Annotated in this window: 57 protein-coding genes, 1 rRNA gene and 1 pseudogene (1 of these 59 running past the window's edge); 29 read left to right on the forward strand and 30 right to left on the reverse strand. The window is 71.3% G+C overall.

The annotated features are described in order from the left end of the window. Positions 1 to 83: ribosomal RNA gene (rrf, locus tag ACFYZ3_RS33705) — 5S ribosomal RNA — on the forward strand; the annotation flags it as partial. Positions 84 to 164: 81 nt separating this feature from the next. On the opposite strand, the gene ACFYZ3_RS33710 is transcribed toward rrf, so the two are convergent. Both ACFYZ3_RS33710 and ACFYZ3_RS33715 read right to left on the reverse strand, forming a co-directional pair. Further along, positions 165 to 833, reverse strand: coding sequence for a response regulator (locus ACFYZ3_RS33710; RefSeq protein ID WP_388525876.1), 669 nt, complete (start codon positions 831 to 833; stop codon positions 165 to 167). Then, positions 830 to 2,104 (reverse strand): sensor histidine kinase, encoded by a 1,275-nt coding sequence (locus ACFYZ3_RS33715; protein WP_388525879.1) that lies wholly within the window; start codon positions 2,102 to 2,104, stop codon positions 830 to 832. Before ACFYZ3_RS33715 ends, ACFYZ3_RS33710 begins: the two co-directional genes overlap by 4 nt. A gap of 94 nt (positions 2,105 to 2,198) precedes the next feature. Here ACFYZ3_RS33715 and ACFYZ3_RS33720 point away from each other — a divergent pair, with 94 nt between their 5' ends. Then, on the forward strand, positions 2,199 to 2,759 hold the full coding sequence (locus ACFYZ3_RS33720; RefSeq protein ID WP_388525882.1) for a GNAT family N-acetyltransferase: 561 nt from the start codon (positions 2,199 to 2,201) through the stop codon (positions 2,757 to 2,759). Positions 2,760 to 2,784: 25 nt separating this feature from the next. On the opposite strand, the gene ACFYZ3_RS33725 is transcribed toward ACFYZ3_RS33720, so the two are convergent. From ACFYZ3_RS33725 to ACFYZ3_RS33750, 6 genes are all read right to left on the reverse strand, one after another. Next, positions 2,785 to 4,278 carry a type IV secretory system conjugative DNA transfer family protein gene (locus ACFYZ3_RS33725; RefSeq protein WP_388525885.1) on the reverse strand — a complete coding sequence of 498 codons (1,494 nt, stop codon included), beginning with the start codon at positions 4,276 to 4,278 and terminating at the stop codon, positions 2,785 to 2,787. A gap of 47 nt (positions 4,279 to 4,325) precedes the next feature. Further along, positions 4,326 to 5,741: an ATP-binding protein gene (locus tag ACFYZ3_RS33730; protein WP_271416727.1), complete on the reverse strand. Its 1,416-nt coding sequence runs from the start codon at positions 5,739 to 5,741 to the stop codon at positions 4,326 to 4,328. 12 nt (positions 5,742 to 5,753) lie between these two features. Then, entirely contained in the window at positions 5,754 to 7,313 is a 1,560-nt protein-coding gene (locus tag ACFYZ3_RS33735; protein ID WP_388525888.1) for an SCO6880 family protein, read from the reverse strand. After that, complete coding sequence (locus tag ACFYZ3_RS33740; protein ID WP_388525891.1) at positions 7,310 to 8,641, reverse strand: hypothetical protein; 1,332 nt, start codon at positions 8,639 to 8,641, stop codon at positions 7,310 to 7,312. The genes ACFYZ3_RS33735 and ACFYZ3_RS33740 overlap by 4 nt, the downstream gene beginning before the upstream one ends. Next, positions 8,631 to 9,434, reverse strand: a complete 804-nt coding sequence (locus ACFYZ3_RS33745; RefSeq protein WP_388525894.1) for a hypothetical protein — start codon at positions 9,432 to 9,434, stop codon at positions 8,631 to 8,633. Before ACFYZ3_RS33745 ends, ACFYZ3_RS33740 begins: the two co-directional genes overlap by 11 nt. Positions 9,435 to 9,601: 167 nt before the next feature. Further along, positions 9,602 to 9,910: a membrane protein gene (locus tag ACFYZ3_RS33750; RefSeq protein WP_003974839.1), complete on the reverse strand. Its 309-nt coding sequence runs from the start codon at positions 9,908 to 9,910 to the stop codon at positions 9,602 to 9,604. Between the two features lie 386 nt (positions 9,911 to 10,296). Between ACFYZ3_RS33750 and ACFYZ3_RS33755 the strand changes: the two genes are divergently transcribed. Continuing rightward, positions 10,297 to 10,527: a DUF397 domain-containing protein gene (locus tag ACFYZ3_RS33755; RefSeq protein ID WP_388525897.1), complete on the forward strand. Its 231-nt coding sequence runs from the start codon at positions 10,297 to 10,299 to the stop codon at positions 10,525 to 10,527. 194 nt (positions 10,528 to 10,721) lie between these two features. Here ACFYZ3_RS33755 and ACFYZ3_RS33760 read toward each other — a convergent pair whose 3' ends face one another. The 3 genes and pseudogenes from ACFYZ3_RS33760 to ACFYZ3_RS33770 form a co-directional block, all read right to left on the reverse strand. After that, positions 10,722 to 11,042 (reverse strand): hypothetical protein, encoded by a 321-nt coding sequence (locus ACFYZ3_RS33760; RefSeq protein ID WP_361863051.1) that lies wholly within the window; start codon positions 11,040 to 11,042, stop codon positions 10,722 to 10,724. A gap of 109 nt (positions 11,043 to 11,151) precedes the next feature. Then, positions 11,152 to 12,009 carry a helix-turn-helix domain-containing protein gene (locus tag ACFYZ3_RS33765; RefSeq protein WP_388525900.1) on the reverse strand — a complete coding sequence of 286 codons (858 nt, stop codon included), beginning with the start codon at positions 12,007 to 12,009 and terminating at the stop codon, positions 11,152 to 11,154. A gap of 464 nt (positions 12,010 to 12,473) precedes the next feature. Continuing rightward, positions 12,474 to 12,790, reverse strand: a pseudogene (locus ACFYZ3_RS33770) (Scr1 family TA system antitoxin-like transcriptional regulator). Between the two features lie 219 nt (positions 12,791 to 13,009). Between ACFYZ3_RS33770 and ACFYZ3_RS33775 the strand changes: the two are divergent. The 3 genes from ACFYZ3_RS33775 (at position 13,010) to ACFYZ3_RS33785 (ending at position 16,706) form a co-directional block, all read left to right on the forward strand. Continuing rightward, entirely contained in the window at positions 13,010 to 14,725 is a 1,716-nt protein-coding gene (locus ACFYZ3_RS33775; RefSeq protein WP_388525903.1) for a serine/threonine-protein kinase, read from the forward strand. A 56-nt stretch (positions 14,726 to 14,781) separates the two neighbouring features. Continuing rightward, positions 14,782 to 15,783 carry an NlpC/P60 family protein gene (locus ACFYZ3_RS33780; protein ID WP_388525906.1) on the forward strand — a complete coding sequence of 334 codons (1,002 nt, stop codon included), beginning with the start codon at positions 14,782 to 14,784 and terminating at the stop codon, positions 15,781 to 15,783. A 206-nt stretch (positions 15,784 to 15,989) separates the two neighbouring features. Further along, positions 15,990 to 16,706 (forward strand): phosphatase PAP2 family protein, encoded by a 717-nt coding sequence (locus ACFYZ3_RS33785; RefSeq protein ID WP_361012443.1) that lies wholly within the window; start codon positions 15,990 to 15,992, stop codon positions 16,704 to 16,706. Between the two features lie 3 nt (positions 16,707 to 16,709). Here the strand turns inward: ACFYZ3_RS33785 and ACFYZ3_RS33790 are convergent, their stop codons facing one another. Further along, complete coding sequence (locus ACFYZ3_RS33790; protein WP_388525910.1) at positions 16,710 to 18,284, reverse strand: FAD-binding oxidoreductase; 1,575 nt, start codon at positions 18,282 to 18,284, stop codon at positions 16,710 to 16,712. Between the two features lie 549 nt (positions 18,285 to 18,833). Here ACFYZ3_RS33790 and ACFYZ3_RS33795 point away from each other — a divergent pair. Further along, positions 18,834 to 19,739: a hypothetical protein gene (locus tag ACFYZ3_RS33795; protein ID WP_388526147.1), complete on the forward strand. Its 906-nt coding sequence runs from the start codon at positions 18,834 to 18,836 to the stop codon at positions 19,737 to 19,739. A 77-nt stretch (positions 19,740 to 19,816) separates the two neighbouring features. Further along, positions 19,817 to 19,981, forward strand: coding sequence for a hypothetical protein (locus ACFYZ3_RS33800; RefSeq protein WP_007451049.1), 165 nt, complete (start codon positions 19,817 to 19,819; stop codon positions 19,979 to 19,981). Here ACFYZ3_RS33800 and ACFYZ3_RS33805 read toward each other — a convergent pair. Continuing rightward, positions 19,967 to 20,368 carry a metal-sensitive transcriptional regulator gene (locus ACFYZ3_RS33805; protein ID WP_388525913.1) on the reverse strand — a complete coding sequence of 134 codons (402 nt, stop codon included), beginning with the start codon at positions 20,366 to 20,368 and terminating at the stop codon, positions 19,967 to 19,969. The genes ACFYZ3_RS33800 and ACFYZ3_RS33805 overlap by 15 nt on opposite strands. A gap of 206 nt (positions 20,369 to 20,574) precedes the next feature. On the opposite strand from ACFYZ3_RS33805, the gene ACFYZ3_RS33810 reads away from it, so the two are divergent. After that, positions 20,575 to 21,195 carry a DUF47 domain-containing protein gene (locus tag ACFYZ3_RS33810; RefSeq protein WP_003974832.1) on the forward strand — a complete coding sequence of 207 codons (621 nt, stop codon included), beginning with the start codon at positions 20,575 to 20,577 and terminating at the stop codon, positions 21,193 to 21,195. 7 nt (positions 21,196 to 21,202) lie between these two features. Further along, a complete protein-coding gene (gene pitH / locus ACFYZ3_RS33815; RefSeq protein WP_356722067.1) occupies positions 21,203 to 22,201 on the forward strand; it encodes a low-affinity phosphate transporter PitH in 999 nt (332 codons plus the stop codon). A 127-nt stretch (positions 22,202 to 22,328) separates the two neighbouring features. On the opposite strand, the gene pstB is transcribed toward pitH, so the two are convergent. The 7 genes from pstB to ACFYZ3_RS33850 form a co-directional block, all read right to left on the reverse strand. Continuing rightward, complete coding sequence (gene pstB, locus ACFYZ3_RS33820; RefSeq protein WP_003974830.1) at positions 22,329 to 23,105, reverse strand: phosphate ABC transporter ATP-binding protein PstB; 777 nt, start codon at positions 23,103 to 23,105, stop codon at positions 22,329 to 22,331. Between the two features lie 53 nt (positions 23,106 to 23,158). Beyond that, positions 23,159 to 24,223: a phosphate ABC transporter permease PstA gene (pstA, locus tag ACFYZ3_RS33825; RefSeq protein ID WP_361012449.1), complete on the reverse strand. Its 1,065-nt coding sequence runs from the start codon at positions 24,221 to 24,223 to the stop codon at positions 23,159 to 23,161. Then, positions 24,220 to 25,230 carry a phosphate ABC transporter permease subunit PstC gene (pstC, locus tag ACFYZ3_RS33830; protein ID WP_388525918.1) on the reverse strand — a complete coding sequence of 337 codons (1,011 nt, stop codon included), beginning with the start codon at positions 25,228 to 25,230 and terminating at the stop codon, positions 24,220 to 24,222. The genes pstA and pstC overlap by 4 nt, the downstream gene beginning before the upstream one ends. A gap of 171 nt (positions 25,231 to 25,401) precedes the next feature. Further along, positions 25,402 to 26,532: a phosphate ABC transporter substrate-binding protein PstS gene (gene pstS, locus ACFYZ3_RS33835; protein WP_388525921.1), complete on the reverse strand. Its 1,131-nt coding sequence runs from the start codon at positions 26,530 to 26,532 to the stop codon at positions 25,402 to 25,404. A 212-nt stretch (positions 26,533 to 26,744) separates the two neighbouring features. Continuing rightward, positions 26,745 to 27,185 carry an NUDIX hydrolase gene (locus ACFYZ3_RS33840; RefSeq protein ID WP_388525923.1) on the reverse strand — a complete coding sequence of 147 codons (441 nt, stop codon included), beginning with the start codon at positions 27,183 to 27,185 and terminating at the stop codon, positions 26,745 to 26,747. A 34-nt stretch (positions 27,186 to 27,219) separates the two neighbouring features. Next, positions 27,220 to 28,533 (reverse strand): CHAD domain-containing protein, encoded by a 1,314-nt coding sequence (locus tag ACFYZ3_RS33845; RefSeq protein ID WP_388525925.1) that lies wholly within the window; start codon positions 28,531 to 28,533, stop codon positions 27,220 to 27,222. Continuing rightward, positions 28,514 to 30,754: an RNA degradosome polyphosphate kinase gene (locus ACFYZ3_RS33850; RefSeq protein WP_388525928.1), complete on the reverse strand. Its 2,241-nt coding sequence runs from the start codon at positions 30,752 to 30,754 to the stop codon at positions 28,514 to 28,516. The genes ACFYZ3_RS33845 and ACFYZ3_RS33850 overlap by 20 nt, the downstream gene beginning before the upstream one ends. 223 nt (positions 30,755 to 30,977) lie before the next feature. Here ACFYZ3_RS33850 and ACFYZ3_RS33855 point away from each other — a divergent pair, with 223 nt between their 5' ends. Genes ACFYZ3_RS33855 through ACFYZ3_RS33875 form a run of 5 tightly spaced genes read left to right on the forward strand, consistent with a single transcriptional unit; the run spans position 30,978 to position 35,472 of the window. Beyond that, on the forward strand, positions 30,978 to 31,520 hold the full coding sequence (locus tag ACFYZ3_RS33855) for an RNA polymerase sigma factor (RefSeq protein ID WP_127895416.1): 543 nt from the start codon (positions 30,978 to 30,980) through the stop codon (positions 31,518 to 31,520). Next, positions 31,517 to 32,380 carry a zf-HC2 domain-containing protein gene (locus ACFYZ3_RS33860; protein ID WP_388525931.1) on the forward strand — a complete coding sequence of 288 codons (864 nt, stop codon included), beginning with the start codon at positions 31,517 to 31,519 and terminating at the stop codon, positions 32,378 to 32,380. Before ACFYZ3_RS33855 ends, ACFYZ3_RS33860 begins: the two co-directional genes overlap by 4 nt. Before the next feature lie 43 nt (positions 32,381 to 32,423). Then, on the forward strand, positions 32,424 to 33,284 hold the full coding sequence (locus ACFYZ3_RS33865) for an ABC transporter ATP-binding protein (RefSeq protein ID WP_388525934.1): 861 nt from the start codon (positions 32,424 to 32,426) through the stop codon (positions 33,282 to 33,284). Further along, positions 33,281 to 34,798 carry an ABC transporter permease gene (locus tag ACFYZ3_RS33870; RefSeq protein WP_388525937.1) on the forward strand — a complete coding sequence of 506 codons (1,518 nt, stop codon included), beginning with the start codon at positions 33,281 to 33,283 and terminating at the stop codon, positions 34,796 to 34,798. The genes ACFYZ3_RS33865 and ACFYZ3_RS33870 overlap by 4 nt, the downstream gene beginning before the upstream one ends. Then, positions 34,789 to 35,472 carry an ABC transporter gene (locus tag ACFYZ3_RS33875; RefSeq protein ID WP_388525938.1) on the forward strand — a complete coding sequence of 228 codons (684 nt, stop codon included), beginning with the start codon at positions 34,789 to 34,791 and terminating at the stop codon, positions 35,470 to 35,472. Before ACFYZ3_RS33870 ends, ACFYZ3_RS33875 begins: the two co-directional genes overlap by 10 nt. Here ACFYZ3_RS33875 and mshD read toward each other — a convergent pair. Further along, on the reverse strand, positions 35,432 to 36,361 hold the full coding sequence (gene mshD, locus ACFYZ3_RS33880; RefSeq protein ID WP_388525941.1) for a mycothiol synthase: 930 nt from the start codon (positions 36,359 to 36,361) through the stop codon (positions 35,432 to 35,434). The two genes, ACFYZ3_RS33875 and mshD, sit on opposite strands and share 41 nt — an antisense overlap. Positions 36,362 to 36,557: 196 nt before the next feature. On the opposite strand from mshD, the gene ACFYZ3_RS33885 reads away from it, so the two are divergent. The 3 genes from ACFYZ3_RS33885 (at position 36,558) to ACFYZ3_RS33895 (ending at position 39,274) form a co-directional block, all read left to right on the forward strand. Further along, complete coding sequence (locus ACFYZ3_RS33885; RefSeq protein ID WP_388525944.1) at positions 36,558 to 38,405, forward strand: bifunctional metallophosphatase/5'-nucleotidase; 1,848 nt, start codon at positions 36,558 to 36,560, stop codon at positions 38,403 to 38,405. A gap of 186 nt (positions 38,406 to 38,591) precedes the next feature. Continuing rightward, positions 38,592 to 38,879 carry a hypothetical protein gene (locus ACFYZ3_RS33890; protein WP_189750244.1) on the forward strand — a complete coding sequence of 96 codons (288 nt, stop codon included), beginning with the start codon at positions 38,592 to 38,594 and terminating at the stop codon, positions 38,877 to 38,879. After that, positions 38,876 to 39,274, forward strand: a complete 399-nt coding sequence (locus tag ACFYZ3_RS33895; RefSeq protein ID WP_362101057.1) for a hypothetical protein — start codon at positions 38,876 to 38,878, stop codon at positions 39,272 to 39,274. The genes ACFYZ3_RS33890 and ACFYZ3_RS33895 overlap by 4 nt, the downstream gene beginning before the upstream one ends. Before the next feature lie 6 nt (positions 39,275 to 39,280). Here ACFYZ3_RS33895 and ACFYZ3_RS33900 read toward each other — a convergent pair whose 3' ends face one another. Further along, positions 39,281 to 39,664 (reverse strand): winged helix-turn-helix transcriptional regulator, encoded by a 384-nt coding sequence (locus tag ACFYZ3_RS33900; RefSeq protein ID WP_381770302.1) that lies wholly within the window; start codon positions 39,662 to 39,664, stop codon positions 39,281 to 39,283. A 101-nt stretch (positions 39,665 to 39,765) separates the two neighbouring features. Between ACFYZ3_RS33900 and ACFYZ3_RS33905 the strand changes: the two genes are divergently transcribed. Further along, positions 39,766 to 40,167: a RidA family protein gene (locus ACFYZ3_RS33905; RefSeq protein ID WP_388525948.1), complete on the forward strand. Its 402-nt coding sequence runs from the start codon at positions 39,766 to 39,768 to the stop codon at positions 40,165 to 40,167. Here the strand turns inward: ACFYZ3_RS33905 and ACFYZ3_RS33910 are convergent. The 5 genes from ACFYZ3_RS33910 to glnR form a co-directional block, all read right to left on the reverse strand. Then, positions 40,142 to 41,587 carry a sensor histidine kinase gene (locus tag ACFYZ3_RS33910; RefSeq protein ID WP_388525951.1) on the reverse strand — a complete coding sequence of 482 codons (1,446 nt, stop codon included), beginning with the start codon at positions 41,585 to 41,587 and terminating at the stop codon, positions 40,142 to 40,144. The two genes, ACFYZ3_RS33905 and ACFYZ3_RS33910, sit on opposite strands and share 26 nt — an antisense overlap. Continuing rightward, positions 41,584 to 42,324: a response regulator transcription factor gene (locus tag ACFYZ3_RS33915; RefSeq protein ID WP_388525954.1), complete on the reverse strand. Its 741-nt coding sequence runs from the start codon at positions 42,322 to 42,324 to the stop codon at positions 41,584 to 41,586. Before ACFYZ3_RS33915 ends, ACFYZ3_RS33910 begins: the two co-directional genes overlap by 4 nt. A gap of 94 nt (positions 42,325 to 42,418) precedes the next feature. Next, positions 42,419 to 43,456 (reverse strand): S1C family serine protease, encoded by a 1,038-nt coding sequence (locus ACFYZ3_RS33920; RefSeq protein WP_388525957.1) that lies wholly within the window; start codon positions 43,454 to 43,456, stop codon positions 42,419 to 42,421. A 138-nt stretch (positions 43,457 to 43,594) separates the two neighbouring features. Continuing rightward, positions 43,595 to 44,617 carry a LacI family DNA-binding transcriptional regulator gene (locus tag ACFYZ3_RS33925; protein WP_388525960.1) on the reverse strand — a complete coding sequence of 341 codons (1,023 nt, stop codon included), beginning with the start codon at positions 44,615 to 44,617 and terminating at the stop codon, positions 43,595 to 43,597. A 42-nt stretch (positions 44,618 to 44,659) separates the two neighbouring features. Then, positions 44,660 to 45,454: a two-component system response regulator GlnR gene (gene glnR, locus ACFYZ3_RS33930; protein ID WP_388525963.1), complete on the reverse strand. Its 795-nt coding sequence runs from the start codon at positions 45,452 to 45,454 to the stop codon at positions 44,660 to 44,662. 221 nt (positions 45,455 to 45,675) lie between these two features. Between glnR and ACFYZ3_RS33935 the strand changes: the two genes are divergently transcribed. From ACFYZ3_RS33935 to ACFYZ3_RS33970, 8 genes are all read left to right on the forward strand, one after another. Beyond that, positions 45,676 to 46,536, forward strand: a complete 861-nt coding sequence (locus ACFYZ3_RS33935) for an alpha/beta hydrolase (RefSeq protein WP_388525966.1) — start codon at positions 45,676 to 45,678, stop codon at positions 46,534 to 46,536. Between the two features lie 36 nt (positions 46,537 to 46,572). Next, positions 46,573 to 46,827 carry a MoaD/ThiS family protein gene (locus ACFYZ3_RS33940; protein ID WP_003974810.1) on the forward strand — a complete coding sequence of 85 codons (255 nt, stop codon included), beginning with the start codon at positions 46,573 to 46,575 and terminating at the stop codon, positions 46,825 to 46,827. A 3-nt stretch (positions 46,828 to 46,830) separates the two neighbouring features. After that, positions 46,831 to 48,027 (forward strand): hypothetical protein, encoded by a 1,197-nt coding sequence (locus ACFYZ3_RS33945; RefSeq protein WP_388525969.1) that lies wholly within the window; start codon positions 46,831 to 46,833, stop codon positions 48,025 to 48,027. A 156-nt stretch (positions 48,028 to 48,183) separates the two neighbouring features. Further along, positions 48,184 to 48,921 carry a DUF2993 domain-containing protein gene (locus tag ACFYZ3_RS33950; RefSeq protein WP_388525971.1) on the forward strand — a complete coding sequence of 246 codons (738 nt, stop codon included), beginning with the start codon at positions 48,184 to 48,186 and terminating at the stop codon, positions 48,919 to 48,921. Between the two features lie 433 nt (positions 48,922 to 49,354). Then, a complete protein-coding gene (locus ACFYZ3_RS33955) occupies positions 49,355 to 50,200 on the forward strand; it encodes a sulfurtransferase (protein ID WP_087808581.1) in 846 nt (281 codons plus the stop codon). Positions 50,201 to 50,233: 33 nt separating this feature from the next. Then, positions 50,234 to 50,521, forward strand: coding sequence for a DUF1416 domain-containing protein (locus ACFYZ3_RS33960; RefSeq protein WP_388525974.1), 288 nt, complete (start codon positions 50,234 to 50,236; stop codon positions 50,519 to 50,521). 121 nt (positions 50,522 to 50,642) lie between these two features. Beyond that, entirely contained in the window at positions 50,643 to 50,903 is a 261-nt protein-coding gene (locus ACFYZ3_RS33965) for a DUF3099 domain-containing protein (protein ID WP_388525977.1), read from the forward strand. Between the two features lie 48 nt (positions 50,904 to 50,951). Then, on the forward strand, positions 50,952 to 51,356 hold the full coding sequence (locus ACFYZ3_RS33970; RefSeq protein ID WP_388525980.1) for a VOC family protein: 405 nt from the start codon (positions 50,952 to 50,954) through the stop codon (positions 51,354 to 51,356). Here the strand turns inward: ACFYZ3_RS33970 and ACFYZ3_RS33975 are convergent. Genes ACFYZ3_RS33975 through ACFYZ3_RS33985 form a run of 3 tightly spaced genes read right to left on the reverse strand, consistent with a single transcriptional unit; the run spans position 51,350 to position 52,381 of the window. Beyond that, complete coding sequence (locus ACFYZ3_RS33975) at positions 51,350 to 51,712, reverse strand: DsrE family protein (protein ID WP_003974797.1); 363 nt, start codon at positions 51,710 to 51,712, stop codon at positions 51,350 to 51,352. The two genes, ACFYZ3_RS33970 and ACFYZ3_RS33975, sit on opposite strands and share 7 nt — an antisense overlap. A gap of 28 nt (positions 51,713 to 51,740) precedes the next feature. Continuing rightward, a complete protein-coding gene (locus tag ACFYZ3_RS33980) occupies positions 51,741 to 51,992 on the reverse strand; it encodes a hypothetical protein (protein ID WP_356864743.1) in 252 nt (83 codons plus the stop codon). Continuing rightward, positions 51,989 to 52,381: a hypothetical protein gene (locus ACFYZ3_RS33985; RefSeq protein WP_388525984.1), complete on the reverse strand. Its 393-nt coding sequence runs from the start codon at positions 52,379 to 52,381 to the stop codon at positions 51,989 to 51,991. Before ACFYZ3_RS33985 ends, ACFYZ3_RS33980 begins: the two co-directional genes overlap by 4 nt. Before the next feature lie 171 nt (positions 52,382 to 52,552). On the opposite strand from ACFYZ3_RS33985, the gene ACFYZ3_RS33990 reads away from it, so the two are divergent. Together ACFYZ3_RS33990 and ACFYZ3_RS33995 are read left to right on the forward strand one after the other, a co-directional pair. Next, positions 52,553 to 53,392, forward strand: coding sequence for a helix-turn-helix domain-containing protein (locus tag ACFYZ3_RS33990; RefSeq protein WP_388525987.1), 840 nt, complete (start codon positions 52,553 to 52,555; stop codon positions 53,390 to 53,392). Further along, on the forward strand, positions 53,374 to 53,489 hold the start of the coding sequence (locus tag ACFYZ3_RS33995; protein ID WP_388525990.1) for a DUF397 domain-containing protein. The gene runs 178 nt beyond the window's last position; the window shows 116 of its 294 coding nt (coding positions 1-116); it begins with the start codon at positions 53,374 to 53,376; the stop codon falls past the right edge of the window. Before ACFYZ3_RS33990 ends, ACFYZ3_RS33995 begins: the two co-directional genes overlap by 19 nt.

The raw sequence follows: 53,489 nt of genomic DNA on the forward strand, positions 1-53,489 counted from the left end.
ACATTTCGAACCCGGAAGCTAAGCCTTACAGCGCCGATGGTACTGCAGGGGGGACCCTGTGGGAGAGTAGGACGCCGCCGAACAATCATTGCGAGAAAACCCCGCACCGGGAACGGTGCGGGGTTTTCTGCGTTCAGGGGTCTCCGTTTTTTGCCCCCGCCTTCTCAGCCCACCAGCTTTGTTTCATAGGCCAGGATGACCGCCTGGACGCGGTCCCGCGAGCCCGTCTTGGCCAGGATGCGGCCCACGTGTGTTTTGACCGTGGACTCGGCGAGGTGGAGCCGCTCGGCTATCTCCGTGTTGGTCCAGCCCTGGCCCATGACCCGCAGGATTTCGGTTTCGCGTTCGGTGAGTGGGGCCAGGCGCGGATCGGGGGATCCGGGTGCGTGGTCCGGGGCGCTGGTGGCCGGCAGGTGGTGGACGTAGGCGTCGAGCAGGCGGCGGGTGAGGCTCGGGGCGACCACGGCGTCGCCCGTGGCCACGGCGCGGATGCCGGAAAGGAGTTCCTCCGGCTGGGCGTCCTTGACGAGGAAGCCGGAGGCGCCGGCGCGCAGGCCTGAGTAGGCGTACTCGTCCAGGTCGAAGGTGGTGAGGATGAGGACGCGGCTGCGGCCGCCGCCCGCGACGATGCGGCGGGTCGCCTCGATGCCGTCCAGGCCGGGCATGCGGACGTCCATGAGGACGACGTCGGGGTGGAGTTCGGCCGTCATCCGGGTCGCTTCGGCGCCGTTGGCGGCCTCGCCCACGACCGTCATGTCGTCCTGGCTCTCCAGGAGCATGCGGAAGCCGAAGCGCTGGAGGGGCTGGTCGTCGGCTATGAGGACTGTGGTCACTGCGGGGATTCCTCCGGTAGGTGCAGATGGACGCGCCAGCCCTGCTCCGGGGCCGGGCGCGGGCCGGCCTCAAGTGTGCCCCCGTACAGGGAAGTCCGTTCACGCATCCCGGGCAGGCCGCGGCCGCCGGACGGGGTGCGGACGGGGAGCGGGGCCGTCCGGCCGGTGTCGGTGACGGTGAGGGTGGCGGCGCCGCCCGCCCCGTAGGACAGCTCGATGTGGGCGGTGGCTTCGGGGCCGGCGTGCTTGAGGGTGTTGGTGAGGGCTTCCTGGATGACGCGGTAGAGCGTGAGCTGGCGGCCCTCGGGGAGGTCGGGCTCCCCCTTGACGGTCGTGCGGACGGGGAGGCCGGCCCGGCGTACGCCGTCGAGGAGGCGGTCCAGGTCCGTGAGGGCGGGCTGCGGGGCCAGTTCGGGCTCCGGGCCGGTGCCGTCCCGGTCGTCGTCGCGCAGGACGTCCAGGAGGCGGCGGAGTTCGCCGAGCGCCTGGCGGCTGGTGGTGCCGATGGCGTCGAGGGCCTGGGCGGCGCGGTCGGGGGACTTGGCGGCGGCGTAGCGGCCGCCGTCGGCCAGGCCGGTGATGACGGAGAGGTTGTGGCCGATGATGTCGTGCATCTCCCTGGCTATGCGGGCGCGCTCGGCGGCGGCGGCGAGCCGGACCTGCTGGTCGCGTTCGGTCTCCAGGCGGCGGGCGCGGTCCTCCAGGGCTTCGGTGTAGCCGCGCCGGGTGCGCACGGTGATGCCGATGAGGGCGGCCACGCCGATGGCGACGAGCTGGGAGCCGAGCTGCTGGTTCCAGGAGCCCGCGCTGTCCCCGTAGCGGGCGACCGAGACACAGGTCGGCGCGGTCACCACGGCCACCGCCCACCACAGGTTGCGCAGCGGCAGGCGCAGGGCGATGTGGTGGACGAGGAGGAGTTGGAGCAGGGCTGCCTGGAGGGCGGCGCCCGACCACGCGCTCACCAGCGCCGCGGGCAGTGTGAGGAGGAGGGCGCCCCGGGGGTTGCTGCGGCGCCAGACGACGGGGACGGAGAGGGCGAGGCTGAGCACGACGACGAGGCCGACGGGGACGTCGGGGTCGTGGGCGACGCTGCGCCAGCCGTCGCCGGTGCCGTCGATCAGGGCGGCCAGGACCCAGAAGCCGGTGAGGTGGAGGTCCCACAGGAGCGGATGGCGGTGGTCGAAGGCGCGGATCCGCCGGTTGACGCGCTGGACGTACTCGGTGAGGGGTTCGGCGGCTCGGTCTTCCGGCACCGGCTTCACGGGCTCCATCCGACCATGGTCGGGGGTCCGGGCGCGACGGGCGTCCGTCCGGGGGCCGTATATGGGATGAGGGGCGTAGTACCCGGGTATTACGGTGGCCGGCATGAGTGCCTCGGTCCCCGGTGACTACGTGATCCGTTCCATACGCGCCGACGAGTGGCCCGCGGTGAAGGAGCTGCGGCTGCGTGCGCTGCTGGACCCGGTCGCGGATCTCGCGTACCTGGAGACGTACGAGGATGCCGCCGCGCGGCCGGACTCCTTCTGGCAGGAGCGGGCGGCCTCAGGCGCCGAGGGGGCCTGCGGGGCGCAGCAGTTCGTTGCCGTGGGTCCCGGCGGGCGGTGGCTCGGCACGCTGACCGTGCTGGTGGAGGAGGCCGGGACGACGGACTGGGCCGGGTTCCCGGTGGAGCGGCGGCAGGGGCATGTCGTCGGGGTGTTCGTACGGCCCGAGTGGCGGGGGAGCGGGCTGACCAAGGCGCTGTTCGACGCCGGTCTCGAGTGGGCGTGGGCGAACGGCGTCGAGCGGATGCGGCTCATCGTGCATCCCGACAACGGGCGGGCACAGGGGGCCTACCGGAAGGCCGGGTTCGCGCCGAGCGGGCGGACGGTGCCGCTGGAGGGCGGGCCCGGGGACCACGAGCTGGAGTACGTGCTCGAGCGCTGACCCGCCCGGCCCCGCCGACCCTCCGTCAGACGGGCAGCTCGTCGTGGGGCCAGCGGGCGCGGCCCTGTTCGCGGGAGCGGAGCAGGGCCAGGGTCGGCATGCCCACGTCCGTGCCGTCGGCGAGCAGTTCCGGGAGCTGGGGCAGCGGGGCCACGGCCGCGACGTCGTCCAGGACGAGCGTCATTGGTGGGTCGAGGCGACCGGAGGATGACCGTTCGGCCATGCGCCGGCCGCGCTCGACCACGCTGGAGACGAGCGCCGTCAGCAGCGGCATCGCGCCCGGGCTCGTGCGGGGATCCTCGATGGATTCACCCACCACGTAAAGGGTTCCCTGTTCGTGGACGAAGGAATCCAAGGCGAGGGCATCAGTTCGGTTGGGAGTGCACGCCTCGCGGATATTGACCGTGGAGAGCGCGGCGAGCGCCCGGGCGGTCAGCTGCTGGGCCATGTCCCGGCGCTCGGGGTGGGCGGTGAGGGATCCTTCGAGTTCGCCCGCGGAGCCGGGGGCTGCCTTGGGGTGGGTGCGCAGGATGCGGACGGCGTCCTGGACCTGGAGGCCCTGGGACCAGCGGTGGACGTGGCGGATGGTGCGGCCGTCGATGGCGGCGGCGTGGAGGTAGCTGCGCAGCAGCAGTTCGGCGGTGTCGCCGATCGCCTGGTCGAGGCGGGCGGTGGGGCGGACGGGGGTGAGCAGGGCGGCGGCTCTGGCGGTGGCCGTCTGTCTGTCCTCGCAGCCCGCGGTGGGGGACCAGTGGACGCGGGCGGGGGTGTCGCAGAGGTGGTTGGGGTCGTAGAGGTGGGTGGGGCCGAGTTTGGCGCGGGCGTCCTTGGTCTCCGACCAGAGGGCGGGGTTGGAGGTGATGACGAGGGCGGCGCCTTCTGCGTCCCGCAGGGTTTGGACGGCCGTTGAGTGGCGGCTCTCTCTGGGGCCGTAGTGCACCGTGCCTTCGGCGCGGTTTGTTTCCCACCCACCCACCGGTTTGCCGTTGGCCGCAGAGGCTGGGGGCTCGGTTTCCAGGGCGGGGTCCTGTTGCGGCGCCCTGGGGGTGGGCACCTCGTGCCGCGGGGGCTCCTGGAGCGGCGTCTCCTGCGCCACCGGTGCTGCCAGTGGTGCCGGTGTCGGTGCCGGTACTGGTGTGGGCTCCTCGCGTCGTCGCTGTCGTACCGCGCGCCACCGCGCCACCGTGCCCATCACGAACACCGTCAGTACCACCAGCACCATCAGCTGGCCGATGAACAGCCCCCAGAACAGCCCGTACCCGGACAGCGCCCCCTCCGGGGCGTCCGGCCAGGCGCCGGGGAGGTCGTGGGGCTCGGCGATCAGGTGGCGCATGGCTGGCGGGGTGCCGGTGAAGCTGACGCCGGCGGGCCAGGAGCCGTGGGCGAACAGGGCGGACAGGCCGGTCGCCGTCCACACCAGCAGGGTCATGCCGAGGATGAAGGCCAGTATGCCGATCAGCAGGCCGTCGGGGATGCCGCCCTGGGCCGGCCGCTGATCGCGGCGGTCGTCCGGTCTCATGCGTCCGGTGCCTCTCCTCGTCCTGCTGTCCTACTGCTCTACTGCTCCTACGCCACCGTCGATTCCGAGGAGTCGCCGATGTGCTGCTCCATGAACGCCGCCGCCCGCTCCTCCGCCTCCAACTCCGCGGCGCGCAGGGCGTCGTCGGTCAGGTGGTCGGCGGAGGACTCGGTCATCGCGCGGTCGGTGAAGACCAGGGGGCGTTCGGTCTCGGTGATCAGGTGTTTGACCACCTGGACGTTGCCGTTGACGTCCCAGACCGCGATGCCGGGGGTGAGGGAGGGGATGATCTCCACGGCCCAGCGGGGCAGACCGAGGACGCGCCCGGTGGCCCGTGCCTCGTCGGCCTTCTGGGCGTAGATGGTGCGGGTGGAGGCCATCTTGAGGATGGCCGCGGCCTCCCTGGCCGCCGCCCCGTCCACGACGTCGGACAGGTGGTGGACCACCGCCACGAAGGACAGGCCGAGCCGGCGCCCGAACTTCAGCAGCCGCTGGAACAGCTGTGCCACGAACGGGCTGTTGATGATGTGCCAGGCCTCCTCGACCAGAAAGATGCGCTTCTTCCGGTCGGGGCGGATCCAGGTGTGCTCCAGCCAGACACCCACGATGGCCATGAGGATCGGCATCGCGATGGAGTTGCGGTCGATGTGGGAGAGGTCGAAGACGATGAGCGGGGCGTCGAGGTCGATGCCGACGGTCGTCGGACCGTCGAACATGCCGCGCAGGTCGCCGTCGACGAGCCGGTCGAGGACCAGCGCCACGTCCAGGCCCCAGGCCCGCACGTCGTCTATGGCGACGTTCATCGCCTCGGCGGACTCCGGCTCGGGGTGGCGGAGCCGCTCGACGATGTCGGTGAGGACCGGCTGGCGTTCGACGATGGTCTCGTTGACGTAGGCGTGCGCGACCTTGAGGGCGAAGCCGGAGCGCTCGTCCAGGCCGTGGCCCATGGCGACCTCGATGATCGTCCGGAGCAGCGCCAGCTGGCCCGTCGTCGTGATCGCCGGGTCGAGGGGGTTGAGGCGGATGCCGTGGTCCAGGGCGGCCATCGGGTCGAGGCGGATGGGGGTTATGCCCAGCTCCTCGGCGATGAGGTTCCACTCGCCGACGCCGTCCTCGCCCTGGGCGTCCAGGACGACGACCTGGCGGTCGCGAAAGCGCAGCTGGCGCAGGACGTACGTCTTCTCCAGGGCCGACTTGCCGTTGCCGGACTCGCCGAGGACCAGCCAGTGCGGGGCGGGGAGTTGCTGGCCGTAGAGCTGGAAGGGGTCGTAGATGTAGCCCTTGCCGGAGTAGACCTCGCGGCCGATGATCACGCCGGAGTCGCCGAGGCCGGGGGCGGCCGTCGGCAGGTAGACGGCCTGGGCCTGGCCGGTGGACGTGCGGACGGGGAGGCGGGTCGTCTCCACCTTCCCGAACAGGAAGGACGTGAACGCGTCGGTGAGGACGGACAGCGGGTCCCGCATCAGGCTCAGCCCCTACCTTCGGATGCCGGTGGCGAACGGAAGAGTGTTCACGAAGGCGCGATGGTGCTCACGGTCGCACCACTCCAGTTTCAGGTACGACTTTCCGGCCGACGCCCTTATCGTCCGCTTGTCGCGGGCCAGGGCCTCGGGGGTGCGGGAGGAGACGGTGATGTAGCCGACCAGGTTGACGCCGGCCGCGCCGCTGGCGAGGTCCTCGCCGCGCTGGTCGAGGCGGCCGTGGGCGGCGATGTCGCGAGGGTCCACGGTGCGGTTCATCTTGGCGGCGCGGGAGGCCTCGGCGTCGTCGTTCGTCTTCTCGGTCAGCATCCGTTCGATGGCGACCTCGGTGGGTTCGAGGTCCATGGTGACGGCGACCGTGCGGATCACGTCCGGGGTGTGGACCAGGAGCGGGGCCAGGAAGTTGACGCCCACCGGGGTCATCGGCCACTCCTTGATCCAGGCGGTGGCGTGGCACCAGGGGGCGCGGGTGGCGGACTCGCGGGTCTTGGCCTGGAGGTAGGTGGGCTCCATGGCGTCCAGCTCGGCCGGCCAGGCGTTGCGCTTGGTCATCGCCTGGATGTGGTCGATGGGGTGGTCCGGGTCGTACATGGCGTGGATCAGGGAGGCGAGCCGGCCCTGGCCCAGCGGCTGGCGCACGCGGATGTCGGCTTCCTGGAGGCGGGAGCAGATGTCGGTCAGCTCGCGCGCCATGACGACCGCGAGTCCGGCGTCCCGGTCCAGCTTGCGTCCGGTGTGCGGTCGGGCGGCGCGGGCCATGGTGTGCGCCTCGGCGGCCAGTTCGCGGTTGTAGTGCATGCAGGCGATGAGATAGGCGCGGTGCTGCTCGCTGCTGGTGGACACCATCGACTGGAGCTGGTCGTACGACTGCCGCAGCCACGGCGGTGACTTTTCGTCGCCGCGCTGGGAGACGTCCTTGGCGTGCGCGTCGGGGTCGGCCGGGAGGGTGCGGGCGAGCATCTGGATGCGGGTGACGAAGCCGTCGCCGTTGGCCACGTGCTTGAGCAGCGTGCCGAAGCGGTCGACGAGGGCTTCCTGGTCCTCGGAGTCGCGCAGGCCGACGCCGGGCCCCTCGATCTCGATGGCGGCCGTCACGGTCTTGCGGTCGGCGTGCAGCAGTACGGCGATCTCGTCGGGCCCGAAGGGCGCCGCCAGCCAGGAGATGCGGCCGATGCCGGGCGGCGGGCCGACCTCGATCTCGCGGCCGTCGATCCGGGTACCGGCCTCGATGGCGCCGGAGCGGTACGTGGTGCCCCTGCGGAGGGTGCGCTTGTAGCTGCGGTTGATCTCGAACCACCGGTAGAACGTGCGGTGGTTGTACGGCACGTAGACCGCCGCGAGGGCGAGCATCGGGAAGCCGACGAGCAGCACGATGCGCAGGGACAGGACGGGGACGAGGAGCCCGCACATCATGCCGAGGAACGCGCCCGCGACGATCAGCGCGATCTCACCGGTCTCGCGATTGCGGCCGACGATCGCGTTCGGCCGGGCGCGGCCGATCAGATACGTACGGCGGGGCGTGACCGTATGGGACACGTGGGACTCGGTCGTCAACGCCCGTCACCTCCTGTGCTCTTGCTGTTGCGGGTGTTGCTGGCGTGCGGTGTGTTCACCGGGCTGCCGGAGCGCGGTGCCGGTGCGGCGGAGGGGACATTTCCGCCGCCGCCGTTCGAGGGGCGGGAGCTGTGTGCGGCGACTCCGCCGGAGGCGGGGTTCGAGGGGCGGGCGGCCGCGGAGGACGAGGACTGTCCGCCGCCGCTGTCGCCGTTGTTGCGGCTGCTGTGGGTTCTGATGCCCTGGGCGACCAGGTTCGCCGGGGAGCTGATCACGGCGGCTGCCTTGCCCTCGGCGCCCTGCATGATGCGGTTGTTGCGGCCGTTGGCGATCTCGTCGCCGAAGCCGGGGACGAAGCGGTAGATCATCGCCGAGGCGAAGATCGCCAGCAGGATGATGGCGAGGCCGGACACGATGGCGGCCACGGAGTCGGGGCCTTCTTCCGTGGTCAGCGCGCCGGCCAGGCCCAGCACGATCACGATCACGGGCTTCACCATGATCACGGCGATCATGATGCCGGCCCAGCGGCGGACGTGGCCCCACAGGTTCTTGTCGACCAGGCCGGCGTAGACGACGACGCCGAGCAGGGCGCCGACGTAGAGCAGGACGGCGCGCAGGTACAGCTCCAGGTAGAGGACGCCCGCGGCGATGATCGACACGAACGACACCAGGATCAGCATGATCGGGCCGCCGCCGATGTCGTTGCCCTGCTTCAGCGCCTGGGAGAACGTGCCGAAGAAGGTGTCCGTCTGGTCGCCGGTGCCCTTGGCCAGGACGTCGGTGACGGCGTCGGTGGCCGACACGACCGTGTACAGGATCAACGGCGTGAAGGCCGACGCCAGGACGGTGAGCCACAGGAACCCGACGGCCTCGGAGAGCGCGGTGGTGAGCGGGACGCCGCGGACGGCACGCTTGGCCACGGCCAGCAGCCAGAGGACCAGGGTGAGGATCGTCGACGCGGCGAAGACGATGCCGTACTGCTTGAGAAACGTGCCGTTGGTGAAGTCGACGTCTGCGGTGTTCTGCACGGCCTTGCTGAGCGTGTCGACGGTCCAGGCGGCGGCGTCGGCACAGCCCTTGGCCAGGGAGGAGAGGGGGTCGAGGGTGGAGGGGAGTGTGTCGGGGGTACCCCCGCCGCCCCCGGAGCCGCCGCCTTCGCCTCGTTCGCAGTAGTCCTTGGCGGGGCCGCGGATGAGATCGCAGGGGTCCTCGGTGTCCGTGGGGGCCGGTGTAGGGGCGGCGAACGCCCGGGTGGCCAGCAGAATCGTCGAGGCCTGTACTGCTGCGGCAGCGGCCGATACCTTGAGGACGCGGTGGTTAGCGCGCATACGTGAACCCTCCGTATTCCTCGACGGCCTTCGTCATGTCGTCGGCCGTGGAAGCCCGCTGATCGCGCCCGACTGGCACCGGTCCGTCCTTCTGCTCGAAGTCGGTGACCTTCCAGTCGCCGTTGGTCCACGTCAGCTGGTACGTGGTGGTGTACCAGCTCTCGGTCACGGGGTTGGTCGAGCTACCGCCCGAGAGCCCGAAGAGCGAGGTGTACCAGACCTCGACGGTCGCCTTCTCGGCGCTGGAGGCCGTGGCCTTGGTGCCCACTGGGATCACCCGGGAGACGAAGGTTTGACCGGCTGGCGCCTTGCCGTTCTTGTCCAGGCCGATGTTGGCCAGGAACTTCGCGCTGGAGTACGCGCCGTCCAGGTCCGTCTGCCGGGCGGCGGCGATGTCGGGTGCGTAGACGGCACTGACGATCTCATGCCGTCTCGCCTTGTCGAACATCCCGTCAGACCCCAGCGCCACCGCGTAGTTCGCCGCCGCGCTCTGCGCCCCCTGCGCGTCATGGGCGAAGCCCGATTGCACCGGACGTGTCCCCGAAGGCGCCGTCGCCGAGGTCTTCGGCTTGTCTCCGTCCCCGTCCTCCCCGGACGCGGAATCGTCTCCTCCACGGTTCGCGAAGGCGATCGCGGCGATGAGGAGGACGACGACGCCGACCACGGTGACCAGGCTGCGCGAGGAGGAGCGGCCGCCGCGTCGGGGGCCGCCTTCGTCCTCGGGCAGCCGGAGCCGCGTCTGACCGGCGCCGCCGTAATCGCCGGACGAGTGGTGATCGTCTCCGAGACTCATGCCGCGTACGCCCCCTCGACGTCGGGTCGGCCGTGTACGTACGACGGTAGCCGTGCTGGGTCCCGCTCGGGCGCGGTGTTATGACTCGACATCAGGGAAACGCAACCTCAGCCGGTTGGCACGACGGGCGGGTGGGATGGAGGGGGAGGAACGGTTGCGTGCCGGGGCTACACGGCCATCCCGTACACGATGGTGAAGAGCGTGCCGAGGGAGCCGATGATGAACACGCCCGTCAGCCCGGCGATGATGAGGCCCTTGCCCTGCTCGGCGCTGAAGGTGTCCCTCAGGGCCGTGGCACCGATGCGCTGCTTGGCGGCACCCCAGATGGCGATGCCGAGGCAGAGCAGAATGGCGACGGCCATGACGACCTGGACCATCGTCTTCGCCTCGGTCCCCAGCGCACCGAAGGGGCCCCAGTCCGGAGCGATCCCCCCGATGATGGTGTTGATGTCTCCCTCGTCGGCCGCAAAGAGCATGTAAGTCACCGCCCCTGTTGGGTAGTTCCGCGCCCTCTGCGGATGTGCAGAGGTCAAGCCTCATTGTCGCCGACGATGACGCGGTCGCGTGTCGCGTTGGCGTCATTGTTTGGCGGGTTTCGTGCGAACAGCCCGTCACCGTCCGGCGTCGGCTGGTCAGTCGGCGCCGAGACGGCTTCTGGTGGTCGTATCGTCACTCTGTGTATCACGGCGGGGCATGGCTGGCAACGATGTGTAAGCGAAACCTGTGGTGCGGTTCGGTCGTTAGGCCCTGATGCGGTGTCAGTGCTTGGCGCAAAATGCGGCCCGCCGTCCGGGCCACTGTTGAGCCGTGGCGGCAGCGGGTAGACCAACGTGGGCTAGTTGGCTGACGGGCGGGTGACCGGATGAGGGGGGCGGTCTTGGGCGGCGGAGAATCGGCGGTTTCGTGGCGGAAAAGTAGTTACAGTTCGGCGCAAGAAGGCGACTGCTGCGAGATAGCGCTGAGGAGCACTCAGGTATGGGTACGTGACTCCAAGTGCCCGCAACGTGCGACGCTTCGGTTCTCGGTGCGCGCCTGGCGCAGTGCTGTGGCGTCTTTGAGAGCAGACCCGTTCGGGGGAGGCTTCGATGGATAGTCCTGATCCCGCCAATGATGCGGGGCGAGGGGTGAGCCTGCCCGCCTACTGCCTGGTCGCCGGCGTCGTCGCCGCGACGGTAGGCGCGGTGGCGTCCCTGTCGGGCGACGGCCTTGTGCAGCGCATCGTGCTGTGGGCCCTGGCTCTGGTGCTCGTCGCGGCGGCGGCAGGGTGGTGGTGGGCCAGAACCCCTGTCACCGCGTATCGCTGGACGGTGGGTCTTCTGGTGCGTCCGGCAGCGAAGGGCGCAGCGTCTGATAGGCCTTTGCGAAGGTTCGCACGAGGAGAGCTGCCGCGCTGAAGCTGCCCGCGACGCTGGCGGCAGGGTGGATGCCCATTTGTATGCCGGCGAATGCCACCGCTGTGAGTGAAGCGGAGGCGAAGACCGCCAGCGCTGTCAGGTTGCGCAGGATTCGGATGAGGTCGTCCGTGTGGGCCGCCCTGCGGCGTATGGCGTTGTCGGCCTCGTCCTGGTAGATGCGGCGCAGCCTGGCACTGGCCTCGTCGCTTGCCATCCCCTGTTCCATGAGCGAGGGCCGTGCCCCGTCTCCGCGGCCCTTCCCTTTGCGCTTCCCCGTGCCCATGGCCCTCCCTTCACTCTCCCGGCCGTGCAGGAGATTCGGTTCATGAATCCCGCAGTTGCTCCAGGAGCTCGTCGAGCAGCGAGATCGTCGCCTCTTCGCTCAGTGACTTGTCGGTCAGGTCTTCGAAGCACTCCTGGTACCGGGCGACCATCTCCCGGTTGTCCCGGTTGGTGAGCACGCCGTTCGGGCCTGCCACGTACAGGACGTCTTCGTCGTCCTGGAATCCGAGGAGGAGGAAGCTGCTGTCCAGGCTGTCGTGGGCGCCCGCGGTGAACGGCAGGGCCCGAAGGGTGATCCGCTGCGAGGTCGCCATCTGCTTGATGAAGGACAGCTGATTGCGCATGACGGCCGCCCCGCCGATCAGGCGCCGCAGTGCCGCCTCGTCGACGATCATGCTCACCTGCGGTCCGTCGCTCTCGCGGTAGATGCGCTCCTGTCGTGCGGACCGGAGGTCGATGTTCTTCTGGGCGTTCGGGTTCGCACCCGCGGCGTCGTAGAGCGCCCTGATGTAGTCGGTGGTCTGCAGCAGGCCGGGGATGAGTGACGGGTGGTAGGCGCGGATGGTGTCCGCGGCGCTTTCATAGCCGAGGTACTGGGCGAAGGGCGCGGCGATGATGTCGCTGTAGTCGGACCACCACGCCTGGCCCTTGCTGCCGCGCGCCGCTTCCTCCAACTCCTCGACGACACCGGGCTCCTCGATCTCGTACAGGCGAAGCATGGCCTGGAGGTCGGTGACGGAGAGGCTGACCGTGCCCGCCTCGATGCGGATGATTTTGGACAGGGACCAGTCCAGAAGGTCGGCAGCCTCGCGCTGGGTCAGGCTCCTCTTGTCGCGGGCGGCCTTCAGGGCCAAACGGAGCTTGCGACGGTTGAGGCTGGGGTCCGTGGCGATGGGCATGGCGCTCCTTCTGGGTGACGCCGGTGCGCGCCGGAGGGCAGCCTGCCGAACGCGACCAGCTGTGGGTAGGTCTGCGCGAGCCACCTTATCTTCGACGACGGCGAGTCGCCGACTTCTGGTAGCCCGGTCGCGGACCGACCCTGTCGAGTAGCCATTACCCAAGAGACATATGTCTAATCGACTACCTGAGCGACGCGCGCATGAATGTGGTGCAGACCACAAGCGCCGCCCCACCTGGTGGGGCGGCGGGTGTCGTTGTGGCCGGCGATGCCTACGAGGCGAAGTGGTCGAACTCGTCCGCGCGTACGCCGCGCACGAAGGTGTCCCACCGGCGGCGGTCGGTCGTGACGGCGGCTCCCGGTGCGCCGGTGGCGTGAACGCGGACTGTGCCGCGTTTCGGAGACGGCGACGGTGACTTCGGTGGCCGGCGGTCGGCTGTCCGCCTTGAGCGCCGCTGCTGCCTCTCAGATCGTCCGGTCGATGTGGTGGATGAGGGCCCGGGACTCCAGCTCGATGAGGCTGAGGGACATGAGGCGGTCCAGGACCATGCGGTACTTGCTCAGCTGGGCTTCCGCGTTCAGTAGGGCGATGCCGTGCGACTGGTCGAGTTGGACCGTGTCGAGCGGCGGAACGGGGCCGTGCACGTAGTAGATGGGCTGCCCCGCACCCGGGTAGCCGCCCGCGTCGAAAGGGATGACGTGGATGGAGATGTTGGGTGCTCGCTCATCTTGAGGAGGTGCTGGAGCTGCCGTCTCGTCAGGTTCCGGCCGCCGGAACGCATATGGAGTGCTGCCTCGTGGATGATGGCGCGGTAGGGAAGCGGGTCCTTGCGGAAGAGGCCGGGGGCGGCAAGCTGCTGTGGGCCGAGTGCCGCCGGGACGACCGGCCGTGACGGTCAATGCCGGGTGGCGGCCCAGGAGTCACTGCCTGGGCGTCCGAGGCCGAGCGGCTGTCATCGACGATCCAGCAGTTGGTGGATCTTTGTGGCAGTGTCTGGCGCGTGGAGGGACTCAAGGCTCAAGATCCGGCACGTATAGGTGCGTACACGCTGCTCGCCCGGCTGGGTGCGGGTGGCATGGGGCAGGTCTACCTCGGGCGCTCGCCGGGTGGCCGCCTGGTCGCTCTCAAGGTGATCCGCGACGAGATCGTCGACCACCCCGAGGCGATGGCACGCTTCCGGCGTGAGGTGGAGACCGTACGGGCGGTACGGAGCGCCTATACCGCGAACCTCATCGACGCGTCGTTGGAGGCCGCGCCCTACTGGCTGGCGACGGAGTACGTGGCGGGTCCGACGCTCAGCCGTGGAGTGGCGGAACAGGGTCCGCTGCCCGCAGAGACCTGCCGAGGAGTGCTCGCGGCCCTGGCGGAGGGGCTCGCGGCGGTGCACGGCTGTGGCGTGACGCACCGGGACCTCAAGCCGCAGAACGTCATCCTCGCCGCACAGGGGCCGCAGCTCATCGACTTCGGAATCGCCCGGGGAGCGGACCAGACCGCGCTGACCGAGGCCGGATTCGCGCCGGGCACCCCGGGATACACCGCCCCCGAGGTGCTGATGCGCAATGAGGTCGGCCCGGCCGCGGACGTGTTCGCGCTCGGTGCGACGCTCGCGTACGCGGCCACCGGACGCCCTCCGTTCGGATCGGGTGATCCCGCCGGCGTGAGCTACCGCGCGGTGCACGAGCCGGTCGACGCCGCGGGTGTGGACCCGGGCCTCGCGGCGCTCATCGAGGCCTGCGTGGCCAAGGACCCGGCCGCGCGACCCCGGCTCGACGAGGTGATCACACGGTGCGGGGTCCGGACGGCGCTGGTCGAGGACGCCTTCTACGCAGGCCTCGCACCGCTGGCCGAGGCGGTACCCCGGATCCCGGCGGCGACCCCGCCGCCGTCGCCGGTGAGTCCCCCGCCGTCGCCGGTGAGTCCGCACGACCTGCCGACCGCCACTGCCCCGCACGGCGGCTACGGCTACACCCCCACGCATGTCGTACAACCGGGGGCGCCCGTGCGTCGTCGCCGTGTCGCGACGTGGGTGGTGGGCCTGTCCGTGGCTGTCGCGGTGGGTGCGGCGGGCGCGTTCGTGCTCGCCTCGCGCGGCGATGACGGAGACGGAGGCGGGGGCGGCGGCTCCGCCGCCGGTGCGGACACCACCGCGTCGCCGACCGCTTCGGCCTCCGAAGGGGCGAAGGGCGGGGCGCCTGCCTACGCCGGGGACAAGCTGGATCGCACGCTGTGGAACTCAGGGACCCGCGAGTGCCAACTGCCCTCGCAGGAGCGTGCGATGGACAAGTTCATGAGGTCCATCGCCGACCCGGACCATCCGGAGGTCAATGACCCGGACCTGCTCTCGCCCCGGCGCAAGGTCGAGATCGGGTTCCGGGACGGCAGCCCCGCGCCCTCCGAAGAGCCGTACTACGTCACCGTCAGCGTGAAGCCGCCCCACGACATCGATCCGGACACCGGAAAACCCGTGCAGGGCATCCTGGTCGACAACCGCACGATCGGCTACCTGAGCAAGCCGGTCGATCTGCACGCGGGTGGCGAGCCGGGGGAGTGGAAGTCCGTCACCTACCCCGACGACTTCCAGCAGTGGATCAAGGGAGAGGGGACGCCCGCGATTCCGTTGGTCAACGACCCGGGGGACTGGACCGTGCAGTGGCACCACATCCGCACCCCCGACGACTACACGAGTATCGACTGCGCCGGGTTCACAGTGAAATAGCGCCACTCTGGTCGGAAATCGTCTTGAACAGCATCCTCATGGGGGAGGGTTGAGCCGTGCGCAAAGTGTGGGTGGTCGGTGGTGCGGCGGTCGGGGCCGGGCTGAGCTTCGTCATGCTGCTCGTCCTCGGCGTGTACCTCGTCGCCGGGAACCTCTCGGGCGGGGCGGGTGGCGGGGCCAAGACGCTGGCCAAGGGGTCGGTTCCCGCTGCGTATCAAAGTCTCGTGGCCCGGTGGGGCAACCTGTGTCCGGCCATCAACCCGGCCCTGCTCGCCGCCCAGCTCTACCAGGAGAGCGGCTGGGACCCGGACGTCGTCAGCCATGCCGACGCGCGCGGCATCGCCCAGTTCATTCCGGGGACCTGGGCAGCCCACGGCATCGACGGCGACGGGGACGGTGACCGGAACATCTGGGACCCGAAGGACGCGATCCCGTCGGCGGCGTCGTACGACTGCGAACTCGCCCGCTATGTGAAGGACGTGCCCGGCGACACCACCAACAACATGCTCGCCGCCTACAACGCGGGTGCCTACCGGGTGATCAACTCCGGCGGGGTGCCCGCGATCAGCGAGACCCAGAACTACGTCAGGATCATTCGGAGTCTGGAGAAGAGCTTCGCCGCCCCCACCGGGCGGGTCGACCCCTCCGAGCAGGCCGCCGGCGCCATCGCCTACGCGCAGAAGAAGCTCGGGACGCTGTACCTGTGGGGTGGGAACGGGACGCCCGAGCAGGGCGGGCGGTTCGACTGTTCGGGGCTGACCAAGGCGGCGTACGAGAGTGTGGGGATCAAGCTGCCGCGGGTCGCCAACGACCAGTACAACGCGGGGCCTCATCCTGGGCGGGACGAACTGCTGCCGGGGGACCTGGTGTTCTTCTCGGACGACCTCACCAACTCGCGGGCCATCCGGCACGTGGGGATCTACGTGGGCGGCGGGTACATGATCGACGCGCCGCGGACGGGGGCCGTGATCCGTTTCGACCCGATCGACACCCCCGACTACTTCGGGGCCACCCGGGTGACCGAGGATGGCGCGAAAGCGCTCCCCACCACGGTGTGAATGGGAGGGTGTGAACCCAGCGTGAAACCCTGCCCTGAGCTGCGACGACGTGTCTCTCTTCGATAACGTCTGCGTGATCATTCAGTGGAGTGTGGAACGTATCAACGGGGACCGTGCGTTCCTGTTGACGTACAGCTGACCACGGGGGTGGCAGAAGAGGCGTGCGCTCGGCGCGCCGGAGGACATGACGAAGGGGCCGCAGCACCATGGCTGGACTCGCCGAATCCGGGTCGAACCCCGACGTCGAGCTGCTCTACGACATCAACGGCCTGGCCAAGGACGCGCCGCACTGGTTCGACCGGGTCATGGAGTTCGTCGGTGAGTACGGACTGCTGTTCGCGATCGTGCTGCTGGTGCTGTGGTGCTGGTGGGGTGTGCGGCGCCGGGGCGGCGAGGACGCGGCCCCGAACGTGGCGGCCCTGGTGTGGGCGCCGCTCGCGGCCGGGGTCGCGGTGCTGGTCAACGTGCCGATACGGGGTTTCGTGGAGCGGCCCCGTCCGTTCAAGTCCCATGAGGGCCTCGAAGTGCTCGTGGAGGGGAAGAACGACTTCTCGTTCGTGAGCGACCACGCCACGCTCTGCATGGCCCTGGCGGTCGGACTGTTCGTCGCCAACCGGAAGTTCGGGATCGCCGCGATCGTGCTCGCGCTGTTCGGCGGCTTCGCCCGGGTCTACATGGGTGTCCACTATCCGACCGACGTCGTGGGCGGATTCGCCCTCGGTACGGCCGTCGCCCTGCTGCTGTCTCCGGTGGCCATGGCCCTGCTGACGCCGCTGACCCGCGCCGTCGAGCGCTCGCCCCGGGTGGGGTGGCTGGTCAGCGCGCGAGGCCGGGCCGGTGCCGCCGGACGCGGTGCCGTGATTCCCGGGGCGCGCAAGGAGAGTGCCTCCGAGGCGTCGGGCGAGCGGGATCTCGCCGCCTGACGCTCACAGCGCCTGCGGGTAGGTGAAGACGCGGTCCGGGTCGTACTGGTGCTTCAGACGCGCCAGGCGCGGGGCCGCGTCTCCGTAGTAGGCCCTGCGCCAGTCCTTCAGGGCCGGGTCCGTGTAGTTCTGGTAGGCGGCGCCCGAGGCGTACGGGCGCATCGCGTCGTGGGCGGAATCCAGCCAGGACTGCGGCGCCTTTCCGCTCGTGCCCGGCCGCCACGAGACGAGGTACTGGGCCAGCATCCGGGAGCGCCGGTGCACGAACGCGGTGGCCGTCGGGGAGACGCGGTTCACCGCCCCGCCGAGCGCCGTGAACGCGATGCTGCCGGCGCCGCCGCGCACCCGCGGGAGTTGCGCGAGCAGGGCCTTGATGCCGGCGGGCGGGATCGAGCGGTCGTAGAAGTCCGAGCGGGCGGCGTACGTCTCGCGGCCCAGCGAGCCCTCCGGGGAGTGGCCGGGGGCGGAGCCCGGGAGGTGGCAGCGGGCGTCGGTCGAGAAGGACGAGCAGCCCGCGTACATCTCCATCGACTCCTCGTACGTACGGCGCTTGAGGGAGACGTGGCTCGCGGACGAGCCGATGCGGTCGGCGAGGCGGTCGACGGCGTTCTGGAGTTCGCCGTAGGTGCCGATGGAGAAGGCCGAGACCGACAGGGTGGGGGTGTGGCCGGGGGCCGCGGCCAGGTGGAGGGAGGACCAGATCTCGTCGGGCTGGTCGGGACCCCACTCCTGCCAGGCGCGGACGGCCGCGGCCGCCTTCCGCCAGGGCCAGGTCATGTACGCCGATACGGCTCTGGGGGCGGGGTGGGTGCGGAAGCGGAACTCCGTGACGATGCCGAAGTTGCCGTTGCCCGCGCCGCGCAGGGCCCAGAAGAGGTCCTTGTGCTCGCCTGACGCGTCGGCGGTGATCTCCTTGCCGTCGGCCGTGATCAGGGTGGCCCGGGTGAGGCTGTCGCAGGTCAGGCCGTAGGCGCGGGAGACGACTCCGTGGCCGCCGCCGAGGGTGAGGCCGGAGACGCCGACGGTGGGGCAGGAGCCGGCCGGGACGGTCACGCCCTTCGCGGCGAGGGCGCGGTAGACGTCGATCAGTTTGGCGCCGGCGCCGACGACCGCCTCGCCGGCGGAGGCGCGGACGCGGTTGAGTTTCGAGACGTCGATGATCAGGCGGCCGTTGCCGGAGGACCAGCCGGCGTAGGAGTGGCCGCCGTTGCGGATCGCTACGGGGATGTGGTGGGCGCGGGCGTAGGAGAGGGCGGTGCGGATGTCGTCGGGGTGGGCGGCGTAGGCGACGGCGGTGGGTTCGAGGGTGTCGAAGCGGGTGTTGTAGAGCTGGTGGGCCGTTTTCCAGGTGCGGTCGCCGGGGCGGATCAGTGGGCCGTCCAGGGATGCCGCCAGGGCGGACCAGCTGGCCGGGGTGGGGGTGGTGCTTCCGGCGGGGGTGAGTGCGGTGCGCGTTCCGGTGGTGGTTGCGGTGCCTTTGGAATCGGTGCCGGGGGGCTGGTTCTTGCCCGTGCAGGCGGTTGTGGTTGCCGCCAGGGCGGCGGCTGTGGTGGTGGTCAGGAATGTGCGCCGGTGCATGTCGCCTCCGCGTCCCGTGGGGGGTCGTGGAGGGAGACGGGGGTGTGGGGGCGCGGGTTCCCGGGGTGCGGTGGGTGTACAGGTGTACGGCGTTGGGGGCGGCGCGGGGGTGGGGCGCTGACCGGCGCTGGGCGGGTGCCGCTGCGCCCACCCGTGCCGCCCCAGCGGCACGACTGCCCGCAGCTACGGGGGGCGGGGGTGGGGGCGGTGGTGCGAGTGCCCGCGGCTACGGGGGGCGGGGGTGGGGGCGGTGGTGCGAGTGCCCGTAGCTAACGGGGGGTGGCCGTGCTACGTCGTTGTGTGGGTTTGCGCGTCGGTGCGGGCCTGGCTTCTGGCTCTTCGGGCCGGGCCTCGCCAGCCGCAGGTGCAGCGGGCCAGGCAGAAGGGGCCCTGTTCGACCGTTGTCGTGAGGTGTTCCGGGGCGTCCCCGGGGGCTTCGAGACCGTCCTGCTGCGCCACGCCCACAACGTTACCGGGGTTGCCCGCCCCTCGTTAAGCGGGACGGCAGGGGGTCCGGAACGGGCGTACGGCTTGGGATAGCAGGTGGCGATGGTCGGGCGGGAGCGGGAGCGGGAGCGGGAGCTGCGGAGTGGGAGGGCGGGTGGCGGCCTCGCCCTCGCCGGCGGTGCGGTCTGCGTCTGTCTGGCCGTTGCCGGGTGTTCCGGTTCCGGGCAGGGGGCCTCCGTCCAGGGAGCGGGCGGCGGCGATCCGGTCGCCGTGCTGCACCGCGCCGCCGACCGGCTGGTGGCCGCCGGGAGCGCCAAGGCGCGTACCGCGATGCAGATGGCCAGCGGCGGGACGCGGGTGACCATCCGGGGCGAGGGTGTGTACGACTTCGAGGAGCGGCTCGGGCAGTTGAAGGTGCGGCTGCCGCAGGATCCGGCGGGGACCAGTGAGCACCGGCCGATCACCGAGCTGCTCGCTCCGGGAGCCCTGTTCATGAAGAACCGGGGCGCCGGTGTCCCCGACGACAAGTGGGTGCGGGTCGAGACCGACTCGCTGTCCGACGGGAACCTGGTGACCGGCGGGGCGACGGATCCGTTCGCCGCCGCCGAGGTGCTGCGGGGGACGCGGACGGCGACGTTCGTGGGACGCACCGAGCTGGCCGGGACCGAGGTGCGGCACTACCGGGGGACCGCCGATCTCGTGCGGGCGGCGCGTGGTGCCTCGGAGGGCAACAGGAAGGCGCTGGCCGCGGCGGCCGAGGGGTTCGCCACCGCCGAGGTGCCGTTCGACGCCTACCTCGACGACGAGGGCCGTATCCGCAAGGTCCGGCACCGCTTCAGCTTCTCCAACGGGCAGGGGGACGGCACCGGCATCGTGGACGTCGCCTCGACCACGCTGCTCTACGATTTCGGCGCCGCCGTGCGCGTACGGTTGCCCGAGGACCAGGACATCTACGCCGGCAAGATCGCCGCCGAGCCGGGCGAGCGGGGCGTGGACGGCAAGAACTAGCCCTTCCGTGCCATGCGCGGTGCGTAGGCCGCTCCCTACTCTAGGAAGTCGGTGACGGCAGAGACGAGGTGACGCGTGTGGCTCCGGTCGGCGGTACGGCGGTTCAGGACCACGTGGCCCTCGCCGAGATCGAGCTGTGCGGCGAGCTGATCATCGCGGCGTCGGCCGCCCGGGAGCGGCTCAGCCTGGAGAGCATCGACGAGGTGCTGCGCGTGGCCGAGGAGCGCTCACGTGCGCAGTAGCCTGCCGATGGCCTTCGTCGCCTCTTCCACCTTCGCGTCGATCTCGGTGCCGCCCTTGAGGGCCGCGTCGGCGACGCAGTGGCGCAGGTGCTCCTCCAGCAGTTGCAGCGCGAAGGACTGAAGGGCCTTCGTGGAGGCGGAGACCTGGGTCAGTATGTCGATGCAGTAGACGTCCTCGTCGACCATCCGCTGAAGGCCGCGGATCTGGCCCTCGATGCGGCGCAGGCGTTTGAGGTGCTCGTCCTTCTGCTTGTGGTACCCGTGCACGCCGCGGTCGTGGTCGGTCACGATGTCCGTGCCGTCCGTCTCCACCTGGTCCACCGTCTGCTTCACCGCCGGGTCCACTGCGGAGGAGGGCGCACCCGCGCCGGCCTCGGTGGTCGTCATCGCGTCCTCCAATAACGGACATATACCCCTGGTGGGTATATGGTAACGAACTTTCCCGGGTAGGGGGCCCATGCCGGAGCGGCCGACGTCGCCCCCCTGCTCATCACTCTGCCTGATGGGCGACACTGGGGAAGGCCCGTTAGCAGTGGCCGGATGATGCGCCTAGCATCAGCCTGACCGAAACCCATGCACCCCGAGGACCCCACGTGCGCTTTCGTCTGACCCCCAGGGAGACGAGCTTCTACGACATGTTCGCCGCCTCCGCGGACAACATCGTCACGGGCTCCAAGCTCCTGATGGAACTGCTCGGGGCGGACGCATCCGCCCGGGCCGAGATCGCAGAGCGTATGCGGGCCGCCGAACACGCGGGTGACGACGCCACGCACGCGATCTTCCACCAGTTGAACTCCTCGTTCATCACGCCCTTCGACCGCGAAGACATCTACAACCTCGCCTCCTCCCTCGACGACATCATGGACTTCATGGAGGAGGCCGTCGACCTGGTCGTCCTCTACAACGTCGAGGAGCTGCCCAAGGGCGTCGAGCAGCAGATCGAGGTGCTGGCGCGGGCCGCCGAGCTGACCGCCGAGGCCATGCCGAACCTGCGCACCATGGACAACCTCACCGAGTACTGGATCGAGGTCAACCGCCTGGAGAACCAGGCCGACCAGATCCACCGCAAGCTGCTCGCCCACCTCTTCAACGGCAAGTACGAGGCCATCGAGGTGCTGAAGCTGAAGCAGATCGTGGACGTGCTGGAGGAAGCGGCCGACGCGTTCGAGCACGTGGCCAACACGGTGGAGACCATCGCGGTCAAGGAGTCCTGACCTCTTCATGGACACCTTCGCTCTGGTCGTGACCATCGGGGTCGCGCTCTTCTTCACCTACACCAACGGCTTCCACGATTCGGCCAACGCGATCGCCACCTCCGTGTCGACGCGCGCGCTGACGCCCCGCGCGGCGCTGGCCATGGCCGCGGTCATGAACCTGGCCGGCGCGTTCATGGGATCCGGCGTCGCCAAGACCGTCAGTGAGGGGGTCATCGAGACCCCCGAGGGTTCGAAGGGGATGGGGATCCTCTTCGCGGCGCTCGTGGGCGCCATCGTCTGGAACCTCATCACCTGGTACTTCGGACTGCCCTCGTCCTCGTCGCACGCGCTGTTCGGCGGCATGGTCGGTGCGGCGCTGGCCGGGAGCACGACCGTGTACTGGCACGGGGTCGTCGACAAGATCGTCATCCCCATGTTCGTGTCACCGGTGATCGGTCTGCTCGCCGGTTACCTGGTGATGACCGCGATCATGTGGATCTTCCGGCGGGCCAATCCGCACAAGGCCAAGCGCGGCTTCCGCATCGCGCAGACCGTGTCGGCGGCGGGCATGGCGCTGGGGCACGGTCTGCAGGACGCGCAGAAGACGATGGGCATCGTGGTGATGGCCCTGGTCATCGCGGACGTCGAGGACTACGGCGACCCGATCCCGGTGTGGGTGAAGCTCGCCTGCGCGCTGATGCTGTCGCTCGGGACGTACGCGGGTGGCTGGCGGATCATGCGGACGCTGGGACGGAAGATCATCGAGCTGGATCCGCCGCAGGGGTTCGCCGCGGAGACGACGGGCGCGTCGATCATGTTCGGGTCGGCGTTCATCTTCCACGCGCCGATCTCCACGACGCACGTGATCACCTCGGCGATCATGGGTGTGGGGGCGACGAAGCGGGTCAACGCCGTGCGGTGGGGGGTCGCGAAGAACATCATCATGGGGTGGTTCATCACGATGCCCGCGGCTGCGGTGGTGGCCGCGGTGTCGTTCTGGATCGTGAACCTGGCGTTCCTGTAGCGCGCTTGCGCAGCAGACGCCCCTGTACGGCGATGGGCCCGCCCCCGGTTTCGGGGGCGGGCCCTTGTGCTCCTCGCGGTGGCACCGCCATGCAGCACCGCGAGGGGTTCGGTGGGGCGGGGCCGGTCTAGCCGAAGCGGCCGGAGATGTAGTCCTCCGTGGCCTGGACCGACGGGTTGGAGAAGATGCGCTCCGTCTCGTCGATCTCGATCAGCTTGCCGGGCTGGCCGACCGCCGCCAGGTTGAAGAACGCCGTGCGGTCCGAGACGCGCGCCGCCTGCTGCATGTTGTGCGTCACGATGACGATCGTGAAGCGCTCCTTCAGCTCGCCGATCAGGTCCTCGATCGCCAGGGTGGAGATCGGGTCCAGGGCGGAGCAGGGCTCGTCCATGAGCAGGACGTTCGGCTCGACCGCGATGGCCCGCGCGATGCACAGGCGCTGCTGCTGGCCGCCGGAGAGGCCGGAGCCGGGCTTGTTCAGGCGGTCCTTGACCTCGTTCCAGAGGTTGGCGCCGCGCAGGGACTTCTCGACGACGTCGTCCAGCTGGGACTTCTTGTACTTGCCGTTCAGGCGCAGGCCCGCCGCCACGTTGTCGTAGACCGACATCGTGGGGAACGGGTTCGGGCGCTGGAAGACCATGCCGACCTCGCGGCGCACGGCCACCGGGTCGATGCCCGCGCCGTAGAGGTTCTCGTCGTCGAGCATCACCTTGCCGTCGACGCGGCCGCCCGGGGTGACCTCGTGCATGCGGTTGAGCGTGCGCAGGAAGGTGGACTTGCCGCAGCCGGAGGGGCCGATGAAGGCCGTCACGGAGCGGGGCTCGACGGTCATCGAGATGTCCTCGATGGCCAGGAAGGAGCCGTAGTAGGCGTTGAGGCCGCTGACATCTATGCGCTTGGCCATGGGTATCACTGCTTCTTTCGGTCCGAGTCGCTGACTGTTCTGCGTCGGTCGCGTCAGCGACCCGTCTTCGGGGCCTTCCAGCGGGCGATGCCGCGGGCCGCGAGGTTGAGGATCATGATGAAGGCGATCAGCGTCAGGGCCGCCGCCCAGGCGCGGTCGTAGGCCGCGTCGGAGCCCGCGCCGTACTGCAGGTAGATGTACATCGGCAGCGACTCCTGCGGGTCCTGGAAGGGATTCGCGTTGATGAAGTCGGTGCCCCAGACCAGCAGCAGCACGGGGGCCGTCTCGCCGGTGATGCGGGCGACGGCCAGCATGACGCCGGTGACGATGCCGCCGATCGAGGTCGGCAGGACCACCTTGAGGATGGTGCGCCACTTGGGCACGCCCAGGGCGAGGGACGCCTCGCGCAGCTCGTTCGGGACGAGCTTGAGCATCTCCTCGGTGGAGCGGACGACCACCGGGATCATCAGGATGCACAGGGCGAACGAGCCGGCCACGCCGGACGGCCCCATGTCCAGGATCAGCACCCACAGGCTGAGCACGAACAGGCCCGCGACGATCGACGGGATGCCCGTCATGACGTCCACGAAGAAGGTGACGGCCTTGGCGAGCCGGCCGCGGCCGTACTCGACCAGGTAGATCGCGGTGAGCACACCGACCGGCACGGAGAACAGCGTGGCGAGGCCGACCTGCTCCAGGGTGCCGAGGATGGCGTGGTAGATGCCGCCGCCGGGCTCGCTGTCGCCGACGACGCCCATCGAGTGGGTCAGGAAGTAGCCGTCGAGGACCTTCACGCCCTGCTTCACGGTCTCCCAGATCAGGGAGACCAGCGGGATCAGCGCCAGCAGGAAGGCGACCCAGACCATGCTGGTCGCGACCCGGTCCTTGGCCTGCCGACCGCCCTCGACGCTCGCCGAGATGCCGTACGAACCGGCGACGAAGAGGACCGCGGCGATCAGGGCCCACTGGATGCTGCTGTTCAGCCCGGCGACGGTGCTGATGCCGAGGCCGAGGAGGACCGAGCCGGCCGCAACCGCCCAGGGGAACCACTTGGGCAGGGTGGCGGCGCGCAGGGAGCTGCGGTTCTTGGGGGCGGGGGTCAGGGTTGCGTTGCTCATGCGTTGGCCCCCGAGTACTCCTTGCGGCGGGCGATGATCATTCGGGCGCCGCCGTTGACCAGCAGGGTGATGACGAACAGGACCAGGCCGGAGGCGATCAGGGCGTCGCGGCCCATCTGGGTGGCCTCGTTGAACTTGCTGGCGATGTTCTGGGCGAAGGTGCCGCCGCCCGGGTCGAGCAGGCTCGGGGTGATGTCGAAGGTCGGGGAGAGCACCATGGCCACGGCCATCGTCTCGCCGAGCGCGCGCCCGAGGCCGAGCATCGAGGCGGAGATGACGCCGGAGCGGCCGAAGGGCAGCACCGACATCCGGATGACCTCCCAGCGCGTGGCACCGAGGGCCAGGGCGGCCTCCTCGTGCATGCGCGGGACCTGCCGGAAGACCTCACGGCTGACGTTGGTGATGATCGGCAGGATCATGATCGCCAGCAGGATGCCCACGGTGAGCAGCGAGCGCCCCGCGCCGCCGTTCCACTCGAAGATCCCGGTCCAGCCGAGGTACTCGTCGAGCCAGCCGTAGAGTCCGTTCAGATGCGGCACGAGGACCAGGGCGCCCCAAAGGCCGTAGACGATCGAGGGCACGGCGGCGAGCAGGTCGATCACGTAGCCGATCAGGCCGCCGAGCTTGCGCGGGGCGTAGTGCGTGATGAACAGCGCGATGCCGACCGAGATCGGGACGGCGATGGCCATGGCGATGACCGACGACACGACGGTGCCGTAGGCCAGGACCGCGATGCCGAACTCCGGCGGGCTGCCGGTCGGGTTCCATTCGAAGCTGGTGAAGAAGTTCGCCTCGTCCTCGCCGATGGCGAGGACGGCGCGGTAGGTGAGGAAGGCCGCGATGGCGGCCATGATGACCAGCACGAGGATGCCGGACCCGCGGGAGAGCCCGACGAAGATCCGGTCGCCGGGGCGGGTCACGCCGCGGCCGGCGCGCGTGTTCCCGGCGGCGGGCGGCTGGGGGGTGTGGGAGGGGGCTGGCTTCTGGGTGTCCGTTGTTATGTCCATCGGGTTCTCCGGTCTGCGGAGCCGCCGTGGTCGGCGGCTCGGGCGGAGCCCCGGTCGGGGGCTCCTGGCGGCGGTGCACCGGACGGTGCGGTCCGGCCCCCCGGCGGGGGGCGCTGTCGGTCCCGGGAGGGGACGCTGTCGGCTCCGCGTGGGGACCGGACCGCACTCGGGTCAGCTCAGGCCCGAGATGTTCTCGCGGACCTTGGTGATGATCTCGGTGGGCATCGGGGCGTAGCCGGCGTCCGCCAGCAGGCCCTGGCCGTCCTCCGAGGCCATGTAGTTCAGGAAGGACTTGGTGGCGGGCAGGGTGTCCGCCTTGTTGCCCTTGTCGCAGGCGATCTCGTACGTCACCAGGACCAGCGGGTAGGCGCCGGCGGCGTCCGGGGTGTAGTCCAGCTCCAGCGCCAGGTCCTTGCCGGTGCCGACGACCTTGGCCGCGCCGATGGCGGCGGTGGCGTTCTCGACGGTGGCCTTGACCGGCTCGGCGGCCGCGGTCTTGACGTCGACGGTCTTGATGCCGTCCTTGGCGTAGGACAGCTCGAAGTACGAGATGGCGCCGGGGGTCTGCTTCACCAGGCCGGCCAGGCCGGAGGAGCCCTGCGCGGACTGGCCGCCCTTGGCCTCCCAGGACTTGCCGCCCTCGTACTTCCAGTCGTCGGGCGCGGCGGCCTTGAGGTACTTGGTGAAGTTGTCCGTGGTGCCGGACTCGTCCGAGCGGTGGGAGGCCTGGATCTTCAGGTCGGGCAGCTTGGCGTCGGGGTTGAGCTTCTTGATCGCCTCGTCGTTCCAGTTGGTGATCTTGCTGTCGAAGATCTTCGCCATGGTCGGCGCGTCCAGGACGAGCGTGTCGACGCCGGGAACGTTGAAGCCGACCGCGATCGGACCGCCGACCATCGGCAGGTCGATGGCCTGGCCGTCCTTGCAGACCTTCTTCGAGGCCTCGATCTCGTCGGGCTTCAGCGCGGAGTCCGAACCGGCGAACGCGGTCTGGCCCTGGGTGAAGGCGGTGATGCCCGCGCCCGAGCCGGTCGGGTTGTAGTTGATCTGCACGCCGTTGCAGGCCGCGACGTACTGCTTGACCCAGGCGTCGATGGCGTTCTTCTGGGCGGACGAGCCGGAGGCCTGGAGCTGGCCCTTGGCGTCGTCGCACTTGATGTTGCTGTTGGCGGCGGCGGAGCTGGAGTCGCCTCCGTTGCTGTTGCCACCGGTGTCGTCGGAGCCGCACGCCGTGAGGGCCAGGGCGCCGGAGACGGCGAGAGCACCGAGAGCGAGGGCCCGCCGGTTCATGCGCTGAAGCTTCACTTGAGGGAGTTCCTTCCAGGAGCCGCCGTCCTGAATTCGGCGGCGTGCGAGGAGTGGTAAGGCCGAAATTAGGCAGATCAGATGAAGGCGCCGAAGGGCGTAAATGAACGCGGGGTGAACCCCTGTGGACGGTGCGGTGAGGTCACGGAACGCTTACGTCGAGGACACGGGAGGATTCCGAGGTCCGGGCCGGGGGCCGGACGGGCCAGGCCCTAGTGGCCGTTTCCGTCGGGGCGCGTCGCCAGCAGCGCGTCGACGAGGTCGCGGTCCCGGGGCTCGGTGAGGCGGGTACGGGCCGCGTCCGGGGCCAGCCACAGGATGCGGTCGACCTCGTCGGAGGGGGCGAAGGCACCGGCGCCCGCCGCCGCGGCCCAGTAGCGGACCTCCTTGGGGCGGCCTTTCGCGAGGTAGCGCACGGTGGGCAGCTCGGCGCCCGGCTCGGCGGCGTACCCGGTCTCCTCGGCGACCTCGCGCAGGGCGCCCGCGAGCGGGTCCTCACCGGGCTTGAGCTTGCCCTTCGGGTGGGACCAGTCGTCGTACCTCGGGCGGTGCACGAGACACACTTCCAGGCCGGGGGACGCGGCCGAGGGCGCGGGGCGCCACAGGACGCAGCCGGCCGCGCGGACCGTGGTGTCGTCGTCTGCGGGGCTCACGGCGCGTACGCCTCCCGTCGTCCTGCGGCCGTTCCTACGGCAGCCTGATCGGTTCCTTGCGCCAGCTGTGCTGGAACGCGTACCGCGCGGCCTCCACCTCATGCCGCTGGTCGGCGTGGAGCACGCCGAGCGCGTACGCCGTGGCCGGGGCGATGCGCGGGGTACGTGCGGCCTGGGCGGCGGCCGCGGCGGCCTCGGAGGCGTCGCGGTGCCGGTCGAGGGCCTCGCCGGCGGCCAGGAGACGTACGTCCACCGAGGCGTCGGGGGTCCCGGCGGTCCCGGTGTCCGCGCCTGCCAGTGCCTCCAGGGCGTAGCGGTGCAGGCGCAGCAGCAGGCGGACCTGGTGCCACGGGGTGTCCTGGGGGTGCGGGGCGGGGTCCGGGGAGAGTCCGTGGACCAGCGCCTCGGCGTTGTACGGACTGCCCGCGGTGACCAGGGGGAGGGCGGCCACGGCATCCGTGAGGCGCTCCTGCGCGGCGGTGGCCAGCGGGCGGAGGTCGACCGGCGCGGCGTCGGGGGCGGCGGCAGCGGCCCTGCGCCCGGCGCTGCTCAGGGGGACCTCGCTGGCCAGTAAGGCGACCTTGTCGGCGACGGCGTGGAAGCGGCTGCTGCCCAGGGCCTGGAGGGCGGTGGAGTGCGCCCGGGTGCGGGCCAGGGTCAGCTGCCGGTCGAGCAGCGCGCCCGCCTTGGCCGCGCCCACCGTGAGGTTGCCGCGGTTCGCGGACGCCGGGTGGGTGGGGGGTGCGGCGGGCGCCACGGCCGCGGTGGTCCGGCCCACCGGCCGCGGGGCCGGGAACGCCGTCGAACCGGAGAGCCGGTGCAGGGCCTGGAGCAGGCGCTCCAGACGGGACGCGTACGCGTGCTCCAGGGCCAGCGTGCCGGACAGCCAGGCCAGCTCGGGGCGCATCTCCTCCGCCCAGCCGGCGTCCAGCAGCGGCTGGAAGGTGTGCAGGGTGCCGCTGATGCGGCGGGCCGCGCGGCGCAGGGCGCGGGCCGCGTCGACGTCGTCCGCGTGCTGGGCCGCCCGGCCGGGTTCGCCGAAGGCACCGTTCGCGCCCGCCGCCGTGCCCGGACCCGGACCGGTGCCGGTTCCGGCGCCCGTTCCGGTGCCCGCGCCCGGCCCCGACTCCCGGTGGCGGCGCAGCGCGCGCAGGAACTCGGTGGCCTGGGCGCGCAGGTAGCCCACCAGCGCGTCGGTGTCCGCGTCGGCGTGCGGGGACGCACCGGCCTCCCCGCGTGCGTCCCCGTGCGCGCCGGTCGGGGCGGGTTGCGGCGGTCCGGCGGTCGCCGGGGGTTCCGTCGGGTTTTCCGTCGGAATGTCCGTCGGGTCAAGGTGTCGCTGTGCCACGCCGGCGCCTCCGGGCGTCTATGAGCATCTCCTGGATGTTGCGCAGGGGCTGGCCGTCCGCGTCGGTCGCGTGCCGGGTCCACTCGCCGTCCGGGCCGAGGTGCCAGGAGGCGGTGCCGTCGGACATGCCGTTCTCGAGGAGCCGGTTCAGGGCCGCCCGGTGGGCCGGGTCGGTCACCCGGACCAGGGCCTCTATCCGGCGGTCGAGGTTGCGGTGCATCATGTCGGCGCTGCCGAGCCACACCTCGGGCTCACCGCCGTTGCCGAAGGCGAAGACCCGCGAGTGCTCCAGGAAGCGGCCGAGGACGGAGCGGACCCGGATGTTCTCCGACAGGCCGGGCACGCCCGGCCGCAGCGCGCAGATGCCGCGCACCCACACGTCGACCGGCACACCGGCCTGGGAGGCGCGGTAGCAGGCGTCGACCACGGCCTCGTCGACCATCGAGTTGACCTTGATGCGGACGTGGGCGGGGCGCCCGGCGCGGTGGTGCTGGATCTCCTTGTGGATGCGGGAGACGAGGCCGTCGCGCAGCGACTTGGGCGCGACGAGGAGGCGGCGGTAGGTCTCGCGCCGTGAGTAGCCGGAGAGGCGGTTGAACAGGTCGGAGAGGTCCGCGCCGACCTGCGGGTCCGAGGTGAGCAGACCGAGGTCCTCGTAGAGGCGGGCCGTCTTCGGGTGGTAGTTGCCGGTGCCGACGTGGCTGTAGCGGCGCAGGGTCTCGCCCTCCTGCCGTACGACCAGGGAGAGCTTGCAGTGGGTCTTCAGGCCCACCAGGCCGTAGACGACGTGGCAGCCGGACTCCTCCAGCTTGCGGGCCCACTTGATGTTGGCGGACTCGTCGAAGCGGGCCTTGATCTCCACCAGGACGAGGACCTGCTTGCCGGACTCGGCCGCCTCGATGAGCGCGTCGACTATGGGGGAGTCGCCGGACGTCCGGTACAGCGTCTGCTTGATCGCGAGGACGTCCGGATCGGCGGCGGCCTGCTCCAGGAACGCCTGCACGGAGGTGGAGAAGGAGTCGTACGGGTGGTGGAGCAGGACGTCCTTGGTGCGCAGGGCGGCGAAGATGTCCGGCGCGGACGCGGACTCCACCTCGGCCAGGTCGCGGTGGGTGCCGGCGACGAACTTCGGGTACTTCAGCTCGGGCCGGTCGATGCTGTGGATGCGGAAGAGGCCGGTGAGGTCCAGGGGGCCGGGCAGCGGGTAGACCTCCGCCTCGCCGATCTTCAGCTCGCGCACGAGGAGGTCCAGGACCTCGCGGTCGACCGACTCCTCGACCTCCAGGCGGACGGGCGGGCCCAGGCGCCGCCGCATCAGCTCCTTCTCCAGGGCCTGGAGCAGGTTCTCCGCGTCGTCCTCCTCGACCTCCAGGTCCTCGTTGCGGGTGAGGCGGAAGGTGTGGTGCTCCAGGACCTCCATGCCCGGGAACAGCTCCTCCAGGTGGGCGGCGATGACGTCCTCGACGGGGACGTAGCGGCCCGGGGAGGCCTCCAGGAAGCGGGAGAGCAGCGGCGGGACCTTGACGCGGGCGAAGTGGCGGTGGCCGGTGACGGGGTTGCGGACGACGACCGCGAGGTTGAGGGAGAGGCCCGAGATGTAGGGGAAGGGGTGGGCCGGGTCGACCGCGAGGGGGGTGAGGACGGGGAAGATCCGGTGCCGGAAGAGGGTGAACAGGCGGGCCTGCTCCTTCTCGGCCAGTTCGCTCCAGCGGACCAGGTGGATGCCCTCCTCGGCGAGCGCCGGGGCGACGTCCTCGTGGAAGCAGGCGGCGTGCCGGGCCATCAGCTCGCGGGAGCGGGCCCAGATCATGTCCAGCACCTCGCGGGGCTGGAGGCCGGAGGCGGAGCGGGTGGCGACGCCGGTCGCGATGCGGCGCTTGAGGCCGGCGACGCGGACCATGAAGAACTCGTCCAGGTTGCTGGCGAAGATCGCGAGGAAGTTGGCCCGCTCCAGCAGGGGCGTGTTCGGATCCTCGGCGAGTTCGAGCACGCGTTCGTTGAACGCGAGCCAGCTGCGCTCGCGGTCCAGGAAACGGCCCTGCGGGAGGCGGGCGCCGCCGTCCTGGGACTCCTCCGACTCCTCGTACGCGTCGAGGTCGGCGTCGATGTCGGGCTCCAGTCCGGAGACCGTGGCGGCCACGGTGTCCGGGCGGTGCGCCGCGATCGAACCCACGGAGGGCTGCGTGTGCTGGGCCTCGGCCTGAGTGTTCGGCTGCCTCATGAACCCATTCTTCCGCGCCGCGCGCGTGTCAGGCGCGTCGGAGGGCCCGAAGGGCCCGGAAGGCTGTGGCTCGGTCGGCTTCATTCGGTGAGCCTCGCAAGGCTGTCTGAATCGATGGTTACGGGGACATGACGTGTGGGATAGCTGCGGGTCTCCGAAACGTCGCCGTGAGCCGCCCTGAGATCGTGTGAACCGGTCGGGCCGGCTCGTGCGATGAGGAGATGTGAGCGAAACGAGAAGCGACGGGGAGCTGCTGCGGGCCGTCGCGGCGGATGCCGACCGCCGCGCCTTCGAGGAGCTGTACCGCCGGTACGCGCCCTGGCTGACCGCCCGCATGCGCAGCCGCTGCGCCGACGCCGCCGTGGTCGACGACGTCGTGCAGGAGACCTTCCTCGCGGTGTGGCGCGGCAGCGCGCGCTACCGGGAGGAAGGCGACGTGGCGGGGTGGCTGTGGCGGATCGGGTCGCGGCGGCTGATCGACGTGCTGCGCGGCGAGGGCGCGCGCGGACGGCTGCGGCAGGCGCTGGCGCGGCTGCGGCACCGGGACGAGGTCTCGGCGGAGGAGCGCGTCCTGGCCGGGGTCGAGCACGGCGACCTCGCCGGCGCCCTCGTGCGGCTCTCACCGGAGCTGCGCGCGGTGCTCCAGGCCACCGTCGTCGACGGGCTGACCACCCGTGAGGCGGCCGTCCTGCTCGGCATCCCGCCGGGCACGGTCAAGACGCGGGCGATGCGGGCCCGCCGGCAGCTGCGGGAGGCGCTGGCATGAGGATCGAGGAAAGCCGTCCCCGGGACGCCTGGCACGTGGACGAGGACGACCTGCGGGCCTACGCCCGGGGAGACCTCGCGGCGCCCGCGCTCTGGTCCACCGACGCCCATCTGACCGCCTGCGCCACCTGCCGGGGCGTCCTCGCGGAGGTGAGCGACGCCGCCGCGCTGGACGCGGGGTGGGCACGGCTCGACGCCGAGCTGGACGCGCCCCGGCCGGGGTGGTTCGAACGGCTGCTGGTGCGGTGCGGCGCGGGCGACGGCACCGCGCGACTGCTCGCGGCCACCCCCATACTGCGCCGGTCCTGGTTCGGCGCCCTCGCAGCCGTGCTGCTCGTGACGTTCCTCGTGGCCGTCTCGGCCGGTGCCGCCGGCCGGCCCACACTGTTCCTGGTGTGCGCCCCGCTGCTGCCGCTGGTCTCGGTGGCGCTCGCCTACGGGCCCGCGCTGGACCCCACGCACGAGATGGCCGTCGTCTCGCCGATGCACGGCTTCCGGCTGCTGATGATCCGTACCGTCGCCGTGCTCGTGGTGGCGCTCGGGGTGGGCGGTCTGGCCAGCCTCGCGCTGCCGGGGTACGGACCGGCCGCCCTGGCCTGGCTGTTGCCCGGGCTCGCCCTCACCGCCACCGGGCTCGCGCTGACGCCCCGGCTCGGTCCCGTGCTCGCGCCGTCCGTGCTCGTGTGCGCCTGGGCCGCGGTGCTGCTGGCCGCGGACGCGGCCCGCGCGTCCACGGACGGCCCGCTGGCGCCGTTCACCGCGGCCGGGCAGGGCGTGTCCGGACTCCTGGCGGTGCTGGGCGCCGGGCTGCTGTTCCTCTTCCGCGACCGGTTCGACGTCTCCGCGCGCGGTGTCGCGTGAGCCCCTCCTTCTTCTCGACCCCCTTCATGTACGGGAGTGCCGAATGACCCCCACTGTGTCCGCCTCCGGCCTGAGCCTGCACTACGGGCGCACCCGCGCCCTCGACGACGTCTCGCTGCGGCTGACCCCGGGCGTCACCGGGCTGCTCGGGCCCAACGGCGCCGGGAAGACCACGCTGCTGCGAGTGCTCGCCACCGCGGTGCCCGCCGACCGGGGGGCCTTCACCGTCCTCGGGCACGACCCCGGGAGTTCGCGCGGGCGGCAGGAGGTGCGGCGGCGGCTCGGCTATCTGCCGCAGACGCCCGGTTTCCACCCGGACTTCACCGCCTTCGAGTTCGTCGACTACGTGGCGATCCTCAAGGAGCTGGCGGACCGCCGGGAGCGGCACCGCGAGGTGCGGCGCGTACTGGAGGAGGTCGATCTCGGGGACGTGCGCGGACGCCGGATCAAGAAGTTGTCCGGGGGCATGCGGCAGCGGGTCGCGCTCGCCGCCGCGCTGGTGGGCGACCCGGGGTTCCTGGTGCTGGACGAACCGACCGTCGGCCTCGACCCCGAGCAGCGGATGCGGTTCAGGGAGCTGATCGCCGGGGCCGGGGAGGGGCGGACCGTGCTGCTGTCCACCCACCAGACCGAGGACGTGGCGATGCTCTGCCACCGGGTGATCGTCATGGCGGCCGGGGCGGTGCGCTTCGACGGGACCCCGGCCGAGCTGACCGCGCGGGCCGCCGGACGGGTGTGGAGCAGCAAGGAGAAGGACCCCGGAGCCAGGGCCGGGTGGCGCACCGGCACCGGCTCCTTCCGGAACGTGGGCGACCCGCCCCCGGGCGCCGAGCCCGCCGAACCCACCCTGGAGGACGGCTACCTGCTCGTCCTCGACGGCGCGGACACGGAGGTGGCGGCGTGAGCGCCGTACTGGTGGAGGAGTCCGCGCCCGTGCGGGCGCCGCTCCGGGACCGCGGGGTGCGGGCCGTGCTCGCGCTGGCCCGCTTCGAGGCCCGCAAGCTGCTGCTGAGCATCCCGGTCCTCATCGCCTTCGTGGGGTACGTCGCGTGGATCGTCTGGCGCACCAGGACCTCCTGGGACGGCAGCCCCGCCCTCCAGGACGCCGACCGCGCCACCCAGTCCATGCCGATGCTCGTCGGCCTGGCCGTCCTGCTGTACGCCAACCACGCGGTCGTCCGCTCCGAACGGCACGGCACGGAGCCGCACTTCTCGGTGCTGGTCCTGGAGCCCTGGCGCCGCACGGCCGCCCACGCGCTGGCCGTCGTACCGGCCGTCCTGCTCACCGCCGTGTGCGTGGCCGCCCAGTTCACCTGGGAGGCGCTCAAGCCGGGCGCGATCGGGCACGGTTCACCGGCCGAGCTGGCCGTGGGGCCGCTGACGGTGCTGGCGTTCGGGACGCTCGGGGTGCTGCTCGGCCGGGTGGCGCGATCGGCGTTCGCCGCGCCGCTGCTGGTGGTCGTGCTGCTGTTCGTGTTCGTGCTCGGGACCGCGCCCGGCGGCGCGAGCGGGCGGTCCTGGCTGGCACCGGCCGTCTCCGAGGCCGGCCCGGACACCCTGCCCTCCGATCTGCTGGGTCGGCCCGCCGCCTGGCACGCCCTGTACCTGGCGGGCGTAGCCCTGAGCATCGCCCTCCTCGCGGTCGTCGTCGCCGGCGGACGAAGTGCGGCCGTCCGGACGGGCCTCGCCCTCGGCCTGGCGGCGGCGGTGACGGGCGGGGTGCTCCAGGCGGGGGGCGCGACACCGTCGTCGGAGCTGACCGCGGCCCGTGAGCGTGCCACGGTGCGGCCCGAACTGACCTGCGCCGAGCACGGCCGGTCGAGGTACTGCGCCTTCCCCGAGTGGGGACCGCGCACCGATGCCTGGGCCGAGGTCGCTGACCACGTCCAGTCCCTGGCCGGCGGCTCGGCGCACGAGCGGCCCCTCGTCGTACGGCAGCGGATCGACGCCCGGTACGGGCTGGGCACCGACACCGCGATCCCCGCGTCGACCGAGCCGCACCGCGTCACGGTGGGCACCGCCTGGGGCGGCAACCGGGTCCCCGAGTTCTCCAGTGCCGTCGCCGCCGTCCTCGTCGCGGGCACGGAGGCGGCCGGGAGCGAGATCTGCGACGGGCGGATGGTCACCGTCATGTGGCTCTCCCTGAGCTGGCAGGACGACCCGATGGCCGCGCTGCGCCGGGTCCGCCTGGACGACAGCGTGACGGGCTCCGCGATCGTCCTGTCGCCCACCGACCCGCTGACCATGACCGAGGGCCAGACCGACGTCGTACGGCACCTGTTGGAGAAGCCGCCGGCCGGTGTCGGGGCGCGGGTGAAGGAGCACTGGGCCGAGCTGACCGCGCCGGGTGTCACGACCGCCCGCGCCGCCGAGCTGCTGGGTGTGGCCGCGCCGGACAAGGCGGACTCGTGCGAGTGACGGTGCGGGCGGCCGGCCTGATCGGCCCGCTGTGGCGCACGCTGCCGTGGCGGGCTCTGGCCGCGGCGGGCGTCCTCGGCCTGCTGGTCGCCGGCGTCCCGGCCGCCACCGGCGCCGAACCGGCCCCCTGGCAGACGCTGTTGCTGCTGCGGGGCACCGCCCTGATCGGCGCGCTCGGACTGGCCTTCCTGCTGGACGACCCGGCCCGCCACCTCACCGCGCCCCTCCCGACCCCGAGACCCGTCCGGCAGGCGCTGCGGGTGGCCCTGGTCGCACCGCTCGCCGCCCTGTGGTGGTCGGCCGTCCTGCTCCTGACCCCCTCGGCGTCCCGGCCGCCGATACCCCAGGTCACCCTGGAGGCGGTCACGGCCGGTGTCCTGGCGCTCGCCGCTGCCGCCCTGGCCGTACGGCTGACCGACGAGGAACGGCCCGGGCCGTTCGTCGCGGCGGCCCTGCTGCTCACGGCCGTCCTCGCGCCGCTCCTCGCCCCGGAGGGATGGGCGCTGTTCGTCCAGGCGGACGACCCGCGCTGGTCCGCCGCGCACGACCGGTGGGCGGTCATGGCGGCGGCGGTGGCCGTGGCGGGAGCGGCGTGCGGGCCGGAGCCGGTGGGGCGGGGGCGGACCCGGCGGCTCAGGTCTCCGTGCGGTACATCAGGTCCGTCTCGTGGGTGACGAAGCCGAGGCGCTCGTAGACGGCCACCGCCGCTTTGTTGTCGGCGTCGACGTACAGCATCGCGGTGGGCAGGTCCTGCCCCTCCAGGTGGCACAGGCCGATGGTGGTCAAGGCCTTGCCCAGACCGCCGCCCTGGGTGTCGGGGCGGATCCCGAGGACGTACACCTCTCCGAGCCGCTCCTCAGCGTGCACCTTGGTCCAGTGGAAGCCGATCAGCTCGCCGTCCCGTTCGGCGAGGAAGAATCCCGCCGGGTCGAACCACGGCTCGGCCTTGCGGTCGTCGAGGTCGCGCTGGGTGAGCGAGCCCTGTTCGGGGTGGTGGGCGAAGGCGGCGGCGTTCACGGCGAGCCAGGCCGCGTCGTCCCGGCCGGGCACGAAGGTGCGCACGCTCACGCCCTCGGGCAGCCGCGGCTCCGGCAGGTCCAGGCCGGTCAACGGGCGGCGCAGCTGCCGCAGTTCCCGGAAGAGGGAGAGCCCCAGCACCTGTGCGAGATGCCGGGCGGCGGAGTGCCCGCCATGGGCCCAGACCCGCAGCCGCTTTCCGGAGGCGGCGAGCAGCGCGGAGCCCAGGGCCCGTCCGTGTCCCTGGCCCCGGTGCGAGGGGTGGACGACCAGCTCGGCGGCCGGTGGCTCGACCGGGTCGGTGCCCTCCAGCTGGGCGTAGCCGACGAGTTCACCGCCGTCCAAGGTGAGCAGGAGGTGTACGACGCCCTCCCTGGCGGAGCCGCGCAGTTGCAGCCGGCCCTGTTCGGACACGGCGTGCTGACCGTCGTTCCGGGCCGCCTCGGTGAGCAGGGCGAGGACGGCGTCGGTCTGCTCCGGCGTGAGTTCGGCGAGGGTCTCGATCGAGCGGGGGCGGCCGGGCCGCACGGTGTCGTCGCTGGTCATGCGTACGAGGGTAAGGGGCGGGCGGGGCAAAGCGGCGGCAGTGGACGAGGGCGACGAAGGAGGCGAGGAAGGGGGCGAAGTTAAACCAGGCTGTAACCTGGAAGCCCCTGTCGCGCTACGCGCGTTGACTCTAGGCTGCTGCGCCGACGAGCCGTCTCCTCAGCGGTTCGCGCCACGCAGACCCACAGGGGGGCGCATGCCAGCCACAGCACAGCCGCACCAGCCGCGTCGCAGACGCCGTACGAGCCGTCTCCTCGTCGCCGCCGCCACCGTCGTCACCGCCGGGGCGCTCGCCGCCGCGGCGCTCCCGGCCTCGGCGAGCGCGGGCGGAAACGACCGCGGCCACGGCGGTCATGGTCACGGCAGCCATGGTCACGGGCATGGTCACGGCCGCTACCAGGACGTCCAGCTCCTCTCCTTCAACGACCTGCACGGCAACCTGGAGCCGCCCGCCGGTTCCTCCGGCCGGGTCACCGAGGTCCAGCCGGACGGCACGACGAAGACGATCGACGCGGGCGGCGTGGAGTACCTGGCCACCCACCTGCGCGAGGCCCGCAAGGGCAACCGGTACTCCATCACCGCCGCGGGCGGCGACATGGTCGGCGCCTCCCCGCTCCTGTCCGGTCTCTTCCACGACGAGCCGACCGTCGAGGCGCTGAACAAGCTCGAACTGGACGTGACGAGCGTCGGCAACCACGAGTTCGACGAGGGCGCCAAGGAGCTGGCCCGCCTCCAGAACGGCGGCTGCCACCCCACCGAGGGCTGCTACACGGACAAGGAGTTCAAGGGCGCCGAGTACCCGTACCTGGCGGCGAACGTCCTGGACGAGAAGACCGGGAAGCCCCTCCTCAAGCCCTACTGGGTGTGGAAGCAGCAGGGCGTCAAGGTCGGCTTCATCGGCGTGACCCTGGAGGGCACCCCGGACATCGTCTCGGCGGAGGGCGTGAAGGGCCTGAAGTTCAAGGACGAGGTCGAGACGATCAACAAGTACGCCAAGGAGTTGCAGCGCCAGGGCGTGAGGTCGATCGTCGCGCTCATCCACGAGGGCGGCTTCCCCGCCTCGTCCTCCTACAACTACGACTGCGACTCCCCGGGCGCGGGCGACGGCATCTCCGGCCCGATCGTCGACATCGCCAAGAACATCACTCCGCAGGTCGACGCGCTGGTCACCGGCCACACCCACAACGCGTACGTCTGCACCGTCCCCGACCCCGCGGGCAACCCGCGCATGGTCACCTCGGCCTCGTCCTTCGGCCGCCTGTACACGGACACCACGCTGACGTACGACCGCCGCACGGGTGACATCGCCCGTACCTCGGTGAAGTCGGCTAACCACGTGGTGACGCGGGACGTCCCGAAGGCGCCCGACATGACCCGGCTGATCGACAGGTGGAGCACCCTGGCCGCCCCGATCGGCAACCGCCCCATCGGCTACGTCTCCGCCGACATCAACCGCGACGGCACCGAGTCCCCGCTGGGCGACCTGATCGCCGACGCGCAGTTCGCGTACGGCAAGGCCCAGGACCCGGAGACCGACCTGGCGCTGATGAACCCGGGCGGCATCCGCGCCCCGATCACCTACACGGCCTCCGGTGCCGAGGGCGACGGCGTCGTCACCTACGCCGAGGGCTTCACGGTGCAGCCCTTCGCCAACACGGTGAACCTCAAGGACTACACGGGCGCGCAGCTGATCCAGGTCCTCAAGGAGCAGGTGAGCGGCCCCAACGAGGCGGCCCCGAAGATCCTCCAGGTCTCCTCCGGCCTCACCTACACCCTGGACCTGACCAAGTCGGGCGCGGACCGTGTCGTCACGGACTCCATCCGTCTGAACGGCGCTCCCCTCGACGAGAGCGCCACCTACCGCGTCGCGTCCAACAGCTTCCTCGCGGGCGGCGGCGACGGCTTCACGACCCTGGGCGAGGGCACGAACGAACTCGTCGGCGCCGACGACCTGGCGGCCTTCGAGCAGTACCTGACGGCCAACTCCTCGGCGACCGCCCCGATCACGCCCCCGGCGGCGGACCGGATCACGGTCGTGCGGTAGGCGACGGCCGGCTGCTCCGGGCAGGGGCCCGGCACGTCCGACGGTCGAGGGACCGCGGGTGTGCCGGGCCCCTTGGCGTGAGGGAACGGGGGCGGAAGTCAAGCGGCGGGTGCGGCGTGAGCACGTTCGTGTGACAGGCGTCGGCGGAAACGGTTCGCTGCTTTGTGGCGTGAGTATGGTGGGGCCATGGCAGAGAACACGACCATTCAGGTGTCGCGCCGGGCCCGCGACCACCTCGCGCAGGTCGCCAAGGAGCGGGGCATGACCCTCGGCCAGCTCGTCGAGCAGCTGGCCTCGGAGCAGCCGACGGCGGAGCAGATCGCGGAGCGGGTGGCGGCCGACCGGCAAGTCGTCCGTGATGTCGTCGGCGTCGACATCAGCGACGAGGAGTTCGACCGGGCACCCGATGTACTCGGCAACATCTACCGGATCGCCGCCGAGAAGATCCGCATGGCCCGGGGCGCCGCCGCGTGATCATTCTGGACACCGGCGCGACCCGTGCCCTCGCGGACGGCCACAAGACGCTGAACCTGCTCGCGGGGAACATGGCCCGTACGCCTGGCGACCTGCTGCGTGTCCCCGCCCTGTGCCTCATGCAGGCGGAGTCGGAGGAGGCCGGGGCGGGCGGCAGGGTCCTGGCGTTCTCGTCAGTGGTCGTCGACGACCTGGACACGGCCGGATCGGTCACTGTCGGGACCATGATCCGCGACGGCTACGGAGGCGCCGACACCTGTCACGCCCTGTACTGCGCGCTACCGCGCGCCGAGTTCACCGGCATGTCCATCCTCCTCACGGACCGGGAGGACGCGTATCCGCCCGGTGTCGTCACTGTCGACATCGACTCGCCAGGCATGCTCGGCTACTACTGACGCCGCTCAGGTGTCGAACCGCTCCCGTGCTCCCTCGATGTGGCCGAGGTGGCGCTGGGTCCAGTCGCAGATCGCGTCGACCGTGGCGCGCAGGGCGCGGCCCGGCTCGGTGAGGGTGTACTCGACCTTCGGCGGCACGGTCGGATGCACCGTGCGGTCCACCAGGCCGTTGCGCTCCAGCATCCGCAGGTTCTGGGTGAGCATCTTGTGGCTGATGCCCTCGACCTCGCCGCGCACCTCGCTGAAGCGCAGGGTGCGCTCGCCGAGCGCCTCGATGATCAGGAGCGCCCACTTGTTGGCGACGTCCGAGAAGATCTCCCGCGCCAGGGAGTCCGCGCGCCGCAGGTCCGCGTCCTCGGGCAGGCCGTTGAGCAGTTGCTTGGTCACCATCAGGTTCCCCAGTCACCGAAAAGTGCGTTCTTCCAGGTCGGCCTTCACTCTCCTACAGTTCCCGAGTAACCACAAGAGAGTGAACCGGAAGGGCGAGCACCATGACCACCCACGATGTCTTCCGCTTCGACGTGCCGGCCGAGGACGACTTCGGTTACTCCCAGGCGATCAGGTCGGGCGAGCTGGTCCACGTCTCCGGGCAGCTCGCGTTCGACGAGGCGGGCGAGTTCCCCGACGGGGGCGACTTCGCCGCCCAGCTCCGGCGCACGCACGCCAACATGGACCGGGTCCTCGACCACTACGGAGCCACCCGCAACCAGATCGTGTCGCAGACCCAGTACGTGGTGGACCTGCGGCGGCACGCCGCCGCGGCGGCGCGGGGCAACCTGGCGTACTTCGGCGAGCACCGCCCGGCCGCCACGGTCCTGGGCGTGACCGAGCTGACCCTGCCCGGTCAGGTCGTCGAGATCGGCTTCGTCATCGATCTTCGGCTGCCTGCCTGAGGTCTCCCTCCGGCGGCGGCACCGGCGCCCCCGGCAGACGGATCGTGGCGGTGGTGCCGCCGCCCTCGGCCCGGGTCAGGCCCACCGTGCCGCCCGCCTGCTGCACCGTCCGCGCCACGATGGACAGGCCCAAGCCCGAGCCGGGCAGGGCGCGGGCGCTCGGGGAGCGCCAGAAGCGGTCGAAGACGTGGGGGAGTTCGTCGGCGGGGATGCCGGGCCCGTGGTCGCGGACCGTCAGCACGCCGTCGGTGAGGCGCACGTCGATCGTGCCGCCCTCCGGGCTGAACTTCACCGCGTTGTCGAGCACGTTGACGACCGCGCGTTCCAGCGCGGCCGGTTCGGCCCGTACGTACCAGGGGCGGACGTCCGCGTCGATCACCAGCTCCGGGCCGCGCAGCCGGGCGCGGCGCAGCGCCGACCCGACGACGTCGTGCCAGGCGAGGATGCGGGTGCGGCCCTCGTGCTGGCCGGTGTCGGGGCGGGAGAGTTCCTGGAGGTCGCCGATGAGCGCCGCCAGTTCCGTCATCTGGGCCTTCACCGAGGCGAGCAGCGCCTTGCGGTCGGCCTCCGGGATCGGGCGGCCCGTCTCCTCGCTGCGGGTGAGCAGCTCGATGTTGGTGCGCAGAGAGGTGAGCGGGGTGCGCAGTTCGTGGCCCGCGTCGGCGATGAGCTGCTGCTGGAGGTCGCGGGAGCTGGCCAGGGACGAGGTCATGCTGTTGAAGGACCGGGACAGGCGGGCGATCTCGTCGTCGCTGTCGTCCGCGACGGGGATGCGGACGGTGAGGTCCTCGGTGCGGGCGACGTGTTCGACGGCCCGGGTCAGATCGTCGACGGGGCGCAGTCCGGTGCGCGCCACCCACAGCCCGGCGGCGCCGGCGCCGACGACACCCGCGCCCGCGACGATCACGAGCACCAGCGCGAGGTCGTTGAGGGAGCGGTTCACCTCGCCCAGCGGCCGGGCGGCGGAGACGGCCACGCCCAGCTCGGGCAGCACGCTGTAGGTGTAGACGCGGTACTGGGCACCGTCGGCCCCCGTGGCGTCGTGCAACGCGTCGGTGGACTCGCCCTCGGCCACGGCGTGGTCGGCGTCGCTGAGCGGCACCTCCTGGGTGCCGATGATGAGGCAGCTCCCGCCCGTGCCGTCCACGAGCTGTACGGACGAGCCGAAGGGGTTCTGTTCGTGCGTGACCGGGTCGTGGGCGCACGCGCCGGTGCGCAGGTTGACGTACTGGCTCACCTGCTGCTTGGTCATCCGGTTCGCCTTGAGGGCCTCGTCCAGCGAGCTGACCAGCACGCTCTTGACCACGAACCAGCAGGCGACCGCCGCCGCCGCCACCGCGAACGCCACCGCCGCCGCCACCAGCAGCGACAGCCGCGCCCGGATGGGCAGGGCGCGGACCCGGCGGACGAGACCTGTCACTCGGCGCCGCCCTGCCGCAGGACGTAGCCGACGCCGCGGACGGTGTGCACGAGGCGCGGCTCGCCGCCCGCCTCGGTCTTGCGGCGCAGGTACATGACGTACACGTCGAGGGAGTTCGACGACGGCTCGAAGTCGAAGCCCCAGACGGCCTTCAGGATCTGCTCCCGGGTGAGGACCTGGCGCGGGTGCGCCATGAACATCTCCAGCAGGGTGAACTCCGTGCGGGTCAGTTCCACCGGTCGTCCGGCCCGCGTGACCTCCCGGGTCGCCAGGTCCATGGTCAGGTCGGCGAAGGTGAGGGTGTCGTCGTCCTCGGCGGTCGCCTCCACCGCCGCCGCGTAGGAGCTGCGGCGCAGCAGCGCGCGGATGCGGGCGAACAGCTCGTCCAGCTCGAACGGCTTGACCAGGTAGTCGTCCGCTCCCGCGTCCAGGCCGGTCACCCGGTCGCCGACCGTGTCGCGGGCGGTCAGCATCAGGATGGGGGTCAGGTCGCCCGCGCCGCGGATGCGGCGGGCGGCGGTCAGGCCGTCCATGCGGGGCATCTGGATGTCCAGGACGACGAGGTCGGGCCGGTAGGCCGCCGCCTTCTCCAGCGCGTCGGCGCCGTCGACGGCGACCTCGGTGTCGTACCCCTCGAAGGCGAGGCTGCGCTGGAGGGCTTCGCGGACCGCCGGCTCGTCGTCGACGATCAGGATGCGCTGGATCTCGCGGTCGCGGTCGGCGTCTGCGGGGCTCATGGGCTCGGGTCCTCGGGTGCGGTCGGGTACGGGTACGGGTACGGGAGTCAACCGTGGTGTCGACGCCTTCAGCGTCGCACGTCTTCGCGCCCGCTCAGTTGCTCGCGCCCGCCCGCAGCTCGGGCAGGTCGGCCTTGACCGTGTTGATCGGGATGGCGAAGCCGAGGCCCACGCTGCCCGCGCTCGCGGAGGACTCGGTCGCCGAGTACATCGCGGAGTTGATGCCGATGATGTTGCCGTTCATGTCGATCAGCGCGCCGCCGGAGTTGCCCGGGTTGAGGGAGGCGTCGGTCTGGATCGCCTTGTACGTCGTCGTGGACGAGCCGGTGTCGCCGTTGAACTGCTGCCCGCCGAACTCGAACGGCCACTGGCCGCCCTGCCGCTGCTGCTGTTGCTGCTGCCCCTCGTCCGTCGAGACGGTCACGTCCCGGTCGAGGGCGGAGACGATGCCGCTGGTCACGGTGCCGGTCAGGCCCTCGGGGGAGCCGATGGCGACGACCTGGTCGCCGACCCCGATGCCGTCGGAGTCGCCGAGGGTGGCGGCCTTCAGGCCGGAGGCGTTCTCCAGCTTGATCAGCGCGAGGTCCTTCTTGCTGTCGGTGCCGACGACCTCGGCGGTGTACTGCTTGCCGTCGTTCGTCGTCACCTTGACGGAGGAGGCACCGGCGACGACGTGGTTGTTGGTGATGATCTCGCCGTCGTCGGTGATGATCACGCCGGAACCGGTGGAGGACCCGGCGTTCGAGGTGGCGTTGATCTCGACGATGCTCGGGCTGACCGCCTTCGCGACGCCGGAGACCGTGCCCTTCTGACTGGAGGGCACCACGTTGGTGCTGGTCGAGCTGGAGGCGACGGTGTCGCTGCCGGTCAGCTCCTGGATGCCGTACGCCGTGCCGCCGCCGACGGCCGCCGCGACGATCGCCACGGCCACCAGCAGGGCGGCGGGGCCGCGCCGCCGGGCCGGGCGCCCGCCGTGCGGCGGCTCGGGCAGGGGCTGCGCGGGGTGGTTCCCGGGCGGCTGCGCGGGCGGGGGCGGCCACTCCGGGTTGACGGGAGAGGAGGCGTGCTGGGGGGTTCCCTGGTACGGGTTCGCGTGCTCGTACTCGCCGTTGTGGCGGAGGCTCTCGGTCATGTCCATGAGCTTCCCGCCCGCGGATGAGAGCCGCCTGAGTGCTGCCTGAGAAGCCCGGCAGAACCTCGTATGCCCGATATAAAGACGTCGGGGCGCAGGCGTCGGGGGGAGGAGGGAGGAGGACGTCGGGGCGGTGTCCTACGCGCAGCCGCAGGACTGCCGTACGACCAGCTGCGACGGGAACACCTTCAGCCGCTCGCGGCGGGAGCCCGCCACCCGCAGGCCGTCGTCCAGGACCAGATCCACGGCGGCCCGCGCCATCGCCGACCGGTCCGAGGCGACCGTCGTCAGCGGCGGGTCGGCGAGATCCGCCTCCTTGATGTCGTCGAACCCGGCCACCGCCAGCTCGCCGGGGACGTCGATGCGCAGCTCGCGGGCCGCGCGCAGCAGGCCGATCGCCTGGTCGTCGGTGGAGCAGAAGATCGCGGGCGGGCGCTTCGGTCCGGAGAGCAGCTCAAGGCCTACGCGGTACGCGTCGTAGCGGTTGTACGGCGCTTCGAAGAGCCGGCCCTCGGTGGAGAGCCCGGCCTCCTTCATCGCGCGCTTCCAGCCCTCGACGTGGTCGGAGACCGGGTCGCCGACGGACGGCGTCTCGGCGGTGCCGCCCATGCAGGCGACGTACTCGTACCCGTGCTCCAGCAGGTGGCGTACGGCGAGCTGGGCGCCGCCCAGGTCGTCGGTGACGACGGCGACGTCGTCGATGGCCTCGGGGCGCTCGTGCAGCAGGACCACCCGGGCGTCCCAGGCGTCGATCTCGGCGGCGGCGTTGTCGTTCAGCGCGTGGCTGACCAGGATCAGGCCGGACACCCGCATGCCGAGGAAGGCGCGCAGGTAGTGGACCTCGCGCTCGCCGACGTAGTCGCTGTTGCCGACGAGCACCATTTTGCCGCGCTCGGAGGCGGCCCACTCGACCGCGTGCGCCATCTCCGCGAAGAACGGCTGGCGCGCATCCGGCACGATCAGGCCTATGAGGTCCGTGCGCCGCGACGCCATCGCCTGGGCGACCCGGTCCGGGCGGTACCCCAGTTCCTTGATCGCGGCGAGGACACGCTCGCGCGTGGCCGGGGCGACCGGCCGGGGTCCGTTGTTGATGACGTAGCTGACGACGGCGGTGGAAGTCCCCGCCAGTCGCGCCACATCATCCCGAGTCACCTTGGCCACGCGCGGAGTCTACGCGGATGGACCCGCCCCGGGCAGGGCGTATCACACCTTGGATGACCTTGCGTGCGCCGCCTCGTTCTTCTCGGCGGCCGCCTTGTCGGGCTCCTCGGCCTTCTCGGTCTTCTCGGTTTTCCCAGCCTTCTCGGCCTTCTCGCCCTTCTCGGGCTTCTCCGGCGTCACGAAGCGGTAGCCGACGTTGCGGACGGTGCCGATCAGCGACTCGTGCTCGGGGCCGAGCTTGGCGCGCAATCGCCGTACGTGCACGTCGACCGTGCGGGTGCCGCCGAAGTAGTCGTACCCCCACACCTCCTGGAGCAGCTGCGCGCGGGTGAACACGCGGCCGGGGTGCTGGGCGAGGTACTTCAGCAGCTCGAACTCCTTGAAGGTCAGGTCCAGGACCCGGCCCTTCAGCTTGGCGGAGTACGTCGCCTCGTCCACCGACAGGTCGCCGTTGCGGATCTCCATGGGGGAGTCGTGGCCGCCGAGCTGCTGGCGGCCCGTGGCCAGCCGCAGCCGCGCCTCGACCTCCGCCGGACCGGCGGTGTCGAGGAGTACGTCGTCGATGCCCCAGTCGGCGGTGACGGCGGCGAGACCGCCCTCGGTGACGATGAGGACCAGCGGACAGCTGAGGCCCGTCGAGCGCAGCAACTGGCACAGGCTGCGGATCTGGGGGAGGTCGCGGCGGCCGTCGACGAGGATGACGTCGGCGCCGGGGGTGTCGACGAGGGCGGGGCCCTCGGCGGGGGCGACGCGTACGTTGTGCAGCAGCAGGCCGAGGGCGGGAAGCACCTCCGTCGACGGCTGGAGGGCGTTGGTCAGGAGCAGCAGAGAACTCATCGCGCCCCACCTGCCTGGGGGGACGGTTTGTGGTCGTGCCCGGTTCGCTCGCCCATAACGTCTGGTTCCTCCTGGGTCCCTGCGAGGACGTTTGCGGCACTGCTTCTTACTGGTGGCGTCCGGGAGGTGAACGCCGGGCGCCCGCCCGGCATCGCTCCCGAAAGCACAAAAGGACCCGGGGGCTACGTTGCCCGAGTCCTCTGCCCAGCAGAATAGCCGACATGAGCAACCGACCGCCGGGTCATGTGGCGCGTTCCACCCGTGGTCCAGCCAATCGTCCGCATCCCGAGACGCCCCGGGAAGCGCCGCGCCGCACGCCCGCACGCACCTTCCTCCGTACGGCCGACGGTGTCCTCATCGACGCCGTGTACGAGCCGGGACCGGGCGGTCGCGACCCTGCTGACCTGGTGTTCGTCGTCGCGCACGGGTTCACGGGCGACGCCGACCGGCCCCACGTGCGGCGGATCGCGGCGGCGTTCGCGCGGCACGGTGCCGTGGTCACGTTCTCCTTCCGGGGCCACGGAGCCTCCGGGGGACGGTCCACGGTCGGGGACCGGGAAGTGCTCGACCTGGCCGCGGCGGTCGCGTGGGCGCGCGGTTTCGGGCACGCGCGCGTGGTGACCGTCGGCTTCTCCATGGGCGGCTCGGTGGTCCTGCGGCACGCCGCGCTGTACGCCGACGACGACGCGGCGGGCACGGACGCCGTCGTGTCGGTCAGCTCCCCCGCCCGCTGGTACTACCGGGGCACGGCACCCATGCGCCGGCTGCACTGGCTGGTCATGCGCCCCGCCGGGCGCCTGGTGGGCCGCTACGGCCTGCGCACCCGGATCCACCACCGGGACTGGGACCCGGTGCCGCTGTCGCCGGTGGAGGCGGTGGCACGGATCGCGCCGACGCCGCTGCTCGTCGTGCACGGCGACCGGGACGGCTACTTCCCCCTCGACCACCCCCGGATGCTGGCCGAGGCCGCCGGTGACCACGGCGAACTCTGGCTGGAGCCCGGCATGGGCCACGCCGAGAACGCCTCGGACGAGGCGCTGCTGCACCGCATCGGCGACTGGGCGGTGGCGCGGGCGGGCTAGCCTGAGCTTGTTCATCGCCGACGACGAAGGAACGAGATGGCAAAGGTCACGGTGCGCTACTGGGCCGCCGCGAAGGCCGCGGCGGGGGTGGCCGAGGAGCCGTACGACGCGGCGACGCTCGCCGACGCGCTCGGCGCGGTGCGCGAGCGGCACCCCGGCGAACTCACGCGCGTGCTGCTGCGCTGCTCGTTCCTCGTCGACGGCGACCCCGTGGGCACCCGCGGGCATGAGACGGTACGGCTGGCCGAGGGCGGCACGGTCGAGGTGCTCCCGCCGTTCGCAGGAGGGTGAGCGATGACCGACCAGCCGCATCAGCCGTACCAGCAGTACGACCCGAATCAGCAGTACGAGGGGTACGACGCCCAGGCATGGCCCGGGCAGCAGCCGGACCAGTCGTACCAGGGGTACCAGGGGTACGGGGAGCAGCAGCCGGACCCGAACGCCGGCCAGTACACGCAGCAGTGGCAGGGGCAGACCTGGGAGACGCAGATCCAGCCGCCGGTCTCCGCGGAGGAGACGGCGTACCTGCCGCCGCACACCGCGCAGCCGCAGCCGCAGCCGCAGCCGTACGCGTCGCAGGGGTACGGACAGCCCCAGCCCCAGCCGTACGCGCCTCAGCCCCAGCCTTCGCCCGAGCCGTACGCGCCCGTCGCGCCCGCGCCCACTCCCGCCCCGGCCCCTGCCCCTTCCACCTCCGGCGATCCGGGTTACGGTCCCGCGACCGTCGCCGGGAACACGCGGATCACCGACGCGCAGCGGGCCCGGGCCGAGGGGCGTTCGCCGATCATCGACCCGGGCATGCAGCCGGCCGGTCTCACCGCGCTGCTCGGGCTGCTGCTGTCCGGCGCGGCGGCGCTCGGCACGTACGCCCTCCTCGTCCCGCTCGTCGTCCTCCAGGCGGTCACCGCGGCGGGCTGGTTCCGGCTGAACGGCATGTGGCCCGCCCGGCAGGGCATCGCGCTGGGCTTCCTGGGCGCGCTCGCCGCCGACGCGGCGCTGCTGGTGTCGGACCGTTCCCCGGCGGCGATCCTCGGCACGCTCGGCGTGTGGGTGCTGCTCTCCCTCGTCCTGCAACTGCGCTCGCACGCCGACCCGGACGAGCGGATGTACGGCCTGATGGCGACCATCGCCGCGGCGGCCCTGGCCGTCGTCGCGGGCGGGTACCTCGCCGCCGACGCGGACGCGGTGACGGTCGGCGGCATCGCGGTGGCGGTGGCGGCCGTGGCCCGCGCGCTGCCGCTGCCGACCCCGGCATCCGTGGTCGTCGCGCTGCTCGCGGCGGCCGGGGCGGGGATCGCGGCCGGTTCGATGACGGACTTCGGGGCGTCGGGCGCGCTGCTCGGCGCGGGCGCGGCGGTCTGCGCGCTGATCGGCCTGCGGGTGGCGGCCTACGACTACCCCTCGCGCTTCGTCCACTTCACGGCGGGCGTGGCCCTGCCCCTCGCTGCGGCGGCCCCGGCCGTGTACCTCCTGGGCCGGGCCCTGGCCTGAGTCGGGCGGCGCCCCCTGTCACGGGTGGCGGCATCCCCTGTCACAGCTGTTCGACAAAATCCGGGGGGTGCCACCTGCCCGCGTTACGCTCGCGCTGGACGGCCGCCGGTCGTCGGGTCCGCCGCCGTCTGGCGTCCAGGGTTGGGGAAACACCGCATGCGAGCACTGCGAATACTGTTGATCGTCGTCGTGATCCTGGGCGGCCTCTTCGTGATCGCCGACCGTGTCGCCGTCAACTTCGCCGAGGACGAGGCCGCGGACAAGCTGCGCAGCACCGAGAACCTCGCCTCGACGCCGGACGTCTCCATCAACGGCTTCCCCTTCCTCACCCAGGTCGCCGGCGGTTCCCTGGACGACGTGGAGGTCGGCATCGACGACTACGAGGCGTCCACCGGCAACGGCGGCGAGAAGATCCGCATCGCCGAGCTGCGCGCGCACATGGAGGGCGTCGAGTTCTCCGGCGACTACAGCTCCGCCACCGCGGCCACCGCCACCGGCACCGCGACCGTCGGCTACGACGAGCTGATGAAGGCCACCAAGTCCGAGCCCACGCAGATCGCGCCCGGCGTCGACGCCAGGGTCATCGGCCTCTCCGACGGCGGCAACGGAAAGATCAAGGTGTCGCTGCGGGCCACGGTCCTCGGTGTCGAGGTGCCCGAGCCGGTCGAGGTGCTCAGCTCGGTCAAGGTCAAGGACGACGACGTCGAGGTCGTCGCCGACGGCCTGCCGGAGATCGGTGGCAAGCAGCTCGCCGAGTCCCGGATCCGGGCCATCACGGACTTCCAGCAGACCATCGACGAGCTGCCGGGCGGCATCAAGCTGGACAAGGTCGAGGCGGCGAAGGACGGCGTCGAGATCACGGTGAAGGGTTCGAACGTCAAGCTGGCCGGGTAGGACGAAGGCCGGTGCCGCGGGGACCGGCGACGCCCGTGTCCGACAGGCGAGACGGCGCTGTCCGTACCGTAGATGCGGCGACGCCGGCGTGCGCCCCGCCACCTCTCCGGGGCAAGACGACGAGGCTCCCGATCCCACACTTCGGACGATCGCGTCTCATCATGCGACACATCGGTGACACGGCCCGCCCTCAATCCCTACGATCGGGACTTATGAAGCGACAGGCGGACCTCACGAAGCGGCGGGCAGTGGACCTGTGCCGCGTTGCCGCCATGCTCTGTCGCTCCTTCTGAGGCGGGCGGCGACGTCGCCGTCCGTGTCCCCCTCATCCCCGCCCCGCACCGTCGTGGGCACCCGCGCGCGCCGCGGCACGGCCCGAGCGCGCACCCCCTCTCACCGCACGCCCCGCCGCACCTGCCCCGGAGGAGAAAACATGAGTCGCAGCGACGTCCTGGTCGACGCCGACTGGCTGCAGGACCACCTGGACGACACCGACATCGCGATCGTCGAGGTGGACGAGGACACGTCCGCCTACGAGAAGAACCACATCAAGAACGCGATCCGGATCGACTGGACCCAGGACCTCCAGGACCCGGTCCGCCGCGACTTCGTCGACCAGGAGGGCTTCGAGAAGCTCCTGTCGGCCAAGGGCATCGCCAACGACACGCTGGTGGTCCTCTACGGCGGCAACAACAACTGGTTCGCGTCGTACGCCTACTGGTACTTCAAGCTCTACGGCCACGAGAACGTCAAGCTCCTCGACGGCGGCCGCAAGAAGTGGGAGCTGGACGCCCGCGAGCTGGTCCCCGGCGACGAGGTGCCCCAGCGCGCCGCCACCGACTACAAGGCCAAGCCGCAGAACACCGCGATCCGCGCCTTCCGCGACGACGTCGTCAAGGCGATCGGCGCGCAGAACCTGGTCGACGTCCGCTCGCCCGACGAGTTCTCCGGCAAGCTGCTCGCCCCGGCCCACCTCCCGCAGGAGCAGTCGCAGCGTCCGGGCCACGTCCCGTCCGCCCGCAACATCCCGTGGTCGAAGAACGCCAACGACGACGGCACCTTCAAGTCGGACGACGAGCTGAAGCAGCTCTACACCGACGAGCAGGTCGACCTGGCGAAGGACACCATCGCCTACTGCCGCATCGGTGAGCGCTCGGCCCTGACCTGGTTCGTCCTGCACGAGCTGCTGGGCGTGGAGAACGTCAAGAACTACGACGGCTCCTGGACCGAGTACGGCTCCCTGGTCGGCGTGCCGATCGAGCTCGGCGCCAACAAGTAAGCCCGCCCCCTCTCAACCCCTCAGGAGTACGACATGTGCGGAGCGAAGGTCGGCGGCCCCGACGCCTCGACGATCAAGCCCGGTGAGACCACCATCCAGGGTCAGGTGACCCGCGACGGCGAGCCGGTGACGGGCTACGTCCGTCTGCTGGACGCCACCGGCGAGTTCACGGCGGAGGTCCCGACCTCCGCGACGGGCCAGTTCCGCTTCTACGCGGCCGAGGGCACCTGGACCCTGCGCGCGCTCGTCCCGGGCGGCACCGCCGACCGCACGGTCGTGGCCCAGCACGGCGGCCTCGCGGAGGTCGCGATCGCCGTCTGACGGCAGGCAGCACAGCGCGCGCGGCGCGCGACGGCCGAGGGGCCGCACCCACCGGGTTGGACGCCTGGGATGCGGCCCCTTCGGCGTGTCCGGACGGCGTGTCCGGACCTACTCTGGAGGCATGTACGCGCGGCGGCGGCACGTCTACTTCGCCATGATGGGGACCTGCATCGTCCTCTTCGTCCTGGCCTGGGGAGTCGTGCGCCTCTGGTCCGTCCCGGCGGCCGTCGGCCTGTGCGTGTTCACGATGCTCATCCCCCCGGTGGCCGCGATGGTCGCCAACCGGCGCGGCCCGGACGACCGCTGGTGGGACGACCCGTCGGGCGACGCCCAGTCCGACGAGTGGTGGGACGAACTGGACGGCAAGAAGCGCCCGCACTGAGCGGGAGCCTCGTGGTTCGGCGTCCGGTGGCCGGGCAGGATGGCGGGCATGTCCCCGACGAAGCTGTCCACCGTCGTACTGGACGCGCACGACGCCCGTGAACTCGCCGGCTTCTACCTGCGGCTGCTGGGCTACGTGGTGCGTGCCGAGGAGCCGCACTGGGTGCTCATCGGCCCGCCGCCCGGGACCGAGGGCACGTCGCTTGCCTTCGAGACGGAGTCGGCATACGTGCCGCCCGTCTGGCCGGCCCGGCGTCCGGGCGACCAGCAGATGATGCTGCACCTCGACATTGAGGTCGACGACCTGGCGGCGGAGACCGCACGGGCCGTGGCTGAGGGCGCCCGGCTCGCCGCCCACCAGCCTCAGGAGGACGTACGCGTCCTGCTCGACCCTTCCGGGCACCCCTTCTGCCTGTGGGCGCGGACACCACCTGGTGGCGCAGCGGCTCAGTAGACGAGGGCCTGCGTGTCGTCGGCCAGGGCCTCCTGCACGAAGACCTGCGCGCCCGCGATCCGCACGCCCTCGATGACGTCCTTCTCGGTGAGGTCGCGGCGGGCCGCGCACTGGGTGCACAGCGTCACCCGGCCGCCCGCCAGGAGCGAGTCCAGCAGGTCGGGCAGCGGCGCGGCGTGCGGCAGCTCGAACTCGGCCGCACGCCCCGGCACCGCGAACCACGCGGACTCACCGGTCAGCCACAGCGACACGTCGACCCCACTGGCCACCGCCACCGCCGCCACGGTGAACGCCTGCGAGCAGCGCTCCGGGGCATCGGCCCCCGCCGTCACCTTGATCACGAGCTTCTTCGCCATGCCGGAAGCGTAGCCCTCGCGGGCGGCGTCAGACCGCGAAGGTGATCGTCACCAGCAGCGTGGCCACGCACAGGACGGTGAGCAGGCCGCTGACCGTGGCACCGTCCAGCCTGGCCCGCCGCCGGGGCCGGGCCTTGTGCTTCGGTGCGGGCCTCGGCGGGTGGCCCGGATGGAAGGGCGGCATCGCGAAGCCGGGGGAGAGGGGAGCGCGGTCCCGCCGCGGCGCGAGCCGCTGCGCCCGCCGGCACTCCTCGTAGGGCAGTCCGCCGTCGTACGTCATCCCTCGTGCTCCTTGCGCTGGTGCTGGCGCAGCAGGACGTTCGCGTCCGTCACCGCGCTGTGGTCGAACGCCGCGCGTGCGGTCTCCCGCCGGTCGGCCAGCCAGGCGCAGGCCTCGCAGTCCGGCACCGGCAGCGGCGGCCGCTCCAGCTCGGCAGGGGCCGGGGGCGTGGCGAGGGTGCGGTCGTTCGCGGCGCGCAGGCTCGCCCCGAGGCGCTCGCGGTCGGTCGCCGGGCGCAGTACGGGCGGCTCCGCCTCCCACTCCCGGCCGCCGCCGAGCGGCCGGAGCAGCACGCGCGCTCCGCTGCGGCCCCGGTACTCACCGACCTTCGCGGCGGCGGTGTCGTAGAGCACGGTGCCGGGCTCGTAGGTGGCCGGTTCTGTTCTCACGGGTCCGCTCCCTTACGTCAACATCTATACGGAATGCGACAGTTGCCCTACTCTGCGTAGTGGTGGGCAGTACGAGCATGACCCACGGCGGGGGTCGCCAAGCCCGGAACGGCCGCTAGTGCCACAAGGGGCGCTCCAAATTCCACAAATTCCACAGCCGGGAGGGGTGCGGTGCCGCAGCGGAGGGCGATCACGGGTCGCAGTCAGGAACCGAGGGCACGGTTCGCGGAGGAGCTGCGGCTGCTGCGCAACGGGCGGGGCGTGTCCCTGCGGGGCGTCGCGGAGGCGGTGGGCTGGGACGCGTCCCAGTTCGGGAAGATGGAGCACGGCCATACGCTGGGCGGCCCGGAGATCGTGGAGGCGCTGGACCAGTACTACGGCACGGGCGGCATGCTGCTCACGCTGTGGGAGCTGGCGGTGGCCGATCCCACGCAGTTCAAGGAGCGGTACCGGCGGTACATGGTCCTGGAGGCCGAGGCGGTGAGCATGTGGCAGTACTCGCCGAGCATCGTGCCGAGCCTGCTCCAGACGCCGGAGTACGCGGCGGAGCTGCTCAGCCAGGGCGGACTGACGGGCGTTGAGCTGGACAAGCAGGTGGCGGCGCGCATGGGTCGCCGTGAACCGCTGCTGGCCGAGGGCGGGCCGCAGTTCCGCGCCATCCTCTCGGAGACGGTGCTGCACAGTTCGCTGCGGAGCACGGCTGAGTGGCATGCGCAATTGCGCCATCTCGTCGCGATGGGGGAGCGCCCCAACATCAGCGTCCAGGTGATCCTCTGGTCGGCGGGCCTGCACGCGCTGACCAACACCCACACGATGTTTCTGCACGGCGCGGGTCGGATCGTCGCCTGGGTCGAGACCGGCTACTCGGGCGAACTGGTCCAGGAAACAACGGCAGTCGACCAGCTTCAGCTCCGATACGATCGAGTGCGCGATGCGGCCCTGTCCCCGGGCGAATCGCGGAGGTTCATCGAGCGGATGCTGGAGGAAGCGCCATGCGAGCCATCGATCTGAGCACGATCACCTGGCGCAAGAGCAGCTACAGCAACCAGGACGGCGGCGAGTGCGTCGAGGTCTCCGACGATCTCCTCCGTGCCGCCGACTGGCGCAA

Source organism: Streptomyces sp. NPDC001599 (assembly GCF_042893535.1).
Taxonomy (GTDB): domain Bacteria; phylum Actinomycetota; class Actinomycetes; order Streptomycetales; family Streptomycetaceae; genus Streptomyces.

Bases quoted from the DNA above. Each gene is read 5' to 3' on its own strand.
- ACFYZ3_RS33715 (WP_388525879.1), bottom strand. From the start codon at position 2,104: ATGGAGCCCGTGAAGCCGGTGCCGGAAGACCGAGCCGCCGAACCCCTC.
- ACFYZ3_RS33720 (WP_388525882.1), top strand. From the start codon at position 2,199: ATGAGTGCCTCGGTCCCCGGTGACTACGTGATCCGTTCCATACGCGCC.
- ACFYZ3_RS33725 (WP_388525885.1), bottom strand. From the start codon at position 4,278: ATGAGACCGGACGACCGCCGCGATCAGCGGCCGGCCCAGGGCGGCATC.
- ACFYZ3_RS33730 (WP_271416727.1), bottom strand. From the start codon at position 5,741: ATGCGGGACCCGCTGTCCGTCCTCACCGACGCGTTCACGTCCTTCCTG.
- ACFYZ3_RS33740 (WP_388525891.1), bottom strand. From the start codon at position 8,641: ATGCGCGCTAACCACCGCGTCCTCAAGGTATCGGCCGCTGCCGCAGCA.
- ACFYZ3_RS33745 (WP_388525894.1), bottom strand. From the start codon at position 9,434: ATGAGTCTCGGAGACGATCACCACTCGTCCGGCGATTACGGCGGCGCC.
- ACFYZ3_RS33750 (WP_003974839.1), bottom strand. From the start codon at position 9,910: ATGCTCTTTGCGGCCGACGAGGGAGACATCAACACCATCATCGGGGGG.
- ACFYZ3_RS33755 (WP_388525897.1), top strand. From the start codon at position 10,297: ATGAGGGGGGCGGTCTTGGGCGGCGGAGAATCGGCGGTTTCGTGGCGG.
- ACFYZ3_RS33760 (WP_361863051.1), bottom strand. From the start codon at position 11,042: ATGGCAAGCGACGAGGCCAGTGCCAGGCTGCGCCGCATCTACCAGGAC.
- ACFYZ3_RS33765 (WP_388525900.1), bottom strand. From the start codon at position 12,009: ATGCCCATCGCCACGGACCCCAGCCTCAACCGTCGCAAGCTCCGTTTG.
- ACFYZ3_RS33785 (WP_361012443.1), top strand. From the start codon at position 15,990: ATGGCTGGACTCGCCGAATCCGGGTCGAACCCCGACGTCGAGCTGCTC.
- ACFYZ3_RS33790 (WP_388525910.1), bottom strand. From the start codon at position 18,284: ATGCACCGGCGCACATTCCTGACCACCACCACAGCCGCCGCCCTGGCG.
- ACFYZ3_RS33795 (WP_388526147.1), top strand. From the start codon at position 18,834: ATGGTCGGGCGGGAGCGGGAGCGGGAGCGGGAGCTGCGGAGTGGGAGG.
- ACFYZ3_RS33805 (WP_388525913.1), bottom strand. From the start codon at position 20,368: ATGACGACCACCGAGGCCGGCGCGGGTGCGCCCTCCTCCGCAGTGGAC.
- pitH (WP_356722067.1), top strand. From the start codon at position 21,203: ATGGACACCTTCGCTCTGGTCGTGACCATCGGGGTCGCGCTCTTCTTC.
- pstB (WP_003974830.1), bottom strand. From the start codon at position 23,105: ATGGCCAAGCGCATAGATGTCAGCGGCCTCAACGCCTACTACGGCTCC.
- pstA (WP_361012449.1), bottom strand. From the start codon at position 24,223: ATGAGCAACGCAACCCTGACCCCCGCCCCCAAGAACCGCAGCTCCCTG.
- pstC (WP_388525918.1), bottom strand. From the start codon at position 25,230: ATGGACATAACAACGGACACCCAGAAGCCAGCCCCCTCCCACACCCCC.
- ACFYZ3_RS33850 (WP_388525928.1), bottom strand. From the start codon at position 30,754: ATGAGGCAGCCGAACACTCAGGCCGAGGCCCAGCACACGCAGCCCTCC.
- ACFYZ3_RS33860 (WP_388525931.1), top strand. From the start codon at position 31,517: ATGAGGATCGAGGAAAGCCGTCCCCGGGACGCCTGGCACGTGGACGAG.
- ACFYZ3_RS33865 (WP_388525934.1), top strand. From the start codon at position 32,424: ATGACCCCCACTGTGTCCGCCTCCGGCCTGAGCCTGCACTACGGGCGC.
- mshD (WP_388525941.1), bottom strand. From the start codon at position 36,361: ATGACCAGCGACGACACCGTGCGGCCCGGCCGCCCCCGCTCGATCGAG.
- ACFYZ3_RS33885 (WP_388525944.1), top strand. From the start codon at position 36,558: ATGCCAGCCACAGCACAGCCGCACCAGCCGCGTCGCAGACGCCGTACG.
- ACFYZ3_RS33890 (WP_189750244.1), top strand. From the start codon at position 38,592: ATGGCAGAGAACACGACCATTCAGGTGTCGCGCCGGGCCCGCGACCAC.
- ACFYZ3_RS33900 (WP_381770302.1), bottom strand. From the start codon at position 39,664: ATGGTGACCAAGCAACTGCTCAACGGCCTGCCCGAGGACGCGGACCTG.
- ACFYZ3_RS33905 (WP_388525948.1), top strand. From the start codon at position 39,766: ATGACCACCCACGATGTCTTCCGCTTCGACGTGCCGGCCGAGGACGAC.
- ACFYZ3_RS33915 (WP_388525954.1), bottom strand. From the start codon at position 42,324: ATGAGCCCCGCAGACGCCGACCGCGACCGCGAGATCCAGCGCATCCTG.
- ACFYZ3_RS33920 (WP_388525957.1), bottom strand. From the start codon at position 43,456: ATGACCGAGAGCCTCCGCCACAACGGCGAGTACGAGCACGCGAACCCG.
- glnR (WP_388525963.1), bottom strand. From the start codon at position 45,454: ATGAGTTCTCTGCTGCTCCTGACCAACGCCCTCCAGCCGTCGACGGAG.
- ACFYZ3_RS33935 (WP_388525966.1), top strand. From the start codon at position 45,676: ATGAGCAACCGACCGCCGGGTCATGTGGCGCGTTCCACCCGTGGTCCA.
- ACFYZ3_RS33940 (WP_003974810.1), top strand. From the start codon at position 46,573: ATGGCAAAGGTCACGGTGCGCTACTGGGCCGCCGCGAAGGCCGCGGCG.
- ACFYZ3_RS33945 (WP_388525969.1), top strand. From the start codon at position 46,831: ATGACCGACCAGCCGCATCAGCCGTACCAGCAGTACGACCCGAATCAG.
- ACFYZ3_RS33950 (WP_388525971.1), top strand. From the start codon at position 48,184: ATGCGAGCACTGCGAATACTGTTGATCGTCGTCGTGATCCTGGGCGGC.
- ACFYZ3_RS33955 (WP_087808581.1), top strand. From the start codon at position 49,355: ATGAGTCGCAGCGACGTCCTGGTCGACGCCGACTGGCTGCAGGACCAC.
- ACFYZ3_RS33960 (WP_388525974.1), top strand. From the start codon at position 50,234: ATGTGCGGAGCGAAGGTCGGCGGCCCCGACGCCTCGACGATCAAGCCC.
- ACFYZ3_RS33965 (WP_388525977.1), top strand. From the start codon at position 50,643: ATGTACGCGCGGCGGCGGCACGTCTACTTCGCCATGATGGGGACCTGC.
- ACFYZ3_RS33970 (WP_388525980.1), top strand. From the start codon at position 50,952: ATGTCCCCGACGAAGCTGTCCACCGTCGTACTGGACGCGCACGACGCC.
- ACFYZ3_RS33975 (WP_003974797.1), bottom strand. From the start codon at position 51,712: ATGGCGAAGAAGCTCGTGATCAAGGTGACGGCGGGGGCCGATGCCCCG.
- ACFYZ3_RS33980 (WP_356864743.1), bottom strand. From the start codon at position 51,992: ATGACGTACGACGGCGGACTGCCCTACGAGGAGTGCCGGCGGGCGCAG.